This window comes from Synechococcus sp. MIT S9509, assembly GCF_047303035.1.
Lineage (GTDB): Bacteria > Cyanobacteriota > Cyanobacteriia > PCC-6307 > Cyanobiaceae > Synechococcus_C.
The window spans coordinates 2663810-2718434 of the sequence record NZ_CP138940.1 but is presented as its reverse complement, the minus strand read 5'-3'; the positions used below and the strand labels follow the sequence as shown (position 1 = coordinate 2718434).

The window sequence follows — 54625 nt, the reverse complement described above, 5'->3', positions numbered from 1 at the left end:
CGCCCCGGTCCAGCAGTGCACTGAGCTGCTTCACGGAAATGCTTCCCACGCTTGAAACTCCCTCGTGACTGCCGGAAGCGTCGACGCTACAGAACGCCTCATAGTCGATCAGGGTCGTGACGGCAGGTCGGTTGGGCCGGCGTTGCAGACGAAGCTCCCGGAAACGCATGCTGAGGCCATCCACAAGCAGCAGCCTCCCATCCAGAGATGTGCCGATCCCAGTCAGCACCTTGATCGTTTCGGTGGCCTGAAGCAGCCCGATCAATCCCGGCATCACTCCAACCACACCACCATCGGCACAGGAGGGAACAAGGCCGGGTGGCGGTGGCTCTGGCACCAGATCGCGGTAGTCCGGTGACTGGGGGCCTTGGTTGAACACACTGACCTGCCCCTCGAAGCGCTGAACAGATCCGTACACCCACGGCTTGTCAAGCAGGCAGCAGACGTCGTTGATCAGATAGCGGGTGGGGAAATTATCGGATCCATCCACCACGAGGTCGTAGCCCTCGATCAGCCCAAAAGCATTGTCGGTAGTGAGCCGACAGGCATACCGTTCAACCCGGCAATCGGAATTGATGCCCGAAATCCTCTGAGCAGCGGAATCTGTCTTCAGCTGACCAAGACCACTTTCAGAGTGAATCACCTGCCGCTGGAGGTTGGAGAGCTCCACGCGATCATCATCAACGATTCCGACGTGACCGACACCGGCTGCCGCCAGGTACATCAGCAGGGGCGAGCCGAGCCCGCCTGCCCCAACACACAGTACCGATGCCGTTTTCAACCGCTGCTGGCCGATCACACCGAATTCCGGAAGCATCAGATGACGGGCATAACGTCCTCGCTCCTGGGAACTCAGAACGGGATCCGGACAGTGTTCCGTCATTGCAGAGGGATCAATGTGCCATCAGGACACGAGTTCACAGTGTCTCCCACCATTACCTGATGATCGGCTGCCTGGTGATCGATCACCAGCGACAGAGCTTCCGCAGTCCTGTCGGGCATGCCCTGCCCGCCCCCGCGCAACCACCAGGCACGAACCCCGGCGGCACCGGCATCGATGAGCATGACCCCCTCGCCGGCAGCCCATTGCCTGTCAACGGCACTGGGAACCGGCTTTCCCCCGGGATGGGTGTGAGCACTGCCGAGAATTCGCCAGCCTCGCTGACGAGACCATTTCTGAGCAGCGATCTGCTCACGAGGATCAAGTGCAAAGCGTGATCGGCGCGAAGGGGAAGCCGGCGCCTGATCACCATCGCTTTTGATGACATCGCTGAATCCACCGAATCCAGGGTTCCAGACATTGCAACAGGGCCACACAAAGCGCACGGTGGGCTCAGCTGCCGATTCCCCCAGCAGCAATGCGCAGCCCTCCTGCGGTGACACGGCACCGAGCGAAGCTCTGAGAATCATCAGACAATCGAGATCGATACGGAGCCGGCATGGCATTCCAGTGATCTTGCCGATATCGTCGCGGGGTATTAGCAGCCAGCTTAGGCGTCATGAGCGACGAAACCACTACGCAGTCGACTGAAAGCGCCACTGGCGACAACGTTGCCTTCGCCGAGCGGTACAAAGACGTCCTCGGCAAGGTGAATGAAACTCTCGACAAGGTCGACTGGAGTCAGGCAGGACGCATCGGCAAGGTGGTGGGCATTTTCGCTGCTGTGATCGTTGCCCAGATCCTGATCAAGGGAATTCTCGACACGATCAATCTGCTGCCGGTGGTCCCAGGCCTGCTGGAGCTGCTCGGTGTTGTGGTCGTCGGGCAATGGAGCTGGAAGAACCTCACCACCAGCGACAAGCGCAATGCCCTGGTGGCCAGAATCCAGACGCTTCGCAAGGAATATCTGGGCTGAAGCCGATTGGCATCAGCCCCCTTCCCAGATCTCTTCAGAGCAAAGCGAGCCGCAGATCCTTGAGGATCCTGCGGCTTTGCTGTTGGTATCCACCGCCAAACAGATTGGCGTGATTCAAGAGGTGATAAAGATTCAGCACTTCCACCCTTTGTTCTGCGCCAGGCGGCAGGGGCCATTCAGCGCTGTAGCCCTCCATAAAACGACGGGAAAAGCCACCGAACAGTTGGGTCATGGCCAGATCGACCTCACGATCAGCCCACCAACTGGCCGGATCAATCAAGAGGCCGCGGCCATCAGCCAGGACCGCAGCATTACCGGCCCAGAGATCGCCATGCACCAGACAGGGCTCGGGAGCATGACGATTCAGCCATGCGGCGATCGGTTGAAGCAGCGGCTCCCACTGCTGTGCAGCCAGCCCCCACTCACTGGCCAGGCACAGCTGGGGGTGAAGCCTGAGTTGAGTGAACGCATTGCCCCAGCTGTCACACCATCCGGAGGGCTGGGGCCCAAGACCGATGAAGCCATCCTGATCCCAGCCGAAACAACCGGGCCCGGCCGCTGCTGACGCACGATGCAGCTTTGCCAGGCCGCGGCCAAGCCGGAACTGATCGCCGCTGCTGGAATTCCACCAGGCCATCAGCAGTGCTGATTGACCCGAAAGCGGGAGACAACCAAGCACCTTGGGCACTTCGAGCAAGCCCGGATCAGCCCACTGCCGCAGAGCCTGAAGGCCGGACTGTTCAGCAAGCAAATTCTCCGATCGGGCCACCTTGACGAAAAGTTCGTCGCCATCAATCAGGTTCAGCTTCCACGTGGATCCGACACTGCCGCCGCCCACACTGCGCAGACCGACCACCTGTCGCCCCTCAAGCAACCCGGCGTTCGCGGCCAGAGCCCGTTCCAGCTGATCACGCATCCACGCTGATCCACCTCTGCTGCCAGCATGCCGCGATGGAACCTGTCCAGGACGTGATCGTGATCGGTGGCGGGATTGCCGGTCTCACCGCTGCAGCCCTGCTGGCCCACGAGGATTTGAACGTCACCCTGCTGGAGGCGCACCATCAGCTCGGTGGTTGTGCTGGAACGTTCCGACGGGGGGCCTACACCTTTGATGTGGGGGCGACACAGGTTGCAGGGCTGGAAGCTGGGGGCAGTCATGCACGACTGTTTCAGCACCTGAACATCAGACCTCCCGAAGCCGGGCGACTGGACCCCGGCTGTGTGGTGGATCTCAATGACGGGTCACCTCCGGTGCACCTCTGGCACGATCCCCAGCGCTGGCGCAAGGAGCGCAGCCGGCACTTCCCCGGCAGCGAACGCTTCTGGCAGCTGTGCAGCTGGATTCACCGTCAGAACTGGCAGTTCGCTGCGGCTGACCCAGTGCTCCCGATTCGCACTGGCTGGGATCTCGGACGCACCCTCGCCGCCCTGACCCCCGGGAATCTGGCCTGTGCCCCGCTGAGTCTGCTGACGGTTGCCGATCTGCTGACCCTCAGCGGATGCGGCGGAGACCCACGACTCCGGCGCTTTCTCGACCTGCAGCTGCGGCTGTACTCACAGCAACCGAGCGACCGCACCGCTGCCCTCTATGGCGCCACGGTGTTGCAGATGTGCCAGGCGCCACTGGGGCTTTGGCATCTGCACGGATCGATGCAGAGCCTCAGCGATCAGCTGGCGACGGCCCTGGAACGCGATGGCGGGCGTGTGCTTCTGCGCCATCGCGCCCTGCGATTGGAACGAAACGACGGGCAACCTGGATGGTCGGTGATGGTTGAAGGCCCGGCGAAAACCGAGCAGCGCTTGCAGGCCCGCGAGATCATCTGCAGCCTGCCGCCGCAATGCTTGCCGGGACTGATTCCCGACCCACGACAGATGCCCGAGGGGTATCGCAAGCACCTCAACACACTCAAAGCTCCGAGCGGAGCGATTGTGTTTTACGGAGCTGTTGAACGTCATCATCTGCCGGACAACTGCCCTGGACATCTCCAACGGGATGGAGAGACACCGGGCTCACTGTTCCTGTCGATGAGCCATGACGGTGATGGTCGAGCCCCGGAGGGTCAGGCCACCGTGATCGCCAGTGTGTTCACCTCACCGGAGGGTTGGCACGATCTGGATGAAACGGCTTACCAGAAGCGCAAAAAAGAACTTGGCGACTCGATTCGTGCTGGAGTGAACGCCGCCCTGAAACTGCCCGATCACGCCTGGCTGCATCAGGAACTGGCGACACCGAGGGGGTTCGCCCACTGGACCGGTCGGCCGGATGGCGTGGTGGGTGGCCTTGGCCAGAGCCCAGGTCGGTTCGGGCCCTTCGGACTCGCCAGCCGCACCCCCATCTCCAACCTGTGGCTATGTGGCGATTCCATTCACCCCGGAGAAGGCACTGCTGGAGTAAGCCTGTCAGCACTGATGGCCTGCAGGCAATTGATGGCCGAACGAGGTCTGAAGCTCACGCTGAAGGCCTAGCTGGATCCGAGGGGGGCTCCAGGAAACCGGGACGCAGTTCACGGGTCTTGTCGAGCTCCTTCTCCAGCTGAGACCAGTGGCCATTGATGATCGCCTCTTCGAGCTGCTCGAGGCTCCATCGATAGGCGGCAAGGGACTTCAGCAATGCGGAGGTGTTGTGAGAAGCCATCGCCGTACCCAGTGCTGGATTACCTCCTCCAACCCTGGTTGTATCAGCGAAACCGCTTGAGGCCAGCTGACGCGCCAGATCACGAACACGTGGATCTCGCTCCTCTCCAAGCACACGCAGCAGCGCTGCGCTCACCATCACCGGCAGATGCGAGATCAGGGCAACGGCCTGGTCATGAATGAGTGGATCCGCACTGACCCAGTGCGCACCGAGCAAGCCAGCCAAGGCTCTGACCTGTTTCAGGGCTTCCGGATCTGTCTGCACTTCAGGAGTACCCACCCAGGGGCGTCCCTTGAATAAGCCGCTGCAACCTGACTCCACACCAGACTCAGCAGTGCCCGCCATGGGATGAGACGCCACAAAGCGGGGATGACGATCTCTCCAGACCTCCAGAACGGCTCCCTTCACCGACCCCACATCCGTGATCACAGCCTCAGATGGGAGGGCTTGAATCAGTGCCTCTTTGGGCTGAAGCAGGGCCTCAAGCGGCAACGCCAGAACGACAAGATCACAGCCCTCGAGGCAAGCGGGATCGCTGCTGACAGCATCGACAAGCCCACGCTGCACAGCACGCTCCGCTGTGCTGGCCCGATGCACGAGGCCCTGAACACAGACCCCGAGAGCACGCAGATCGAGACCGATGGAACCCCCGATCAGGCCAAGACCCACAACACCGACCCTGTTGAAGCCAGCCGGATCTGCGATCCGCTCCTGATCCATGACTGCTGTTCCCACCCAGACCATGTTGCTTGACCCATGCAGGGATCGGAACAGCTCAGCCTGAACCGATGATCGACCCGGAGGTTCTTAGGCTTCCTGAATGCTGGAAGTCCAGGCCCATCAGCAGCTCAAGCACCTGCTCAGGGGAGAAGCTGGCCACTGGGAGCACCAACTGACCCTGAGCCGTCTGGTGGGACGGAGTCTGCGACGCCAGGATCGAACCAGAATCCAGTTATCCGCAGGCAGCAGCGACCGCTGGTGGCTGGCCCTGCTCGTTCCGCTCAGTCTGCGCAGCCGACACACTGTGCTGGTTCTCGATCCAACGCAACAGCAGCGGCTGCTGCAGCTTGAACGACCGCGTCTGCTCGAAAGCGGATTGAAGCTGGGCTGCTGGACAGGATTTGCTCCCCCCCCCGGAGACCAGATCTGGCTGTTGACACCCCACCAGCTTCTGGATGTCCATCGCCAAGGACAGCTCCGTCCTGAAGACCATCTTGTTGTTCCCGAGGCGGAATGGTTGCCTGACCGCCTCCGACGGGCCATGACCGTGAAGATCGACTCCTGTCACTGGGAGCAGCTGCGAGCAGCGTTTCCCTCCGCTGGCGAGGCGTTGCTTGAGCTGCATGAACGCCTGAGTCGTCAGCTGGTAGCCCTTGGCGCAGGAACGAGCCGCGATCTCACCATGCCCGAGAGCGCGCTGACCCTGGTTCGCGATCTGCTGCAGCTGCTGGGACCAACTCCAGAACCCTGGTCCCAGCTTATGTCCATGGACCGAGCGTCATGGGCCAGCTGGGCTCGCGTGGACTCAAACACCCTGCAGTGGAGCTGGCAGCTGCAACCGCTTGAACCACTGATCACGCTGGAATCACTCTTCTCAGAGCATCCCTGGACGCTGATCCATGGCGATGGAGGCTGTCGCGGTCATGTTGAAGAGCCGTGCAGCGACAGCGATGAGCTGCGTATTGATCTACGCGATGCAGCGCGTGGTGAACCGCTGCCGATCTATCTGCCCAGGCGTCAGCCGCTCCCGAACACGGAAATTTTCGCCGCCCATCTGCTGGAGCAGAGTCGACGCCTGATCCTGGGCCGGTCGGGGTTGACCGGTGTACTGGTGGACGCTCCCTGCATGCGACAGCGGCTCTGCAGCGAGCTTGCGGCGGAGTTCGGCAGCAGGGTCACTCTTGAAAGCACCGCACCGGAATCCAACGGAGTGATCTGCTGCAGCTGGAACTGGTGGTTGAACCATCAGCATCTGCTTCCGGAACCGGAACAGCTGATTGCAGCCATGCTGCCGATCTCCAGTCTGGAAGATCCCCTCACCGCAGCCCGCGTGGAGTCGATGAAGCGGCAGGGCCGTGATTGGTTCCGCACGCTTCTGCTCCCCGAAGCCCTGGCGGTTTTAATCCCTGCCATCGCTCCGCTGAGACGCAGCGGCGGTCGCCTGGCCATCCTTGATGGACGGGTCCGCGGACGCAGCTGGGGAGAGCAGGTGCTGCGCGCGCTTGAACCCTGGGATTCATTGCAGAGACTTCGACCGGACTGAGGGGGCACTTCTAGGCTGATCGAGAGCTTGTGAGGCCAGTGATGGGAGAAGCACGACGCCGTGCCAGTCAGGGACTGCCACCACGTCAGCGCAAGCCCGACCCCAAGGATGCAGAACGATTTATCGCCTGGTTGCCGCTGACCCGAGCCCAGGCCACGCAATTCGTATCCATCACCACACGAGGCGCCTGGATCGGCATCGCCGCCCTGGTGCTGTTCTGGGTGGTGGTGCGTTTCATCGGCCCTGCAGCAGGCTTCTGGACACTTGCCGACAGCCCATAAAACTGCAAACGCTCATCAGCGACCCTGAATTCGAAAGAAAACCTTTAGGCTCATATGAACCTGAATGGTGTTCTGCGTGTTTCTACGACTCTCCGAGCAGTACCGCTCGGTCGTCCAGGATCTGGTCATGAGCCTGCAGGCTTTGGCCGGAAATCTCAGGAAACAGGGCATCACCGCCACCTGCTACGTCTGCGATGACGGCCAGGACGGAAGCGGGGCTTCATTCATGGCCGAACTGGGCGAGCATCACATGGTGCGCTTTCTGGTCTCTGATTTCGGCATCAGTTGGGTTGAATCCCGCAATGGCCGCGAACTGGTGAAATTCGAAGGTGCTGAAGCGATCCAGGAGCTTCAGCGCATCACAGGACATCTGCAGAGGAGCCGCAGTGAATGCAGCTCCTCTGCGCTCCAGCAGGGCTGATCAGGCTGCATCCTTCGACGACACAGCCGCCTCAGAGGCCTTGGCAAGAGGCTTGGCAGCAGCGGAACGCGCGGCGGCAGCAAGAGGACGCATGGAGTTGGAGGTGACTTCCGAACCTTCCGTCAGCTTCTGACGCACCAAGACTTCAATCGAATCCTTGGCTTCCTGGTTCTGCTCCAGCCAACCGATGGTGTTGTCACGCCCCTGACCGATGTTGTCGCCCTCATAGCTGTACCAGGCGCCCTTGCGAGTCACGACACCCGTCTCCTCGGCCAGATCGAGCAAACAACCCAGCGTACTGATGCCACGGCCAAAGAGAATGTCGAATTCCGCGATGCGGAAGGGTGGAGCCACCTTGTTCTTGGCCACCTTCACCTTCGCGCGGATTCCATATTCCTCAGTACCGCGCTTGAGCGTCTGAATACGGCGGATATCAAGACGCACCGAGGCATAAAACTTGAGGGCATTACCACCGGTGGTGGTTTCCGGGTTGCCGTAAGTGACGCCGATCTTGAGACGCAGCTGGTTGAGGAAAATCACCGTGCAACCGGACTTGCCGATGTTGCCGGTGATCTTGCGCATTGCCTGGCTCATCAGACGGGCCTGACTACCCACAGCCAGATCACCCATCTCACCCTCGATCTCGGCACGGGGCGTCAGAGCGGCGACGGAGTCAACCACCACGATGTCGACAGCCGCGGAACGAACCAGCTGATCAACAATTTCCAGCGCCATTTCGCCCGTATCCGGCTGGGAGACCAGCAGGTTTTCCACATCCACCCCCAACGATGCGGCATAAACCGGGTCGAGAGCATGCTCGGCATCCACGAAGGCGGCGACACCTCCGTTGCGCTGAACCTCAGCAATGGCATGCAGGGTCAACGTGGTCTTACCGGAACTTTCGGGTCCGTAGACCTCAACGACACGTCCCTTGGGATACCCACCTCCAAGAGCGAGATCCAGAGTGAGGGCTCCAGTGGAAATGGTTTCCACCCTCATCCTGGAAGCGTCTCCGAGGCGCATGATCGAACCCTTCCCGAAGTTGCGCTCGATCTGACCGAGCACAAGGTTGAGCGCTTTGTCGCGCTCACCGGGGCGGACATCTCCACCGGAGGACTGGGAGGCTTTCACATCGGCTGGCATGGCTGAAACAGTTAAAGAGCAGAAGAACGCCGCAGGCAGCTGATCGGGACGGCGGCTGAACCGACGCCTCGGTGTGATCAGGGACCGGACAGATCATCCAGTGCCCCGACTCAGGCCATCCGTCTCACGTAGTACAGATGTACGTTATCGAATCAGGGCCACTCCGCCAAGGGGGCAGCGAACTGCTCAGGCCTGAGCAGACGAATGCCCTCGGGAAGTTCCACCAGGTCGGTCGGCTTCAGATATCCCCAGCTGACCAGCCAGCAAGGGAGGGTTTCGAGGCCCGGGGTCGCCCGAACGGTTTCAAGAGTGGGGCGACGGTCCTCAACAAAACCGTCCAGGGTCCAGTCACAGGCCAGACGGCGCAACACCTCAGGCTTGGATCCAGACTCATGGCCATCAAGCCGAGCAGGCCTGAGCCCCATCGAGGCGAGCAGCTCGGCAGTGAAATCCCGTGCCTTGGTGGTGAGCACCGCCCAGGCCATGCTCTCTTGCGCCAAGGCATCCAAACGCTCGGGCACACCCGGATAGGGCTGATGCAGAGCGAGCCAGCTGTCCCGATCGACAAGCACGGCCTCAGCCCTCACAGCCTCCAGGGTCTGCTGCAGCAGAGCAGGAGTCCAGCCGAAGCGCGCAAGCGCAGTGGCGCAGTGCGCCGCATAGTCGTGAACAAACACCTGGACCCCGAGCTGTTCAAGTGGTCCGCGTTGCTCTGCGATCAATGCCGCGATCAGCACCATCTCCCAACCGTGATGAATCCAGGGCCTGAGCTGCCGGAACTGTGGAGGTGTGGACTCGGGAAGATCGGCAGCGGAATACAACCGCAGACAGGCACGACGAGCACTCCACCAGTACTCATTCATCCCATCCACAATCACCCCGTCGAAATCAAAGACCAGGAGACTGGGTGACAGCAACAGGGATGAGAAAAAACTGGGCCGCTAGGATTCGAACCTAGGAATGGCGAGACCAAAACCCGCTGCCTTACCACTTGGCGACGGCCCATTGACTCCATTGTTGAAGCTCCATGCGGAGGTCAACTCTGGAAGTTCAAATAGTTACTCACAATGGAGTGACCTTCGTCAATCCATTCACGCCGGCATGGCGTGGGTCATGGGGGAAAAACTCTGAGCCGGCGTTGATCACTGGATCCATAGACGTCGCTTTGAAGGCTGTAACGCGCCACGAGATCCGCCTGCATCTGAAGAACGTTCTCGTTACGCGGTAAAAGCTCAACCGGACGCCCCTCCGACATCACAATCTGCTCCACCGCCAACCTGCACTCCTCAAGAGCAGCCAGCGCATCGCCTGGATCGGGATGACCAGAGGCTCGCTCAGGCTCCTGATCCCTGCCGGACAGGGGCTGACGGTTGAGCAGGCGCTCAAGAGCTCGCTCGACCTGGGCCAGAGAATCCGACTTGATCACGAGGATCGGAACCCCGGCCTCCCGTGCCTGCCGGCGAAGCTCAGGCTGACGCCCCAACCCCTGACGCACGCTCAGAAGCACATCAGCACACGCCAGATCATCAACAGCTTTGACAGGCCAGCCGTGACAGCGGACAGCCTCTTCCAGCCGCTGCCGACTGAGTCCACAACAGAGCACCTGCAGCTTCTGCTCACGCGCAGTCTCAACAGGGGTCGACTTTTCGGGAGCATTGCTCCTTCTGGCAGAACGTCTGGGATCAGGCAAAGGCACGACGGCCAGGGCGGGCCGCCGCTGAGGGGGCTGCGGCGTTGATGGTTCTGGATCCACAAGCCTGACTCCACCGTCCGCCAGCAACTCGCGCTCCTGAGGTCTGGGGCTTTGTCCGCGAAGCAGCAGATCCACCGTGCGCCCGACGTCATCGTGAACAGCCCAGCGATGGCGGCTGTGCATCTCCACAGCGAGCGGGAAGGTCGGTTCGGCAGCACGCTCGAGAACCGTTTTCTGGGTTCGGCGGCGGCGAGCCTCATCGTCGCCAAGGGTGACCGACTCGATCCCCCCAATCAGATCGCACAACGTTGGATTCTTGATCAGGTTGGCGAGGGCATTGCCATGGGCGGTGGCCACAAGCATCACGCCCCTCTCTGCAATCGTGCGTGCCGCCTGAGCTTCCAGCTCAGTACCGATCTCGTCGATCACGATGACTTCAGGCATGTGGTTTTCCACCGCCTCGATCATCACCTGATGCTGAAGCTCAGGCCTGGCCACCTGCATGCGCCTGGCACGACCGATCGCTGGATGTGGAATATCACCATCACCGGCGATTTCATTGCTGGTGTCGATCACGACGACCCGCTTGTGCAGGTCCTCGGCCAGAACACGGGCAATTTCCCGCAGAGCAGTGGTTTTGCCCACACCGGGGCGTCCCATCAGCAGCAATGACTCTCCGCTGTCGAGCAGATCACGAACAATGGCGACAGTCCCGAAAACGGCACGTCCAACGCGACAGGTGAGGCCGACAACAGCACCGCTCCGGTTACGGATTGCGCTGATGCGATGCAGGGTGCGCTCAATGCCCGCTCGGTTATCAGCACCGAATTGGCCGATCCTGTTGACCATCTCCTCGAGGTCCTGGCGTTCCAGGCAGTGGCCGCCGAGTTCGACCGAGCGACCTGGGTAACGCGCTTCCGGAATCCGACCGAGGTCTAGAACGACTTCAAGCAGCTGACTGCGTCGTTCAGCGGGGGCGAGAGCGTTCTGAACGGGCGTTGGCAACAGCGCGAGCAGCCGCTGCAAATCATCGGTGATGCGCTCTGTACCCATGGCCCAGGCTCCCAGTGCTCGTCAGGACCTCAACGCCTTCTAGCAGGACTGAGTCCCTTATCGGGAACAGTCAGGGGCGTGCAAGCCAGGGAATCACCAGATCCCGAGCCAGTGCAAGGGCCTGCTCCCAGCCAAAAGGCCAGTCACGCAATGTGGTCCGGCGGCATTCGGCCTCCTGCAGCAGAGGTTGCACGATCGAACGGGCCATCCCACCGAAAGCCACACCTGCCGGACCACTGGAGCGCAGCAGCCCAAGACCGTTGAGCAGGCCAATGGTCGCGCTGTTGGTTCCTCCAGCCAGCTGCAACGGCCCGGGAGGTGCGCTTGTCCGAACCTGCTGCCAGAGCCGCAGAGCCGAACGCGCCGTGCCAGCTCCGACATCACCGCTCATCGGGCGTCCATCAAGCTGCCAAAGAGGACGAAAGCCACGTCTTCTCAAGCACTCATGGCGCCCCCAGAGTTCCTTGACCAGGTCCTGGGAGCGCAGGCCATGCCCTTCAAGACCGCAACTCACAGCCACCCTTTTCAAAGGAATCGAGGCAGCTGCAACTTCGTCGAGCGTGCGATCAAAGTCCTGCTGACGCCCAGGGGCGGTATGAACCTCAATCGCATCGGGTTGTAGCTCAGCCAGCAGAAGGGCGAGGTTGTCGAGACCCACTCGATGATCGGAGGTTTCAATCAGGCCAAGGGGGCAGGCCGGCAAACAACGCCCACAGCCGTAGCAGCGGTTGGGGTCGACGCCGGGACCGGCATGAATGGCATCAGCAGGGCAGACCTTTTCACAGGGTCTTGCACAATCAGGCGGGCATCGGGAAGGGTCAAAGATGGCTTTACGAAAATGGGCATCGCGTCCGTCGCTGACGCTGACCATCAACCAGGGGGATTGACCGGTGCGTTCCCTGGCCCAGCTGAGACCCGTTCGAGCAGCATTGACAACAGCGGCATCGGCTGCAACGTCAACACACTGAACCCCGGCAACGGCATAGAGAGCACAGAGATCTGCAATCGCAGCCAGATCCTGATTGCTGGCTCCACAGATCAATTTGACCCAACGCCCCTCTGCGAGGGCTTCATCACCGGCGGCATGTGAACCGGTGACCGGCAGAAGACAGGTGGTCAGGCTCCCAGCAGCCGGGTCATCGGCTGCCAGCGCAGGCTGCGCGCACCACCCATTTCCACAACAACCTTCAAACGCGGCTCACGCCGGCAAAGGTCGCAGAGGGACAGCAGTTCCGATCGAGACAGCACCTGCCCCTCGATCAGCCACAGAACGACCGGCTTGTTGCCAAGGAGAATCTCTCCAAGTTGCGGCATCACTTCCTGCACCTCTCCCACAGCCGCACCACGTCCGACACTTTGGTGACCCAGGTGGGGGGGACGCACACCATGCTTCTGCAACAGAAAGACCTCAGGATCTCCGAGACCACGCGCGGAGGTGATCTGAGTGCGGTATCCGGCGGCGCGCAGTCGCCTCAGCAGGCGCGTCTCAGCGCCGCCCTCGAGGGGAGCATGAACAGCCATGACACCGGCGGATTCCAGTTCACGGCGGAAACCCCGACCTGAAAGCAGCAGCGGCATGGAATCGGTCCAGTTGAAACGAGTCTGGCAGCTGATCAGGGATGAATGGAAGCCGGAGGGCGGTGATGTAGGTTCATTGTTTGCTCTGCCGATCTGTGCCCGTCCGCTAGCCGGGCCTCCAGTTCCGAGAGCAGGTCCGGCGTGTGCGCCGGATCTTCAGGCCAGCGCAACTCAGCGAGTTAAGTCGTTGCTGTTGCCGGGAAACTACCGACCTCTCCGGTTGATTAAGTCCCAGCCAGCTGATTCGTTCGCTAGCCCCAATCCGAATTGCCCAAACGAATTCCGTTGAAGCGTTCGGCCATGACTGCGTCATCTCAATCAGCGCCCTCCAGGCCACAGCTCAAGCAGCGTCAGGTTGCAACAGCTGGGGTTGTCCACGCTGGCGTTACTACCTCCCATGTCCATCGGCATCCTTGGGAAGAAACTGGGAATGTCCCAGTTCTTCGACGAGCAAGGCAAAGCCGTCCCGGTCACTCTGATCGAGGCGGGGCCTTGCCGGATCACCCAACTCAAGACCACTGAAACTGACGGCTATCAAGCCGTGCAGATCGGCTTTGGTGAAACACGCGAAAAGCTGATCAACAAGCCCGCCAAGGGTCACCTCGCCAAATCCGGCGAAGGGACACTCCGACACTTGCGCGAATATCGCGTCGACGACCTGAAGGGTCTCGAGCTGGGTGGCGCAATCACCGTGGGTGATTTCGAGACTGGCCAGAAAGTCGACGTCAGCGGCGACACGATGGGCCGTGGGTTTGCTGGTTATCAGAAGCGCCACGGCTTCAGCCGAGGGCCGATGACCCATGGCTCGAAGAACCACCGCGAGCCCGGTTCAACCGGTGCGGGCACCACACCCGGCCGGATCTACCCAGGCAAACGGATGGCTGGTCGCTACGGCGGCAAGAAAATCACCACGCGGGCGCTCACGATCCTCAAGGTGGACAGTGACCGAAACCTGCTCGTGATCAAGGGATCTGTTCCTGGAAAACCTGGATCGCTGCTGAACATCCGGCCCGCCAATCGTGTGGGTGCCAAGCCCGCCCAAGGAGGTAAGTGATGGCCAATTGTGTTGTACGTGACTGGCAAGGCAAGGAAACCGGCAAGGCTTCCATCGACCTGAAGGTGGCGAAAGAAACCACCGCAGTTGATCTGATGCACCGTGCGGTGCTGCGCCAGCAGGCCCACAGCCGTCAGGGAACTGCCAGCACCCTCACCCGTGCTGAGGTGCGTGGTGGCGGACGCAAGCCCTACAAGCAGAAAGGGACCGGTCGTGCCCGACAGGGATCGATCCGCACTCCCCTGCGTCCAGGCGGCGGCATTGTGTTTGGTCCCAAACCCCGCACCTACAACCTTGCGATGAATCGCAAGGAACGTCGTCTGGCCCTGCGCACCGCGCTGATGGCGCGCATCGACGACGTGATTGTGGTGAAGGACTTCGGAGCAGACCTCAAAGCCCCAAAAACCCGCGAGGTCGTCGACGCTCTTGGGCGCCTCGGAGTCGCTGCCGACGCGAAGGTTCTGATCGTTCTCACAGCCCCAAGCGAAGTTGTGCGGCGGTCGGTTCGCAATCTTGAGAAAGTGAAGCTGATCACGGCTGACCAGCTCAACGTCTTCGATTTGCTCCACGCCAATTCACTGGTGCTGGGCGAAGAGGCACTCGCAACCATTCAGGAGGTCTACGGAGATGACTGAGCGCTTCACAGGACGCCTCGCGGACGTGATCCGCAGGCCCCTGATCACTGAAAAAGCCACCCGAGCACTGGAACTGAACCAGTACACCTTCGAGGTGGATCCCAGAGCTGCCAAGCCCGACATCAAAGCCGCTGTTGAGCAGCTGTTCGATGTCAAGGTCACCGGCGTGAGCACCATGAATCCTCCCCGCCGAAGTCGTCGGGTCGGCAAATTTGCCGGCAAACGCTCTCAGGTGAAGAAGGCTGTGGTGCGCCTTGCTGAGGGCAACTCCATCCAACTCTTCCCTGAGTCCTGAGGAGTCTGAAACGTCATGGCAATCCGTACCTTCCGCCCCTACACACCCGGTACACGCACCCGGGTCGTCACCGACTTCAGTGAAGTCACCGGCCGCAAGCCGGAGCGTTCGCTTGTGGTGTCCAAGCACCGCCGCAAAGGACGCAACAACCGCGGTGTAATCACCTGTCGTCATCGTGGCGGTGGCCACAAGAGGCAGTACCGCATCGTCGATTTTCGTCGCAACAAACACGGTGTGCCAGCCAAGGTGGCCGCCATTCACTACGACCCGCATCGCAATGCGCGGCTGGCCCTCCTCTTCTACACCGATGGTGAGAAGCGCTACATCCTGGCCCCTGCCGGTGTCTCCATCGGTCAAACCGTGGTGTCGGGACCTGAATCTCCCATCGAGATCGGCAACGCCATGCCGCTCTCCGATATTCCCCTCGGTTCCAGCGTTCACTGCGTCGAGCTTTACGCAGGTCGCGGAGGACAAATGGTCCGAACTGCCGGAGCCAGCGCTCAGGTGATGGCCAAGGAGGGTGATTACGTCGCCCTGAAGCTGCCATCCACGGAAGTTCGACTGGTGCGCCGTGAGTGCTACGCCACCATCGGCGAAGTCGGCAACTCGGAGATTCGCAACACAAGCCTTGGCAAGGCAGGTCGCCGCCGCTGGCTCGGACGCCGGCCTCAGGTGCGAGGCAGTGTGATGAACCCCTGCGACCACCCTCATGGTGGTGGTGAAGGCAGAGCGCCGATCGGCCGTTCCGGTCCTGTCACCCCATGGGGCAAACCCGCTCTGGGCCTCAAGACCCGCAAGCGCAACAAGCCGAGTAACAAGTTCGTCCTCCGCAAGCGTCGTAAGACGTCCAAGCGGAGCCGTGGCGGACGCGACTCATGATGCTGCTCACCATTCCGTCGTTCGCTTAATCCGCCATGGGACGTTCACTTAAAAAAGGCCCCTTCATTGCCGACAGCCTGCTGCGCAAGGTTGAAAGGCAAAATGCCGCCGATGACAAGTCGGTGATCAAAACGTGGTCAAGGGCCTCCACGATTCTGCCGATGATGATCGGCCACACAATCGCGGTGCACAACGGCCGCACTCACGTGCCGGTCTTCGTGACCGAACAGATGGTGGGTCACAAGCTTGGCGAATTCGCCCCTACCCGCACCTTCAAAGGCCACATCAAAGACAAAAAAGGAGGCCGCTGAGTCCATGACAACGTCATCCCCAACGGCAACCACCGCCCAGGCACACGGTCGCTTCATCCGCGGTTCCGTGTCCAAGGTCCGGCGGGTTCTCGATCAGATCCGCGGTCGCAGCTATCGCGACGCGCTGATCATGCTCGAGTTCATGCCGTATCGCTCCACGGGTCCCATCACCAAGGTTCTGCGTTCAGCAGTGGCCAATGCCGAGCACAACCTCGGGCTTGACCCATCAACCCTGGTGATTTCCCAGGCCAGCGCTGACATGGGCCCCTCCATGAAGCGCTACCGACCCCGCGCCCAAGGTCGCGCCTTCGCGATCAAAAAGCAGACCTGCCACATCAGCATTGCTGTGGCAGCCCAGACCGACTCCTGACCCCCGAGCACCCCGACTGATGGGACACAAAATCCATCCAACCGGCTTACGCCTGGGGATCACCCAGGAGCACCGGTCACGCTGGTACGCCCCCAGCAAGAGTTATCCGAGCCTCCTCCAGGAGGACGACCGGATCCGCAAGTTCATCCACAAGAAATACGGCTCCGCCGGTATCAGCGACGTGCTGATTGCCCGCAAGGCCGATCAGCTTGAGGTCGAGCTCAAAACCGCACGCCCCGGCGTTTTGGTTGGACGCCAGGGCAGCGGCATTGAAGAGCTGCGCTCCGGCATCCAGAAAACCGTCGGCGATCTGAACCGCCAGGTTCGGATCAATGTGGTTGAAGTCGAGCGCGTCGACGCCGATGCTTTTCTGCTCGCCGAGTACATCGCTCAGCAACTTGAAAAGCGTGTGGCGTTCCGTCGCACCATCCGCATGGCGGTTCAGCGCGCTCAGCGAGCCGGCGTTCTGGGCCTGAAAATTCAGGTTTCAGGTCGCCTCAACGGTGCTGAAATCGCCCGCACCGAGTGGACGCGTGAAGGTCGTGTGCCGCTGCACACCCTTCGCGCTGACATCGACTACGCCACCAAGGTCGCCAGCACCACCTACGGGGTGCTCGGCATCAAGGTCTGGGTGTTCAAAGGCGAAGTGCTGGGTGATGAAGCCCAGCAACAGCTGCCTGTGGGGGCAACCCCGCGGCGTCGGGCCGGTCGCAGGCCCCAACAGTTCGAAGACCGCTCCAACGAGGGTTGAACAGGAGGCCTGAACCATGCTGAGTCCAAAACGCGTCAAATTCCGTAAGCAGCAACGCGGCCGCATGCGCGGTGTCGCCACCCGTGGCAACACCATCGCCTTCGGCCAGTTCGCACTGCAGGCACAGGAATGCGGCTGGATCACCTCGCGCCAGATCGAGGCCAGCCGTCGTGCCATGACCCGCTACGTCAAGCGTGGCGGAAAAATCTGGATCAGGATTTTCCCTGACAAGCCGGTCACCATGCGCGCTGCCGAAACCCGAATGGGTTCAGGTAAGGGCAACCCTGAATTCTGGGTTGCAGTGATCAAGCCGGGCAGGATCCTGTTCGAGATGGGTGGCGATGAAATCACCCCCGCAATCGCCAAGGAAGCCATGCGCCTCGCGCAGTACAAGCTGCCTGTGAAGACCAAGTTCATCACTCTCGATGAACAGGAGCAGACATCCGGTGCGCAAGCTCCGGGCACTGCTGCCGCCACCGTGGAGTCCTGACCATGGCCCGTTCCAACGTTTCAGAACTGCGTCAACTCTCTGACTCAGACATCAAAGAGCAAATCGTCGGTCTCCGTCGCGAACTGTTCGATCTGCGCTTCCAGCAAGCCACCAGGCAACTGGCCAACACCCACCGCTTCAAGCAGAGCCGCACAAAACTGGCTCAGCTGCTGACGGTGCAAAAGGAGCGACAAAGCTCCACCGCCTCCTGATCCTCCACTTCATACCCATGGCACTCAAGGAAAGGGTCGGTACCGTCGTCAGCGACAAGATGGACAAAACGGTGGTGGTTGCGGTGGAAAACCGCTTTCCCCATCCCATCTACAAGAAGACGGTCAGCCGCACCACCCGTTACAAAGCTCACGACGAGAACAACAGCGTTCGCGTCGGTGACCGTGTCCGCATCACCGAAACCAGGCCGCTCAGTCGTCACAAGCGCTGGGCCGTCTCAGAGGTGATCAGCCACAGCCCCAAGGCTGAGGAGGCCAACAAATGATTCAGCAGGAATCCTTCCTCACTGTTGCTGACAACAGCGGAGCCAAACGCATCCAGTGCATCCGTGTCCTGGGAAGCAATCGTCGTTACGCCCACGTGGGCGACGTGATCGTTGCGGCCGTTAAGGACGCCATGCCCAACATGGGCGTGAAAAAGTCTGATGTGGTGAAAGCCGTTGTGGTCCGCACAAAAGCGACTCTGCGTCGTGACACCGGCAACTCCATCCGATTTGACGACAACGCCGCAGTCATCATCAACGATGACAAAAATCCCAAGGGCACTCGTGTCTTTGGACCAGTGGCTCGCGAACTGCGCGACCGGAATTTCACCAAAATCGTCTCCCTCGCTCCGGAGGTGATCTGAGATGGCAACTGCAACTCCGAAATCAGGCGCATCACAACGCATCAAGATGCGTCTCCGCAAAGGCGACACCGTTCAGGTGATCACCGGTAAGGACAAGGGCAAGACCGGAGAGGTCCTGCGCACTTTGCCCAATGAAAATCGCGTGATTGTGGAGGGCGTGAACATGCGCACCCGCCACGTCAAACCCACTCAGGAGGGTGAAAGCGGTCGGATCGTCACTGAAGAGGCTTCACTGCATGCCTCCAACGTGATGATCTTTTCCAAAGACAAGAAGGTAACCAGCCGAGTCGAGCTGATCACCGAGAAGGACGGCAGCAAAAAGCGCCGCCTCAAGAAAACCGGCGAGGTGATCGACTGATCACCCCGATCCGCCTTCTGACCAAGCCCAGAAGTCCCATTCCCCAGCCATGTCACTGAAACAGCGCTACAGGGAGACTATTCAGCCCAAATTGCTGAAAGATCTCAGTCTCTCCAACGTCCATGAAGTCCCGAAGGTGGTCAAGGTCACCGTGAACCGCGGACTTGGCGAAGCTGCAGCGAATGCCAAGGCCCTCGAGGCCTCGGTCAACGAACTTGCACAGATCACCGGCCAGAAAGTGGTGGTGACCCGAGCCAAGAAAGCCATCGCGAGCTTCAAGATCCGCGAAGGCATGCCGATCGGCTGTGCCGTGACATTGCGCGGTGATCGCATGTACGCCTTTCTAGAGCGACTGATCAACCTGGCACTGCCCCGCATCCGTGACTTCCGTGGCGTCAGCCCGAAAAGCTTTGACGGACGTGGCAATTACACCCTGGGGGTCAGGGAGCAGATCATTTTTCCTGAAATCTCCTTCGACAAGATCGACGCCATCAGGGGCATGGACATCACCATCGTGACCACTGCCCGTTCGGATGAAGAGGGCCGGTCCCTCCTCCGCGAGATGGGAATGCCATTCCGCAGCAACTGAGCCCTCCTCGGAAACCACTATGGCCAATCACGACCCTATTTCCGACATGCTCACCCGCATTCGCAATGCGAGTGAGAAACGTCACCAGAGCACAAAAGTACCTGCTTCCCGCATGTCTCGCAGTATCGCCAAGGTGCTGCAGCAGGAAGGCTTTATCGCCGAGATCAGCGAGGAAGGCGAGGGAGTTCACACCAACCTGGTGCTCGAACTCAAGTACAGCGGCAAAAACCGCCAACCCACGATCCGCTCCATGCAGCGTGTGAGTAAACCCGGTCTGCGCATCTACAAGAACACTCGCAGCCTCCCCAAGGTCCTCGGCGGACTGGGAGTGGCCATCATCTCCACCTCAAAAGGTGTGATGAGCGACCGCGATGCCCGAAAGCAGGGCGTCGGCGGTGAAGTGCTCTGCTACGTCCTTTGATCTGGAGCATAACCATGTCACGTATCGGTAAATCCCCTATTCCCATCCCTGAGAAGGTGACCGTCAGCCTCAACGGTCTTGCTGTCACCGTGAAGGGACCGAAGGGAGAACTCAAACGCACATTGCCTGAAGGCGTGAGCATCGATCAGGTGGAGAACACCATCGTGGTGTCTCCCACCAACAGCAAGCGCACCTCCCGTGAGCGCCACGGACTCTGCCGTGCTCTGGTCAACAACATGATCGTGGGTGTCGAGAGCGGTTTCAGTAAAAGCCTGGAAATCATCGGTGTTGGCTCCAGGGCTCAGGTGAAAGGCACCACGCTCGTGGTCAGTGCCGGCTACAGCCATCCGGTCGAGGTCGCAGCCCCGGCAGGCATCACCTTCAAAGTCGAGAACAACACCAAGGTGATTGTTTCCGGAATCGACAAGGAATTGGTCGGCAATGAAGCCGCCAAAATCCGCGCCATCCGTCCGCCCGAGCCTTACAAGGGCAAAGGGATCCGGTACGAGGGCGAATGGATCCTCCGCAAGGCAGGCAAGTCGGGCAAAAAGTAATCCACTGCTAGACGCTTTTCCTCTCTACCCACCATGTCGACCCTTTCCCGTAAACAACAGACCCAGAAGCGTCATCGACGCCTGCGTCGTCACCTCAGCGGCACAGCCGGCAAACCCCGCCTGGCCGTGTTCCGCTCCAACAGCCACATCTACGCCCAGGTCATTGACGATGACGCCCAGAGCACGCTCTGCTCTGCGTCGACCATTGACAAGGACCTGCGCACTAGCCTCAAAGCCAACGGCAACAACTGCAATGCTTCGGTAGCCGTCGGCGAACTGGTGGCCAAGCGCGCCCTTGCCAAAGGCATCCAACAGGTGGTCTTCGATCGCGGCGGCAACCTGTATCACGGCCGGGTTAAAGCCCTTGCCGACGCCGCCCGGGAAGCGGGCCTTCAGTTCTGATCCTGCTCTCAACATGACCGATTCCAACCCTCAGACCACTCCCAACGACGTGCCCTCGGCGGCCGATGTTCCCGCGGCAGCTGAAGGCCAGCAGCAGGAACAGCGCCGCGGAGGAGGTCGCGATCGCGGTGACCGCAGAGGCGGACGCCGTGGTGATCGACGCAATCAAGAGCGTGACTCCGAATGGCAGGAGCGGGTTGTCCAGATCCGCCGCGTGTCCAAGACCGTCAAAGGCGGCAAGAAAATGAGCTTCAGGGCCATTGTTGTCGTCGGAAACGAGCGCGGTCAGGTCGGCGTCGGTGTCGGCAAGGCCGGCGACGTGATCGGTGCCGTGCGCAAGGGTGTTGCCGACGGCAAGAAGCATCTCGTCAAAGTGCCTCTGACACGTCACAACTCCATTCCAACCTTGTCCAACGGTCGGGATGGAGCGGCCAGCGTGTTGATTCGCCCCGCAGCTCCGGGTACCGGAGTCATCGCAGGCGGTTCGATTCGTACAGTTCTCGAGCTAGCCGGCATTAAAAACGTGCTGGCCAAACGACTGGGCAGCAAGACTCCTCTCAACAACGCCCGCGCCGCCATGGTGGCGCTCGAAAGTCTCCGCACACACAAGGAGACCGCCAAGGAACGGGGGATCTCCCTCGAGCAGATCTATTCCTGATTCCCCATGACTCTCCGACTTGATTCCCTTAAGCCCAACAAGGGCGCCCGCCGCCGCAAACTGCGCAAGGGCCGCGGTATCGCCGCTGGTCAGGGTGCGAGCTGTGGCTTCGGCATGCGTGGCCAGAAATCCCGTTCCGGCCGGCCGACCCGCCCTGGTTTTGAAGGTGGTCAGATGCCCCTTTACAGGCGAGTGCCCAAACTGAAGCACTTCACATTGGTGAATCCCAAACATTTCACCGTCGTGAATGTTTCAGCGCTCAATGATCTCAAGGCCGGCAGCACAGTCAACCTCGACTCTCTGGTCAAGGATGGTGTTGTCACCAGCCCCAAGCACCCTCTGAAAATCCTCGGTAACGGGGAACTCAAGGCCAAGCTCACGGTTCAGGCTTCTGCTTTCACGGCCTCAGCGCGAACCAAAATCGAAGCAGCCGGTGGCACCTGCGAACTGCTGGACTGAGATCCATCGGATCGACCTCCACGGATCTAACGTCTGAGCCGTCCGCCGGATCGTCATCCGCGGACGGCTTTGCTGCATCAAGCTCAATCATCCAATCTCTGTTCCATGCTCGTCAGTCGGGGACGTAATCCCAGCGCCAGTGAAGTCATCACCCAGCTGGTTCAGAACCCTGAGCTGAGAGGCCGGGTCCTGACAACTCTGGGGCTGTTGATGTTGGTGCGCCTCGGCATCTACATCCCGATGCCCGGCATTGACCGTGTCGCCTTCGAACAGTTCATCCAACAGGGTGGACAGTTGATTGGTTTCCTCGACATCTTCACCGGTGGGGGCATCTCCACCCTTGGCATCTTCGCCCTGGGGATCCTGCCGTTCATCAATGCCTCGATCATCCTTCAACTGCTCACAGCATCTCTTCCACAACTGGAGGATCTGCAGAAAAATGAGGGAGAAGCGGGCCGTCGCAAACTTGCACAGATCACGCGTTACGTCGCCCTGGGCTGGGGGCTGATTCAAAGCGTGGTCTTCGCCATGATTCTGCGCCCCTATGCAGTGGAGGGGCTACCCGTAGGTGTCTTCGTGGTGCAGACGGCACTGGCACTGGTCACCGGATCGATGATCGTGATGTGGCTCAGCGAAGTGATCACGGAACGAGGCATCGGCCAGGGAGCTTCACTTGTGATCTTCCTGAACATTGTGGCCACCCTTCCTCAGGCTCTCGGCTCCACCATCGAGAAAGCCCAGACGGGCGATCGCAATGATGTGTTTGGAATCGTGATCCTGGTTCTGGTGTTCCTGGTCACGATCGTGGGAATCATCTTTGTTCAGGAGGGACAGCGACGGCTTCCGATCGTGAGCGCGAAGCGTCAGGTGGGAGGAGGAGCCGTCCTGCCCAATCGCCAGAGCTACCTGCCCCTGAAACTCAACGCCGGTGGCGTGATGCCGATCATTTTCGCCTCGGCCCTGATTTTTCTGCCGATCACAATTGCCAACTTCAGCCAGAACCCTTTTCTGATCCGAGCAGCCACCGCCCTGAATCCAGGCAGCTCAAATCCATGGCCTTATGCCCTGGTGTTCTTCTCCTTGATTCTCGGTTTCTCTTATTTCTACGCGTCTCTGACCTTCAACCCGGTGGATGTCGCCAGCAATCTCAAACGTGGAGGCGTGGCAATCCCAGGAGTCAGGCCTGGAACAGCAACGGCCAACTACCTGGAAGGTGTGAAAAACAGACTCACACTGCTTGGCGGACTCTTCCTCGGAGCAGTCGCCATCATTCCCTCCGCCGTGGAACGCGCAACCAACGTGCAGACATTCCAGGGACTTGGCGCCACCTCGCTGCTGATCCTGGTGGGTGTTGCCATTGACACTGCCAAGCAGGTCCAGACCTACGTGATCTCACAGCGCTACGAGGGAATGGTGCGCCAGTAACAAGGCAAGGTTCGGGGATTTGCCCCGAAACAACACAACCGCTGTGGATCCTCCACAACTGTTGATTCCGTCCATTCGAATCACCCAGAATCGCCATGAAACAACGTCTTCTGTTCGTGGGCCCGCCCGGTGCCGGGAAGGGCACACAAGCAGCTCGCCTTTGTCAAAAGCACGGACTTCGGCACCTGTCCACCGGGGATCTGCTCAGAGCTGAAGTGGCCGCAGGCAGCGACCTCGGCAAGGAAGCGGAGGCCGTGATGAACCGGGGCGAACTGGTGACGGACAACCTGGTGCTGGCCATCGTCAAGGCACAGCTGTCTGCTCTCAACGGGCAGGGCTGGCTGATGGATGGCTTTCCGCGCAACGTGGCTCAGGCTGAGGCTCTGGCACCGCTCCTCCAGGAACTGGATCAGGCGATCGAAAGCGTCGTGTTGCTTGAGCTGGATGATTCGGTTCTGATCGAGAGACTGCTCGGCCGCGGTCGTGCAGACGACAACGAGGAGGTGATTCGCAACCGTCTTGAGGTTTATAAGCAGCAGACAGCTCCTCTGATTGAGCACTACAGCAATCAGAAGCTGCTGGTCAGAGTGCAGGCCAACGGCAGTGTAGAAGCCATTGCTGAACGAATCGAAAGCGTTGTTGCTTGACCCGCTGTGATACGGTAGCTGTTTGCAACAATGGAGAGCTTCGCCCCATGAAGGTGCGTTCCTCAGTTAAAAAAATCAGCCCTGACGATCAAATCGTCAAGCGCAGAGGTCGCATCTACGTGATCAACAAGAAGCGTCCTCGCAACAAGCAACGCCAGGGCTGAGGCCTCGGTCTGCAGCCTCAAGGCAGAGTTGGGCTCCTGCCACCCTGAATTGAAGACTTCCCAGGCAAAGGAAGTCGTTGTCCACCTCGATTAATTGCTCAGTGGCACGGATTGCTGGTGTCGACATTCCCCGCGACAAGCGGATCGAAGTCGCCCTCACCTACATCTATGGAATTGGCCCTACTCGGGCTCGAACCATCCTCTCAAAGACAGGTGTCAACCCTGACACCAGAGTCAAGGATCTTGAGGACGGCGATGTGCAGAAACTGCGCGGTGCCACAGAGACGTACACGATCGAGGGCGACTTGCGCAGGCAGGAGGGGATGGCCCTCAAGCGCCTCCAGGACATCGGCTGCGTTCGTGGTCGTCGCCATCGCATGAGCCTGCCGGTGCGCGGGCAACGAACCCGCACCAATGCGCGAACCCGTCGCGGAGCTCGCAAGACCGTTGCCGGCAAGAAGAAGTAAGCCTCTTCGGCCAACCGGATCCTTCAGTTCCTTAAGCCCTCTCCATCTCCAGGCCCATGGCCAAAACAGTCAAGAAAACCGGCCCCAAGAAGGCCAAGCGCAACGTCCCCAACGGAGTTGCCCATATCCAGAGCACCTTCAACAACACGATCGTCTCGATCACAGACACCACTGGAGAAGTCATCTCCTGGTGCTCAGCAGGTGCCAGTGGCTTCAAGGGTGCTCGCAAAGGCACTCCTTTTGCAGCGCAGACAGCTGCCGAAGCGGCCGCCCGCAGAGCTCTTGAGCAGGGCATGCGCCAGATAGAGGTGCTTGTGCGAGGTCCCGGCTCAGGCCGTGAAACCGCGATTCGGGCGTTACAGGTCGCCGGCCTGGAAATCACCTTGATCCGCGACGTCACTCCCCTGCCGCACAACGGCTGTCGCCGTGCAAAGCGTCGGCGCGTCTGAGCCAACGCGTCCCCGTTCAGGTCCCTCTCTCCCCCGCCTCAGACCGTGTTGCAATACCAGATCGACCGTATCGAGCATCAGATCGCCGACGATCGCTCCCAAACCGGTGTGTTTCTCATCGGCCCCCTTGAGCGGGGCCAGGCCACAACCCTGGGCAATTCCCTGCGTCGTGTCCTCATGGGCAACCTCGAAGGCACCGCTGTTACAGCTGTCCGCATTGCCGGTGTCAATCACGAATACGCGACCATCCCCGGAGTGCGGGAGGACGTACTCGACATTCTGCTGAACTGCAAACAGATCACTGTCAATAGCCGCACCAACGAGCTGGAGATCGGCCGTCTGGTGATAGCCGGGCCAGCAACGGTGAAAGCACGCGATCTGCAGTTTTCATCCCAGGTCCAGGTGGTGGATGGTGAACGCGTGATCGCCACGGTGAGCGACGGCTACAGCCTCGAGCTCGAGGTTCATGTGGAACGCGGCGTGGGCTACCGCCCCGTGGACCGTCACAACGAGGACACCAGTGCAATCGATCTCCTCCAGATCGATTCCGTGTTCATGCCTGTGCACCGGGTGAATTTCACCATTGATGAGACTGCAGTGGCTGAGGGGGGTTCCGCTCGAGAGCGGCTGCGCATGGAGGTGGTCACCGACGGGTCGATCACACCTGACGATGCCATTGCTCAGTCGGCCAATCAGCTGATCGAACTCTTCCAACCGCTCGCCACTGTCACCATGGTGGAAGAGGTTCAGGTGGAGCCTGAGCCCACAGCCGAAGCGCAGATTCCTCTTGAGGAATTGAATCTGTCTGTTCGTGCCTATAACTGCCTGAAACGCGCTCAGGTCAATTCCGTTTCCGATCTCATGGGCTTCAGTTACGAAGACCTGCTGGAGATCAAGAACTTCGGTTCCAAATCGGCTGATGAGGTGATTGAAGCGCTTGAAAAGATCGGCATCCAGATCCCCCAGAGCCGCACCAGCGTCTGACCCTTAACCGCCCATTACCGCAGCCCCCTCAGAACCATGCGTCACCAATGCCGAGTCCCAAAGCTGGGACGTCCCGCCGACCAACGCAAAGCCATGCTTCGCGGTCTCACAACACAGCTGATCCGCGAAGGTCGTGTGACCACCACCAAAGCCCGTGCCAAAGCCCTGCGTGACGAAACCGAACGGATGATCACTTTGGCCAAGGAGGGCAGCCTTGCCTCCCGGCGCAGGGTGCTGGGATACGTCTACGACAAGCAGCTCGTGCATGCCCTGTTCGAAAAAGCTTCCGATCGTTACAGCGATCGAAAAGGGGGCTACACCCGCATCACCCGCACCGTTCGCCGCCGCGGGGACAATGCAGAGATGGCCATCATCGAACTGGTCTGAAGTCCGGCGTCAGCATCACGGAAATCACAAATCCAAAACCTTCGGCTGACACTGCCGGCATCCGTCTCAGACGGATCGCTCTCAGTCTCCAGTACGAGGGTTCTCCATTTTGTGGATGGCAACGTCAGCCGCATGGCATCAGTGTGCAATCGGTTCTGGACGAAGCCATTTCAGCGCTCGATCCACATCGGCCGATACAGACGGTGGCTGCAGGGCGAACTGATGCAGGCGTGCATGCCTCTGGCCAGGTGGTTCATTTCGATTGCCGCGGCCCCATTCCAGCCAGACGCTGGGCACCTGCTCTCAATGGGCGTTTGCCCTCCTCGATACGGGTGCGAGAAGCCGTGGAGCGTCCGCTTGGATGGCATGCCTGCTACTCCGCCAGCTACCGGCGCTATCGCTACACCCTGTACAACGGACGAAGGCCGAACCTGTTTCTCGCGCCCTGGAGCTGGCACCGCTACCAGAGTCGACTGGATGAACAGGCCATGGAACAGGCGCTTCATGGCCTGCTGGGAAGTCACGACTTTGCAGCATTCCAACGCGCGGGAAGCCGACGGTCCCATTCGCGCACAACGATCCAGGATGTGTCACTGCAGCGGCGAGGAGACCTGATTCACTTCGAGATTCAGGCCAGCGGATTTCTCTATGGAATGGTGCGTCTGCTCACTGGCCAGCTCGTGGCGGTTGGAGAGCATCGACTGACCCCGGAGCACTTTGAACGCCGCTGGAAAGAACGTCGCCGCAGTGAAGTGAAGGATGGGGCACCGGCACAGGGCCTGTGCCTGCTGCGCGCCGGTTATTCCGAAACGATCTTCAGCAAGGGCGGCTGGTACGATTGTCAACCGACGTTTTTTCTGGCTACGGAAGATCCGCCCCCGGATCCTCCGGAATGGCCATTTAGTGCCTGAACGGTCGTCTTCACTCAACTGACTCGATCAGAGAAGTAGACCTCCGACAGGTAGAGTCGTTTTTTGAGCGTTGTAAAGCACGTCACGGCGTCGCTCACGCTCCCTGCCCAGCTTCGTCGCTCGCGACGGGGCATAACCGAACCGGCATGCCGGCGCGATGAACAAGACCTCCGTCCCCTCCATCGATTCAATCGACCGCCAGTGGTACCTGGTGGACGCTGAGAATCAAACCCTTGGCCGCCTGGCGACCGAGGTGGCTTCCGTGCTCCGCGGCAAAAACAAAGCCACTTACACCCCGCATCTCGACACAGGCGATTTCGTCGTTGTCGTCAATGCCGACAAGGTGAAAGTGAGTGGCAGCAAGCCACAACAGAAGCTGTATCGAAGACATTCAGGACGTCCTGGTGGGATGAAGGTGGAGACCTTTGCTCATCTCCAGGAGCGTCTCCCTGAGCGAATCGTGGAAAAAGCCATCAAGGGCATGCTTCCCCATAACGCTTTGGGTCGCCAGATGTACCGCAAACTGAAGGTCTACAAGGGTGCTGAGCATCCGCATTCAGCCCAGCAGCCCCAGCCTCTGCAGCTCGATCCCGCCGCTTCTGCCAAATGAGCACCTCCAACTCTGTCGTCTATTGGGGCACCGGTCGTCGTAAGACCTCAGTGGCCCGCGTTCGCCTGATCCCCGGCAACGGCACAATCACAATCAATGGCCGTCCTGGAGATAACTATCTCAACTACAACCCCGCTTACATCGCCGCTGTCAAGGCCCCTTTGCAGACCCTTGGCCTGACTGCTGAATACGACGTACTCGTCAACGTCAGAGGTGGTGGCTTGACGGGACAGGCCGATGCCATCAAGCAGGGCGCCGCCAGGGCTCTTTGCGAACTCTCCTCCGACAATCGCAAGCCTCTGAAAACCGAAGGCCACCTCAGCCGGGATCCCAGAGCGAAGGAACGTCGCAAGTACGGCCTCAAGAAAGCCCGCAAAGCTCCCCAGTTCTCCAAGCGCTGATCTCCGTTATGCCCAAGCCCGACATTCATCCCACCTGGTACCCGGACGCCAAGGTGATCTGCAACGGAGAAGTGGTCATGACCACTGGCTCCACCCAGCCCGAAATCCATGTGGACGTCTGGAGCGGGAACCATCCGTTCTTCACCGGCACCCAGAAGATTCTTGACACCGAAGGACGTGTGGATCGCTTCATGCGCAAATACGGTATGGGCAGCACCGCCAGTGTCAACGACGACAAGGAAGCCCCTGCCAAGGACGAGGCCTAGGCTGAAGTCTGATGCGCACAGCAATCGACGCCAAAGCGATCGATCGCCATAATTGACATCCCCGAATGCAGACAGCGCTCTGCCTTCGGGGTTTTTTTCTGAAAGGACAACACCGTCAGGTCCTTCCCCGACCTTGCTTCTGACGCAATGGACTCCTCAACTCTGATCAGCCGTCTTGAGGCCGCGACCAGCAGTTTCCACAATCTGGAGCGCCAGCTCGCTGACCCTGATGTGGCTTCTGATCCGGACCGATTGCAGTCCGTGGCCAAGGAGCGATCGCGCCTTGAACCACTGGTCGTCGACTACACCAGCCTGCAGAACGTTCTCCATGAACGGGAGCAGGCGCGGACACTGCTGCGTGAAAGCCGCGGCGATGCAGAGATGGAGGAGCTGACTCAGCTGGAACTGCAATCTCTTGAACAACGTCATGACGAGCTGATTCAACGGCTGAAGCTTGCATTGCTACCCCAGGATCCACGCGATCAACGCAGCGTGATGCTGGAAATCAGAGCCGGTGCCGGCGGAGATGAGGCCTCGCTCTGGGCCGGAGATCTGGCCCGCATGTACGAGCGGTTCAGCAGCCGGCGCGGCTGGACAGTGCAGCCCGTGAGCGCCAGTGAAGCCGACCTTGGCGGTTACAAGGAACTGATTCTTTCGGTGAAAGGTGATGCTGTTTTCAGCGAACTGAAATTTGAAGCCGGCGTGCATCGGGTGCAGCGTGTCCCTGCCACAGAATCCCAGGGTCGTGTTCACACATCGACGGCGACGGTGGCTGTGATGCCTGAGGCTGATCCCGTGGAGGTTCAGATCGAACCTGGAGATCTTGAGATCAGTACCGCTCGCTCAGGGGGTGCCGGAGGGCAGAACGTGAACAAAGTGGAGACAGCCGTTGACCTGCTTCACAAACCGAGCGGCATCCGCGTGTTCTGCACGCAGCAACGCTCCCAGCTGCAGAACCGTGAACGGGCAATGGAGATTCTGCGGGCCAAGCTCTACGAGCGTCAGCTTGCCGAGGCGAATGAAAAAGAGACTTCAGCCCGGCGCCTTCAGGTGGGCACAGGCGATCGCAGCGAGAAGATCCGCACCTACAACGCCAAGGACAACAGAGTCACCGACCACCGACTGGGGCGGAATTTCAGTCTCGAATCCGTGCTTCAGGGTCAGATGGAGGATGTGATCGGGGCCTGTGTGGCAGAGGAGCAACGCAGCAAGCTGGAACAGCTCAGCCAACTGGCCGACGATTGACCTGAAAGGGGTCAGATGCCGATCACATACTTGGCCCACTCACTGTGGCGACCGGAGTCAATCTGACGAACCGCCTCAAAACTCAGACTGCTGAGAGGACGACGCGGAACCCTTTTCAGAGGCATGCCTGCCTCGGAGGGAGTACGACTTGCCTTGCGGACATTGCAACTGGTGCAGGCCGTGGTCACGTTGTCCCAGGCATCTGTTCCACCACGGCTTCGGGGGATCACATGGTCGATGGAGAGAAGTTCACGACTGCCGCAGTACTGACACGTGTGATTGTCTCTCTGAAACACATTGCGACGCGTCAGTGGCATCTGGCGAAAGGGCACTCGCACGAACTGACGCAACCGGATCACCGTCGGCAGATGCATGTCACTACGGACAAGGCGATTGGAATCATGTTCCAGGCTCTCGGCTTTTCCCTTGATCATCATCACGACGGCTCGACGCCAGGTGGTGATGTTCAACGGCTCGTAGGACGCATTGAGAACGAGAACCTGGCCCATGCCAGCTCACTGAATACACGGCATGCTATCGGGGTCACAAGGGCATCTTTGTGACCTTCACTACGCAGTCCCCATGCCTGATCTGTCGGCCGATCGCACCAGCCCCTCCAGCCCTGAAACGGCTGCGGGAGCTGACCCGCGTCAGCGGGCATGGATGGAGGTGTCCGCCTCAGCCGTAGAACACAACACAAGAGCGCTGAAAGGTCTGCTTGGCTCGGACTGCGCACTGATGGCAGTCGTCAAGGCTGACGGTTACGGGCATGGGGCCGAGACAGTGGCGCGGGCTGCCATCTGCGGAGGAGCGACCAGCCTGGGTGTCGCCACCCTGCAGGAGGGAATTGAACTGCGTCGTGCCGGACTGGAGCTGCCGTTGCTCGTGCTGGGCAATCTCACCCAGCCTGAAGAACTCAGGGCCTGCCTGCACTGGCAGCTGATGCCGACACTAAGCAGCATGCGTGAAGCACTGCTCTGCCAGAACCTTGCCAGTGGCAGCGGCCGTCAGTTCACGGTGCAGCTCAAGCTCGACACCGGCATGACCAGACTCGGGTGTGATTGGCAGGATGGGGAACGCCTGACTGAGGCGATTCTCCAGCTTGACCAGCTGAACCTGAAGGGGGTTTACAGCCATCTTGCGCTCGCCGATGGCGAGCTTGAGGGACATGCGGAACAGATCACGCGCCTGCAGCAGGAACGCTTTGAGGCCGTGACACGATCACACCGTGGTCGGGGGCTTCAGCGACATCTGGCCAATTCAGCTGGGACCCTGCGTGATCGGTCCCTGCATCACGATCTTGTGAGGGTGGGACTGGCTCTCTACGGGCACGCACCAAGCGCTCAATTTGAAAAGAGACTTGATCTGCAGCCTGCCATGACGGTGAAGGCTCGGGTCAGCCTGATCCGGGAGGTCGCCGCAGGTGTGGGGGTGAGCTACGGGCACCGCTTTGTGACCAGCCGTGCCAGCCGGATGGCCGTGATCGGCATTGGCTACGCCGATGGAGTCAGCCGCTGCCTGTCCGGACGCATCCATGCCCTGCACAAAGGCAAGACATTGCCCCAGGTGGGTGCCATCACCATGGATCAACTGATGCTCGATGTCACAGACCATCCTGAACTTGAGATCGGTGATGTCGTCACGCTGCTGGGTCAGGATGAGCAACAGGTGATTCGGCCGCAGGACTGGGCGGAACTGTCGGATTCCATTCCCTGGGAAGTCTTGTGCAGTTTCAAGCACCGCCTGCCACGGCTGGTGGTCTGAACGAGCGCCCTCTTGTAAGCTGTGCATGCCGCTGGAGAGGTGGCTGAGTGGTTGAAAGCGGCTCCCTGCTAAGGAGTTACAGGAGGCAACTTCTGTCGAGGGTTCGAATCCCTCCCTCTCCGTTGTCAGAGTGATTCACGAGGCTTCAGGGCCAGATCAATCCTCTTGGAAACCAAACAAAGACTGGATTGGTGCTCAATCCAGCATCTCGAGTGGATCACCCATGAAATTGATGACGTAATTATTTAAACAATCAAGACTTGAACACCAACCAAACACAACACATTTCAAAACCAGGCTTTCAGTTCAAGAATTATTTACCGGCATACCTCTCCATATTTTCACCTGCTTCATTCGCCACTGGAGCAGTCATCAGTTCGTAATTACCTGGACCAGGTGGAACTGGAACTGTTATCACAATCTTGCATCGACCTTTTGGAATTCAGAGATGGCGCCTAGTGACTCCCCATACCTTTCAGAACCTTTTCCTGGCAAATACTGCTTGAGAACCTGATCTCAGACATCAATCTCTTAGTGGTTTTGGCAACAATCTCCACACTTTTGCCTGGAATCCATCCGTGGCCACAGACCTGACTGAAAGCAAAAGCACAAACCTTTGAAGATATCAGCAATGCTTTTCAAGCTAAACAACAATTCTGCAAGACGGCACCCTGAAGCATTAAATCAAGCCATCGGAACTCCCGATGACTCAGTGAATACCTGCAATCACCTGACTCAGAGACTGAATCAATAAAACAGAAAGATAGACCCTTCACTTTCATATCATCAAGACACACGAGACAGCCGCAGCACAGGCCGAACCCAGAAATTCTCTAACACAAACAAAACCCTCGACCGACTGAGGCCAGGGCAACCTGCAACAACAATGGCGAAGGCCGAGAAACCACCAAATGACTGAATATCCCGATCGAAACTCGGGGAGTATTACAACACAAAAGTCTCAAGCGCTTGAGACAAGATCTGATAGCCTGCCAAGGAAACAAACCACAAATATAAAGGATGAATGCCTTTACAAATGCACTAAAAAGATGGGTCAAAAAACTTGCAAGCAGCCTCAATAAGGCAAACACTCCTTCGACGAATAGCTTTGCTCGTCAATCCATGAACCCCAGGGAAAAATCCCAGCCAGAAACAAATAAATTCAATAAACAAGACCTGAAGAGATTCAATGATTTCCAAACTTTTTGCCTCATCATCGGCAATGCACGAAGCGGCTCAACAATCCTTGGCTCAGCCATCGACGCACATCCAAACGCAATAGTCGCCAATGAAACGTTGGCTTCAAATAATTTTTGGAGAGGACTGAACAAAGAGTCCATCCTCCAGGAGGTCATCGAAAACGCCTGCGTAAACCACCAAAACAGCCGACCATCAGAAAACTACCACTATCAAATAGGCGACGCACCCGCGACAAAAAAAAGAGTCCATGTTTATGGCGACAAGATCTGGAATCCAGCCACATTACTACTCCACGGCGATTACGAATTAATTCCCAGACTAAGCGAGACTCTCAACGCCAAAATATTTTTAATCGCCTCAATCCGCAATCCATTCGACACAATCGCAACCATGCACCGAAGAAGTCAGGCGCCCATCGCAGATCGCATTCGCTGGTATTTCATGCATTGCGAGTCTATTTCCGCACTGGAAGCCAGATCGCCTGATACAGGCTTTATGCACTGCCACCATGAGCTGCTGATTGCCAACCCAGACGAGGAATTACTGAGAATCTGTGAAGCACTAAACCTCTCAACTGACAAAAAACACCTGGAAAGCATTTCAAAATTTCTTTTCAAAACGCCGAGCAGAACCTCAAGCACAATTGATTGGACAGTCGAAGATATTGAAAATATTTTGACCCGAATGCAGAATTTTCCGTACTTAGCCCATTATCAAAATCAAACCCCCTAAGGCTTCGTAAGCACACATCAAATAACAATTCGAGGCTTTGAATCAGGAAAACGAATTAATTTTGATTGACCAACAATGGTTAACGGCATCTCCAGATCAGTGGGGCAATGAATGTCTTCCTCTGCGTTGAACTGAACCGCAGATCGTCAATCGGCTGCATACTCAGAAAGTTGCCTTGCGATCAACGGAAGAAGTTGTTGATCGCCGGCCCGCTCCGGCCCTTCGCTGAACACCACCAGCAGAGAAGCTGCCTGCCCGTCGAGGCACCACCAGGCTGCGTCGTGACGGGCCTGACTCATCCAGCCGGCCTTGCTCCAGAGCTGACTGCCGTCCAGCAAACCCTCGCCGAGAAAGCCATCTACCTGATTCTCGGGATCAGCAACCCTGTCTGACGAGCTGAGCGAGCGAGCCAATCGGGCTCGAAGTCTCTGACAGGCCGGAGGTGAGAGCACTCCATCGGTCATGACCGCTTCGAGAATCCTGGCGACCGCTGCGGTACAGAGTGCGTTGCGATTGCAGTTGTTCTCCCCATAAAACATGCGCTCCCTGCCGTAGGGGCCATCACCCCACGTTTTCTGGCAGCAGTTGATGCGCTCCAACTCAGGCCAGCCGAAACTCTGGAACCAGTCATTGACTAGGCGCCGCTGTTGCTGCCACTGGTCCCATGCAGGTGAGCGCAGCGGCGGACCACTGGTGGTGCCGGTGAGCAGATCCACGATCAGGCCAGTGGCGTCGTTACTGGAGTCCGCCAGCATGTCGAGGAGCGCACGACGAAGCTCCTCGCTGTCTGGAATCAGATCGCGCTGCAACCAGTGCTCTGCCGCCACTGCGTACAGGAGTTTGACCACACTGGCCGGATAAATCAGCTTCTGGTCAGCCCAGGCAGCACCGCTGCCGCTGCCGGTGGCGGGAGACGCGCCGTCGTAACGCACCCAGGTCACCGCCAGCTGATCGTGCAGACCGGGACGGCCATCGGCCGCCAGCCTGTCGATCAGAGCAACGAGGTGCTGCTGCATCGCCGGCTCGGGACGGTAGAACGCCATGGCACTGGCTATTGGCAATGCCGACCCTAGGCACCCCGATCACTCCGGACCTGATCAGCCCAGGAAGTTGCTGGAAACTGCTCCATGGCCAGAACGGCTACGCCACACCAACAGAGAGCGGACTCGCCACCCAGGCCGCAGCGGGCCGAGGATTCAAAGTCACGTCGGAATTACGCCAGGAGGACCATGGGCGATTGCGTGTTGTGCTTCTCGAAGACGGTTACCCCTGCTGGCTGTCCGTGCATGAGCTGGACGGTCAGGCAGTTGCCTGTGAGGATTGGTTGCCACGTCTGCTCTCACACCCGGAGATCACCAACAGGCTGAATGCAGTGCTGAACTGGCTGGAAGCCGCCTACCAGGTCGACAACACCTACCTCTGGGGAGGCACCATCGGGCCCGATCTCGACTGCTCGGGTCTTGTGCAAACTGCATTTGCCAGCGCTGGCATCTGGCTACCCAGAGATGCCTATCAGCAGGAACAATTCTGTGAACCGCTGGCTGTGGCGCCGGATGAGATCAGCGAGTTGCAGGCTGGAGATCTGATCTTCTTCGGCACCCCTGAGCGCTGCACCCACGTCGGCATTCACCTCGAGGACGGTCGCTACATGCACAGTTCAGGGAGAGAGCACGGCCGCAACGGCATCGGCATCGACAGCCTGAGCCCTGAGGATCTCCATCCTGTGGCCTGCCACTACAGAGGTGAACTGCGGGGTGCCGGCCGTGTGACGCGATGCCACGACGGCAGCACATTGCCCTGACGCTGATTCAATTTCCCTCAACGCTTCAGGGGGGAACAGAAATCAGTCACAGACAAAATTCTGAGCTTTGTATCTTTTGTTACATTTTCAGCTAATTCTCATCTGTTAATATTTAAAGTCTAATGTTGAGTTACGTGTATCAGATGGACACCATCAAACAGGATGACAGCTTATTGACTTCAATACAGTTGATAGAAAAAGAATTTTTGCCTTAAGGAATGAAAATGCCGAGCGCCTAAAGAGAACGGAAAGAGTAAATAATAAAATTGAAAAACTGTTGGCAATTAAAAGTTCCTTGCATACTTTGGTGGACAATGTAGACAGCGATACGTTCAATTATCACAATGTCGTAGAGAGGCTTGTCAAAAGCAAGTATTCCTGATTTATGCAATATTGTCGTCAATTGTTCTTATTTCTACTTAGATAGCGCTGCATTTGGCATCCTGTATGTTCTCAAATAAAATTTTGATTTTTTAGACTGCGTCAGCATATTTTTTGATTGATATATTTCGTATTTAGTCTGAATTGCCTGGAAATCTCCTGCAATTTTCTAAATATATATTTAATTAGCATGTGTTCTATTCGTACTATTTTAGCTGCTCGATAGGTGTCGCAGTCTGGTCACTGCTGATAGAGCTGGAGATGAACCGCGCAGTCCTGGAGCAAACCGAGTAACGCAAGCAGAATCGACCTATTCGTTCTGAAGTAGCCCGCCCGTAGGGCAGTGCCAGGGGATGCCTGGAGGCCATTCGGTTCACCGGTGCTCGGGCGTCCCGATGGATCGGGCTGCCGCTCAACGAATATTGGCCGGAGTTGCTACAGCTCTGATTCATTACTCAGTGTATTAGTGAATCAGTGGCTACTCCTTCTCTACACAGTGCTGTTTTGCTTTGTTTCCGGGGCGGCCTATAGCGCTGCACTCACCGGGAAGATTGCTTGCGTGAACCGCATTCAGCGACGACCGCATCAGTATTTGCGATGGTTCTATGGCTCCTCAACGAACTCTTTGGCTGAGCTTATCTTCCTGGTCGTGTGTAGTACTGGTGTCCTGGGTTTGCAAGTATGTCGGTTGACCACGGGGTTTACAGCTCACCCGAGTCAGAAAGGCCGGTTTTCTGGATGTTGCGACAGGAATGACAGTGATCGTGAAACACGGTTATCTGACTGGAGAGCAACACGAAAAAGATTGGTAGACGGGGCAGGTGATCAACTGCGGTGGCGCTGACGGTGATCCGAAGATCCACAACTTGTTCCAGATCGCTGATGTGGATTCATGCGCGGTTCGCTGGGTCAACGCTGATCTGGTGACCCAAACCCTTCCGGAGAAACCAGAACTATGAAACCCAGCACTTGGCGAGGGTTGATGATTTCGTGTTTTTAGTGAATTGAATTGTGATACATAGGATCAGTTGAATCAGAAGACGAATTGCACATCGTCATCATCGATAGTTTCACCTCGGGAGACGAATTCAGTGGTTCCACTTTGAGCACCGGAGAGGGTGATAATGATTTTATTGGTGCCGTAACCTTCGATTTCGATAAGGTCCTCAAGATCAGCATCAATCTGAATCTTGTCGTCCCCATTCGAATCAAAGTCTATACATATATCAGTTTCCTTTGTATTGCCTTGGAGCTGATCTACCGTGTAATAAATAATATCATCACCTTGTCCAAGAATCACCACATCATCGCCCGCACCTGAGCGAACTAGGTCATTGCCTTCACCGGCGTTGACGATATCATCGCCCGCACCTGCGCGAATGAAGTCTATGCAGCTGCTCCCTTGAATTTGATCTTCTCCAGCACCTGCGTTGACGTAGAAATCAAAATAAAATTGAAAATCTCGCTCTAATTCAGACAATGACTGGGGAAGGGCACTCGCAATTATTCCGGTTGTTGTAATGGTGTTTATATCGACTGCATCACAAATGGCGCCATCGAGGTTGACAATGACGGTGCCCTCATAATCGTTATCGACCTGGTAGGTTGAACCAGATGCTAGTAAAACATTTCCGTCTGCGTCTATTGCATTACCAATTCTGATTATTGCATTTCCGATGCCTTCAATAATGAAGTCTGCACCTGGAGTACCAGATGCAATATTAATTTCCCCTGTTTCAGGAACAACAATCGTAACAGGATCGTTGTTTGCATTCGGATCGGTAATAACAACAAAATCACCACCAATTACGCCAGTGGTAGATCCAGCCAATGGCTTAATATTGGCAAGTGATGCTTCAATACTAGATATTATCGGTTTATTTAAAGTGTCAATGGAAATCGGTAAAACTGGAGAAACGAAAGCGGACACTGATAAAAAATAAAGCTTAATTTAACAGCTGCCTATTATTGTTCAAATTTATATTACTTATATGACTGGTAAGCTATGATTATGTTGCATATTTGACATGGATAAACTAATTACTTATCAATTATTTCGCCTTGATATATCCACTATCACTTAACTAAATAGGGCTACGTACTTGTTCAAATGTTCAAGGAAGCCGTTGGGTCCCAAGAAGCCCAAGGGAGTAATCGCCCCAGGTCCGATGCAGCGCGAGCTCAACAATTCCTAAAAACATCACTCCAGCCAGCAACCAACTCAACTGGGCGAGCGTTGAAATCTGGCTTCAGGTTCTGATGATTGCCAATCACACCTCTCAGCGGTGTGGTGACTCAGAACTTGTTTTCAAGAATTTCAATCAGTGGTGCCAAGGGATGGGGCTCAGCATTTGATGACGCACAGGGTCGCAGCGAATGGGATCGGGTGTCCGCGAAAGGAATTCAGCCAGGGTACCAGGGATACGCAACTCTGGTTCATACGATCAAGCAAGTTTGCGGTGATCCTCTGCTTGTCGGATCAATCAATCCTGATCACTTCAAAGAAGGCTTTCAAGCCAAGGGGGCATGAATTCAATAAAAAAGTCTGGGCCGAGATCAAAGCCACTTAATAGGAATTGGCAGCTAAGGAAACACTCGAAAAACGTCTCTTCAGAGTCATTCGCGATGAGCTTTATGACGCTATTCGCGAGAGGGATTTGGATAAAGAAATGGAGTTTCGGGCTGAGATGGGGAATGACTTCCGAGAAAATTGATTTAGCACTCTTCAATCTTATGAAAGAGAAGGCAATCGGCTTCGGTGCCAAAAAGAAAAAGCCAGTTCCCAGAAGTAAGCAAACCGTCAACTTCACCCGAGTGAAGGGACTGGATTGGCTTCTGCCTGGATTCTTTCCCGCAAATGACATCACTTTAATTTGGGGAATGCGCGGGGCTGGAAAAACTCGGCTTGCCCTTGAGGGTGCAATTTCATTGATGCGCGGAGTTGGGCTCCTGGAACGTCAAAGAAAGGACAAAGCCAAGCCGGTAAAAGTCCTTTTCTGTGCCAGTGACTCAGGAGCCGAACCTCTCAAGGATGAGCTTCTGGAGATGGGCATCGATCCCGACACCGATGAACTGTTCCAGGGGGATCTTTGGCAGCTCTGGGCTCATTGCCCCGGAACGATGGATGCCTGGGGTGCTGATGTTCGCGGAAGGATCGAGCTGTTCGAGTGGGCCAAGGACAACCCTGGCGCTTGTGTGTTTATCGACAGCGTGAAAACGATCAGCACCAAAGGTGGTTTCTCCTACGCGGACAACGAACACGACGCTGCATTTCTCACCTTCCTGAAGGAAGCGATCTGCCCGTTTGTCACGGTTGTGCTCCTGGCGCATGACGGCACCAAGGCACACCGAGCCGGTGGAGCCGCGGCCTGGGAGGAGCATCCATCCATGGTCATTGGCCTGGAAAAGCTGAAAGCTCCAGATGGCAGAGACCTGACCACTAAGCGCCAGTTCACAGCCACCAAGTCACGGAAATGTGATGAGCGCACCTTCTTTTATGAGAAGGATGAGCACGGTCGCCTTAAGACCTGCACGGGCACTGAAGTCATCAGTGACATGAGCGGTCAAATCACAAAGGTGATGGTGGATGCTCTGGACGAAGGGATCGAAACGTGCATGTCGATGAGATCCAAAAAAGGGTGGAAGCACTGATGGGGTGGGGCATCAGCAAAAAGACCATCTCCAACAACCTGACGAACCTCGTTCGTGGAAAGACTCCCCGTCTCAAGCGGTTAGGCACACCCTCTGGCACCTATCGGGTGAATGACTAGTGGCTGCGGATCACTCGAAGTACGCAGGCTTAGGAGCTTCGGATGAAATTCGTGGGGCGCATCAGCGTCTGTGCATATTCGCAAGCGTATAAGTTTTTGACAAAGTCAATAAAAGTTAGTTTTGGCAGTCGATTCAAGCCGGTGTTACTTGTGCCATGACGGCAGCACATTGCCCTGATGAATCCCCTCAACAAGCTGCATGAATGTCCACCTGAATTCTAGAGCGGTGAGATGAGAGGTGCCGATTAAGTTGCATTGGCATCGATCGAATCCCGATGAAGGCTGCGCTGGACCTTTCGGTTGTGGTGCCGCTCTACAACGAGGAGGAAAGCCTGCCTGAGCTGGTGGAGCAGCTGCTCAACGCACTGCGGCCCACCGGGGAGCGCTTCGAACTGGTGCTCGTCAATGACGGGTCAACGGATGACACCGCCTCAGTGCTGGAAAGTATCAGCAGCCAGGTACCGGAGCTGGCGGGTGTTTTGCTGCGCAAGAACTACGGTCAGACCGCTGCCATGGCAGCGGGTTTCGATGTCGCCGAAGGGCAGGTGATCGTCAGCCTCGATGGTGACTTGCAGAACGATCCTGCCGATATCCCCCTGCTGTTGAACAAGCTGCGTGAAGGCTATGACCTGGTGAGCGGATGGCGTTTTGATCGCCAGGATGCCGAACTCCAGAGAAAACTCCCCTCCAGGCTTGCCAATCGCCTGATCGGAAGTGTGACGGGAGTCCGCCTGCATGACTACGGCTGCTCGCTGAAAGCCTATGACCGCGATGTGCTGTCCGACATGCGCTTGTACGGCGAACTGCATCGCTTTCTGCCGGCACTGGCCTTCATCGAAGGAGCACGCATCACCGAAGTGAAGGTGAATCACCGTGCCCGGCAGTACGGAACCAGCAAATACGGAATCGATCGGACCTTTCGAGTCCTGATGGACCTGCTGACCGTGTGGTTCATGAAACGCTTTCTCACCCGACCGATGTACGTCTTCGGGTTTGGAGGCCTTGTGGCCATCGCGACAAGCCTTGTGGCCAGCGCCTATCTGCTGATGATCAAGTTAATGGGCGAAGACATCGGGAACAGGCCACTGCTCACCATGGCGGTTGTTCTTGGACTGGCCGGAATACAGCTGTTCTGTTTCGGGCTGCTGGGAGAACTGCTGATAAGGACTTACCACGAAAGCCAGGGTCGGCCGATCTATCGCATTCGGGCGACGTTCCGAGGGGGCCGGGCCACCTGAGCAGGAGTCGGTCGGGTCGCGCCACGGTGCCGCTCGATTGCAGTAGCAGCAGCCTCAACAACCAGACTGTTGGCATCACGCAGACCACGTCTCAGCAGTGGAAGAACGGAGGCATGGCCCCACTGACCGGCCAGCGTGACGGCCTCAAGCCTCTGTTCTGGGTTGCCTTGATCCATCGACACGCGCAGCCGGCGCTCAAGAGAGAGTCGCTCGGCGGTACTGACCGGAGGCTGGAACAGGTCCGTTTGGAAGGTCCCATCAGCAACTTCTGCCTGAGCCCCAGGATCAGTTTGAGGCAGCGAAGCCTTCACCAGACCCAGTTGAGCTCTGTTGATGGCTGCGACGGAGGTCACATCTGTGCTGCGCAACAAAGTTTTCCCAGGTTTCCTTCCGAGGCCCCACAGCACTGCCACCAGAACAAGGGCGGCACCACCTGCAAGCAGCTGATTCATGGGTTCAAAGCGGCGTAGGCCGGATGGATTAAACTTTTATGTCACCGACCCGATCGGTCGAAGACCACCAGAAAGGCAGTCTTTACAGTATCTGCAGACATTTGGGTCGCTGCCATGACTGGAGATTTTGTCGCTGCCTGGATGCCTTCGCTTTTCATTCCACTGGCCGGGGTGTTGGGCCCAGCCGTCGTGATGGTTTTGATGTTCAACCTGATCGAAGCCACTCCTGACTGATCGCTGCAAAGCCCCCAGCGATCAAGCGAACTGCCCACCCACCGCTTTCTTATCCATGTCTGTTTCCCCCGTCGCCGATCCAACGGTTGGCAATCTGGCCACTCCGGTTAACAGCAGCTACTTCGTCAAAGCCTTTCTCAACGCGCTGCCGATCTATCGACCATCCCTCTCCCCGAACAGACGTGGACTCGAGATCGGCATGACCCACGGATACTTGCTCTATGGGCCTTTCGCCGTCTGTGGTCCTCTCCGAAACAGCGATTACGCATCCACAGCAGGATTGCTCGCTTCCATCGGCCTGGTTTCAATCCTGACCGTCTGTCTGTCGATTTACGGCACTGCAGGAAATGGACCCAAGGTGCAGCCCCCTGACGCCACAATCGATAATCCACCGTCAGACCTTTTCACTAAGGAGGGCTGGTCTGAATTCGCCAGTGGTTTCTGGCTGGGTGGTTGCGGTGGAGCGGCATTTGCTTGGTTCCTGGTCAGCGCAACCCCATTGCTTTATCTGGCCAAGATCGCTGGTGGTGTCGCGCCCGCCGGCTGAATCCACTGTGCTGAGTCTTCCATCAGCACGATGCAGATCACTGTTTGGCATGCCCCGAATCGAGTCATCGAAGGCTCATTCGGGGCTTTCCACTGCCAGGATCTGAGCCCTTGCTGAGCGGACTCCGACTTGCGGTCCATCTCCCAGCCATTTCTGAGACGGCCCGTCTTCACCATTGTTTGCAGCTTGCTAGTGCTGCTTGCAGGTGTGGTCTCACTGGTGGGCCTCGGGCTTGAGGACCTGCCCCAGCTGGCACCCACACGCGTGAGTGTGAGAGCCAGTTTTCCTGCCGCAGGACCGGAAGTGGTGGAGCAAAGCGTCACGGCAGTGCTGGAAAACCAGCTCAGTGGCCTGGACGGCCTCGAGAGCATGACCTCCAGCAGCAGTCAGGGCGGTGCAAGTCTCAGCCTGCGCTTTGAGTCAGGCGATCCAGAACTGAACGCGATCAAGGTTCAGAACGAGGTCAACCTGGCCAGCCGACGACTGCCTCAGACCGTGACCAGGCAGGGGCTGAATGTGAACCGCTCAACCAATGATCTGCTGCTGATCCTCGGCTTCAGCGCCCCCCCCGGGCTGTATGAACCGATCTTCATCGGTGGCTGGCTCGAGCAGCGTCTCAGCGAAGGCCTGCGAACCACTCCTGGCGTTGGTGACATTCGTGTGTTCGGCAGCAGTGAGCTCGCTTACCGGCTCTGGCTGGATCCCAGTCGCCTGGAGCAGTTCAGTCTCTCTACGAACGACATCACAAACGCTCTGGCAGAGCAGAACGTTCTTGCCGCGGTGGGAAATCTTGGGGAGGCTCCTGCTCCGGCAGGACAGCTTTTCAGCCTGCCGGTTGATGCCGAAGGACGTCTGCGCAGCCAGGCCGACTTTGAGGCCATGGTGGTCAAACGCACTGACAACGGAGGCCTGATTCGGCTGAAGGATGTGGGTCGCGTTGAACTTGGCCAACGCAGCTACGGCAGCAGTGCTCTCAATCTTCAGGGCGAAAGCTCAGTGGCTGTAGGCATCTTCCAGCGGGATGGATCGAATGCTCTGGATGTCAGCCGTGCGGTGCAGGACAGGCTGAAAAGCCTGGAAAGCAGCTTTCCCCCCGGGTTGGACGTGCAGATGATCTTCGATGTGGCCGAAACCGTCCGGGCCAATCTCGATCGCACCAGAGACACCCTCCGGGATGCGGTGCTGCTGGTGCTGCTGGTGCTGCTGCTGTTTCTGGGACGCTGGCGCCTTGCCTTGATCCCAGGCCTGGCAGTGCCTGTGGCACTGATCGGCAGTCTGGTGGTGATCCGCCTCAGCGGGTCGAATCTCAACAGTCTGATCCTGTTCGGCCTCGTGCTGGCCACTGGCATCGTGGTCGACGACGCCATTGTGGTCAGCGAAGACATCGCAGGCCGGATCGAGCAGGGCCAGGAGCCACAGGGGGCTGCGGAAGATGCCATGGCAGAACTTGCGGGCGCAGTCTTGGCCACATCTCTGGTTCTGGCTGCTGTCTTTCTGCCTGTTCTGCTGATCCCTGGCTCCATTGGCCGCCTATATCAACCGATTGCCCTGGCCATCAGCGGCGCCATCTTGTTCTCCACCTTCAATGCCCTCACATTCACACCGATGGCCTGCGCCCGCGTGCTTGGGAAGGGTGACGGACGATTGCCAGCACCGCTCAGATCGATCAGTCGCAGACTGCGTGAGGGCATGGCCCGGTTGCAACGTCTTTACGCAAGGCTGCTGGCGGTCTGGCTGGCACGGGGCAGAACCGTCATTGCGCTGGTGCTGGCAGGCCTGATGCTCACAGGCATTGGTCTGGCAACGATCCCCACCTCCTTCATCCCCGACGAAGATCAGGGCCAGGTGCGTGGTTATTTCACGCTGCCGGAGGGAGCAAGCCTGGAACGCACCGAAGCCGTGATGGAACGCATCCGCGAGGTGGTTGCCGAGGAACCCCTGGTCCGGAGCGGCAATTTCTATGCCGGAAACTCATTCGGACAGAGCGGCGAGGACACCGGGTCTTTCTATCTACGCCTCTCACCCCTGAAAGAACGCCCTGGGCGGCAGAACAGCAGCCAAGCCGTGAAACAACGTCTGAACAGCGAGCTGAGACGACGCATCACCGATGCTCAGGTGATTGTGACCACGCCCCCCACAGTGCGGGGGTTCAGCAGTGAATCGGGCCTGCAGATGGAACTGCTGGATCGCAGTGGTGGCCAGCTCAGCCTGCAGGATTTCGAGAATCAGGCTCAGCAGTTCATCCTGGCTGCCCAGAACTCCGGACAGTTCCAGCGGGTGAGCACCCGCTTCGATGCAAGCTCACCGCGGTGGAGGCTTGAACTTGACCGCAGCCAGATGGCAGCGCTGGACCTCCCGGTTGGTCCCACTCTGAGGGACATCGGAACCGCCATCGGAGGCCGTTTCATCGATGACACCTTCTCAGGAGGGGAAATCCGCAGCATCTACATCCAGCTGGAGGGAACGAGCCGCAGCAAGCCTGGGGATCTCAAGAGCCTGATGGTGCGCAACCGCAGCGGCGACCTTGTCTCGTTGGCGAACGTTGCACAACTCAAACGTGATTCAGGGGCGAATCGAATCACCCACTACAACCAGAACCGATCGATCAGCATCACTGCCATCACTGCAGACGGGATCAGCAGTGGCCAGGCCATCGATCTCCTCAAAACCATCAGTGACAAGACCGGCGGAGACAACCTGGCGCTGGCTTTCACCGGGCTTGCCAGAGAAGAAACGAGAGCTGAGTCCGTGTCCTGGGTACTGTTCGCCCTCGGAGTCACGGTGGTGTATCTGTTGCTGGCGGGCCTCTATGAAAGCTTCGTGGATCCGCTGATCATTCTGCTCACAGTGCCGATGGCACTGCTGGGAGCTTTGATCGGCCTGAAGCTGCGCAGCCTCACACTCGACGTATATGCCCAGATGGGTTTGCTGGTGCTGGTGAGCCTGGCCGCCAAGAACGGGATCCTGATCGTTGAATTCGCCAATCAGCGGCTGCAGCAGGGGATCGAATTGATGGAGGCGATCGAGGAAGCGGCGATCAACAGGATGAGACCAATTCTGTTGACAGCGGTGACATCGCTGGCGGGATTTCTGCCACTGCTGCTTGCCCGCGGAACAGGCTCCGCCGGTCGCATCAGTATCGGCACCGTTGTGTTCAGCGGGCTGCTGGTGTCCACGCTGCTCTCACTGTTCATCGTGCCTGCCACCTATCTGCTGTTCAAGCGCTGGCGAAAAGTCACCCCTGCAAAACCGGAGCTGGACGGCTGACGTTCAACAGGGCTCAAAGCGTTCGTTCAGCGCCGGGCCACCCCCGGGAGGAACCAGGCACGTGGCTGACGACGACGATCCAGCGACCGATTCTGAGCTCGCGATGGGCATGAAAGTTTGCGGAACCAATGGCTTCTGAGCCAAGGTCTTCGAAGCCAAGGTCTTCGGAGCGAACGTCGACCCAGGTGTTGTTCGCTCAGCAATCCGCTCATCCGCCTCGAGCTGAGCCAGGTCAATTCGCTCTCTTGGAAGAATCTGCAAGGTGAGGTTGTAACCGGTCGCAACGCCAACCAGCAGCACAACGAGCTCCAGTCTTGGGGGCAGGGAGGGAAACGACATTCAGAACTCAATCAAGACGTTGAAGCTCCAGTAGACGCGGAGAGCGGGATCAAAACGTGACTGAAATCGATTGAAGCAATGACGCTTTGCATATGAAGACGCGAGGCACGGATTTGTAGGGTGTGTGCTCCATGAAGGGCTGAGACGTCACGGCATGCTGAAAAGCGCAACGAATCGCCGGGCGTCATCGGCTCAAGCTCGTTATTTCTCCTACGGCGAAGCGGCCAATCCGATTCGCAGCGGACTGACGAGTGCTGTTCCCTATCGCTCCTTTTCCCCGGCTTTCTTTTCCCAGAAAGGCAGTGCTGTGATGCCTCTGGATCTGAGCGAAGAACTGCAGTGCAGTGGACCTGCCACCGGTCCATCGTTGTGCGCCAACTTCATCCGACTGGATGGCGAAGGGCTGCGCACCGCAGCTGTGGCAACAAGCCAGTTGTTCTTCGTGGCCGATGGCCAGGGAGACACTGAAGCCTGTGGCGAACACTTCCGGTGGAGCAAGGGCGACATGCTCGTTCTTCCCGCCGGGGGAGACGCCATCCACAGCTGCTCAGGCAAAGCGGCTCTCTACTGGGTGCACGACGCACCACTGCTGCGTTTTCTGGGTGTGTCTCCGAATGAAGCCCGTTTCAAGCCAACGTTTTACAGCCATCACGACAGCCAGGAGCGACTGGCTGAGATCGCGGCCAGCCCCAGCGGCGCCCGTGCCAACCGGGTCAGCGTGCTGCTGGGCAATTCAGCGTTTCCACAAACAAGAACAGCCAGCCACACCCTTTGGGCCATGCTCGGCATTCTTCCAGCAGAGCAGGAACAGAAGCCTCACCGACACCAGTCGATCGCCCTGGACTTCGCCGTGGACTGCAAGCCCGGTTGTTACACCCTGATTGGCACTGAGCTTGATGATCAGGGAAAAATCCGTGACCCGCACAGGGAGGATTGGGCAGCTGGTGCCGCTTTTGTGACTCCACCGGGCTACTGGCATTCCCACCACAACGAGTCAGATGCAGATGCCTATGTGCTGCCGATTCAGGACGCAGGACTGCATACCTATCTGAGAACGCTCGACATTCTGTTCAGCGGCTGATGAACAGCTGAGCTCATGAACAGGTGAATAGTTCTGCACCGTTCAGATTCAGCCAACAAAAAACCCCTGCCAGGTCAGCTGGACAGGGGTGAATTGAGGATTTCCCTAGCGATATGGGCAATCAGAATCGATCAGCCGAACTTGCCGGATGTCGATGCGATCAGGAAGGCCGCATACGTGAGGATGTAGCCGATGGTGAAGTGGGCGAGGCCCACAACACGAGCCTGAACGATGGACAGAGCCACTGGCTTGTCGCGCCAGCCAACAAGGTTGGCGAGCGGTGTGCGCTGATGAGCCCAGACGATGGTCTCGATCAACTCCTGCCAGTAGCCGCGCCAGGAGATCAGGAACATGAATCCAGTCGCCCAGACGAGGTGGCCGAACAGGAACATCCAGGCCCAGACGGCAAGGTTATTGCTGCCGAAGGGGTTGTAACCGTTGATCAGCTGGGAGGAGTTCAGCCACAGGTAATCGCGGAACCAGCCCATCAGATAGGTGCTGGACTCATTGAACTGAGCCACATTGCCCTGCCAGATGGCCAGATGCTTCCAATGCCAGTAGAAGGTGACCCAACCGATTGTGTTCAGAGCCCAGAAGACGGCCAGATAGAAGGCGTCCCAGGCGGAGATGTCACAGGTGCCACCACGGCCGGGACCGTCGCAGGGGAAGGAATAACCGAAGTCCTTCTTGTCAGGCATCAGCTTGGAACCACGGGCATCCAGAGCGCCTTTGACCAGGATCAGAGTGGTCGTGTGCAGACCCAGAGCGATGGCATGGTGAACCATGAAGTCACCAGGTCCGATCGGCAGGAACACGTCGGTGCTGCCGTTGATGGCATCCATCCAGCCGCCCATGTAGGCGGCGTTGGCATTGGCGGCAGCACCAGCGGAATTGGAAAGCAGCACGTCGAAACCGTAGATCGCCTTACCAGAAGCAGCTTGAACGAACTGGGCAAAAACGGGCTCAACCAGAATCTGCTTCTCGGGGGTTCCGAACGCCACAACGACATCGTTGTGAACGTAAAGACCAAGCGTATGGAAGCCAAGGAAGAGGGTGATCCAGCTGAGGTGGCTGATGATCGCCTCCTTGTGCTCCAGCATCCGAGCCAGAACATTGTCCTTGTTGGCTTCGGGGTCGTAATCACGGATGAAGAAGATCGCTCCGTGAGCAAAGGCACCGCACATCAGGAAGATGGCGATGTACTGGTGGTGTGTGTACAGAGCAGCCTGTGTCGTGTAGGCCTTGGCAATGAAGGCATACGACGGCATCGCGTACATGTGCTGAGCCACCAGAGAGGTGACCACACCGAGAGAGGCAAGGGCCAGGCCGAGCTGCATGTGCAGGCTGTTGTTCAAGGTGTCGTAAAGACCCTTGTGACCGGCGCCGAGATCGCCTGGGGTGCCCTTTGGAGGATTGTGAGCTTCGAGAATTTCCTTGATGGAATGACCGATACCAAAGTTGGTCCTGTACATGTGACCAGCGATCACAAACAAGCAACCGATCGCCAGGTGGTGGTGAGCGATGTCGGTGAGCCAGAGGGCTTCGGTCTGGGGATGGAAACCGCCAAGGAAGGTGAGAATCGCAGTACCGGAGCCTTCGGCAGTACCGAAGATTTGACCCGCAGTATCGGGATTCTGTGCATACACACCCCAGTTGCCGGTGAAGAAGGGTCCAAGACCGGCGGGGTGAGGCATCACACTCAGGAAGTTGTCCCAACCAACGTGCTGACCCCTTGATTCAGGAATCGCCACGTGCACCAGGTGTCCGGTCCAGGCGATGGAGCTGAAACCGAAGAGGACAGCCAGATGATGATTCAGACGTGACTCAGCATTCTTGAACCACGCGAGTGACGGGCGGAACTTGGGCTGAAGGTGCAGCCAACCGGCGAAGAGTGCCCAGGCCGACAGGATCATCATGAAGATGGAACCCTGATACAGCTCGGCATTCGTCGTCATGCCGATTGTGTAGAACCAGTGATACAGGCCTGAGTAGGCGATGTTCACAGGCGATGTGGCTCCCGCTTGGGTGAAGGCGGTGATGGCGCCCTGACCGAAATGGGGATCCCAGATTGCGTGAGCGATGGGCTTCACGTGCAGAGGGTCGGCGACCCACTGTTCGAAGTTGCCCTGCCAGGCGATATGGAACAGGTTTCCCGAAACCCAGAGGCCAATGATGGCGAGATGCCCGAAATGAGTGGAGAAGAGCTTTTGGTAAAGCCTCTCCTCCGTCATTCCGTCATGGCTCTCGAAGTCGTGAGCCGTGGCGATCCCGTACCAGATGCGGCGGGTTGTCGGGTCCTGTGCCAGACCCTGGCTGAACGAAGGAAATTTCGTTGCCATTAGAGGGAAAGTTCAGGAAAGGTCAGCCGCCCACCACAAGGATGTGGGCGTGGAAGAAGGACCACGTGACAGTGATGCCGCCCAAAAGATAGTGAGCAACACCGACAGCACGGCCCTGGATGATGGACAGCGCACGAGGCTGAATGCCTGGGGCCACCTTCAGCTTGTTGTGAGCCCAGACAATGGACTCAATCAGCTCCTGCCAGTAACCGCGGCCACTGAAGAGGAACATCAGGCTGAATGCCCAGATGAAGTGACCACCAAGGAACATGATTCCGTAGCCGGCTGTGTTGGAGCCGTAGCTGTTGATGACCTGGACGGCCTGAGCCCACAGGAAATCACGCAACCAACCGTTGATGGTGATGGCGCTGTTGGCGAAGTTGCCGTTGGTGAGGTATTGGACTGAGCCATCGGGCCTCACCGCACCCCACACGTCGCTCTGCATTTTCCAGGAGAAGTGGAAAATGACGATCGACAGGGAGTTGTACATCCAGAACAGACCCAGGAAGACATGGTCCCAGGCAGACACCTGGCAGGTGCCTCCTCGACCGGGGCCATCGCAGGAGAAGCGGAAACCGAGGTTCGCTTTGTCTGGAATCAGACGGGAATTACGGGCGTAAAGAACACCCTTGAGCAGGATCAGCACCGTCACGTGAATCGTGAAGGCATGAATGTGATGAACCATGAAGTCCGCTGTGCCCAGAGGGATCGGAGCAGCGGCGACCTTGCCACCTACAGCCACAACCGAACCGTTGAACACTTCACTGACGCCGGCAAGGGCGTTGGGTGCGGTGCTGCCGGCAGCTGCAGCGTGAAGACCCTGAATCCACTGAGCGAATACGGGCTTGAGCTGAATCGCGGAGTCGCTGAACATGTCCTGGGGACGCCCCAGAGCACGCATCGTGTCGTTGTGGATGTACAGACCGAAGCTGTGGAAGCCCAGCCAGATGCACACCCAGTTGAGGTGGCTGATCAGAGCGTCACGGGCCTTGAGCACCCGGTCCAGCACATTGTCCACGTGCTTGGCGGGGTCGTAATCGCGAATCATCGCGATGGCTGCGTGCGCTGAAGCACCGACGATCAGGAAGCCACCGATCCACATGTGATGGGTGAACAGACCGATCTGGGTCGGATAATCGATCGACATGTACGGATAGGGAGGCATCGCATACATGTGCTGGGCAACGATGATGCTCAAGGAGCCGAGCATTGCAAGGTTCAGAGCAAGCTGAGCGTGCCAGCTGTTGATCATGAACTCGAACAGGCCGTCATGGCCCTTCGTTGCCGGGAAAAGCAGGGGATCGCCTTTCTGACCCTCGAGGATCTCCTTGATGGAATGGCCGATTCCCCAGTTGGTCCGGTACATGTGTCCGGCCACGATGAACAGCACCGCGATGGCCAGATGATGATGAGCGATATCGGTCATCCACATGCTTCCGGTCACAGGATTAATCCCACCCTTGAAGGTGAGGAAATCGCTGTATGCAGCCCAATTGCCATTGAAAAAAGCACCGATGCCGGCACTGAATCCTGGATAGAGCTGAGCCAGCAGATCCTGATTGAAGAATTCGTGGGGAAGAGGAATGTCTGCCACAGAAGCAATGGTCTTGCCGTTCAACACCAGCGGCTGGCCGGCGTCGATGGCATCCATCAACTTCGTGGTGGGCAGGGACACATGCAGCAGGTGACCGGTCCAGGACAGTGAGCCCAGGCCCAGCAGACCAGCCAGGTGGTGGTTGAGCATCGACTCAACGTTCTGGAACCACTCAAGCTTTGGAGCTGCCTTGTGATAGTGGAAAACGCCTGCATTCAGCATCAGGCCGGCCATCACCAGAGCGCCGATGGCGAGAGACATCAACTGTGTCTCATTGGTGATGCCCCAGGCTCTCCAGACATGGAAAAGACCGGAGGTGATCTGGATGCCCTGGAAACCGGCACCCATGTCGCCGTTGAGGATTTCCTGGCCGAAAACCGACCAGACCACCTGAGCGCTTGGCTTCACATGGGTGGGGTCGGCAAGCCAGCCGGAGAAATTGGAGAAGTGGGCGCCATGGAAAAAGGCACCACTCAGCCAGATGAAGATCACGGCCAAATGGCCGAAGTGAGCACTGAAGATCTTCCGAGAGACCTCCTCAAGGTCACTCGTGTGGCTGTCGAAATCGTGAGCGTTGGCGTGGAGGTTCCAAACCCAGGTGGTGGTTTTGGGACCTTTCGCGAGGGCTCGGTCGAAATGTCCGGGCTTTCCGAACAATTCGAAGGTCGCTGGATTGTCGACCTTCTCGACTTGAGTCTTCGCGGTGCTCCCACGCTCTGGTGGGCTGATGGTCATCGAGTCGTTCCTCGAGGGACGGGATCGAGGTGGTGGGACACCCCTCCGGCAATCCGTGGGATCACCGGGGCCCCGGATGCGGATCAGCAAGCTTCACCACAACCGGGCGCCAGTGGTATTCAGAGTAATGAACCCTGACTCTCACTGGAGCTAGGGCCCCAGAGAGGGGACCGCTGGCGGCAGCATAGGAGGGGAAGCAGGCATCACACGACAGGGAGTTACAAAGGTTCAATCCGGCAGCGGGCCTGTCCAGACCTGGAATCTGCTCGAGCTCGAGCATCAGCGAGGAGGCCCCGATTAGGCACGTTGAGCAACACAAACAGACGACACATATCGATCTATTTAATGCAAATCATTCCCAATAGTGCGCCTCTTCCATCGGTGCCCAGAATGGGTCGACTCAAGCTTTGCCCAATGGCGGCATCAGGCCGGACGTACCACCTTCATCACTGGCTTCAGGCTCTGCTTGCACTGTGGGTCATGGTGGTCCCCTCTGCAGCCGCGCAGGCCTGGCCCTGGGGAGCAGACGGTTCAGGCGATGGAGATCGCTCTGCGGAGATCATCAGTGTCTCTTCACCTTCTGGGCGACTTCAGGAAGTCAGTCCTCCTGGCTCTGTTCAGCAACTGCAAGCAGCTCTCAGCAGCCATACCCCCCGACTTGAACTGATCAGCCCCTCGGATGGAACTCTGCTGAAAACCGGTGAGGTGCAACTCACGTTGCGGATCCAGGATTGGCCGCTGGCCGAGGATCCACAACTGGGCCTTGGAGCCCATGTGGCCCTGCAGATCGACGACGATCCACCACTGCGTTTCGCGCACGCCGACGACGATCGACTGCAGATCACGCTTCCCGGTCTCCGCCCGGGGAGTCATCGATTTACGGCCTACGCCGCCATGCCCTGGGGTGAAGCCGTGAAATCTCAGGGGGCCAGCCTCCAGTGGCGACTGGATGTTCTGCAGCGGCTCCGAGGAACGCAGCCGGATCAGGATGCTCCCTGGATTGTCGTGGTCAGTCCCTCAGATCTCAGCAGCAGTGAGCCTTTGCTGATCGACTGGCTGATCTGGAATGCCCCGCTGCAGAACCTGCGGGAGGGGGATGGCAGCTGGAGGCTGAGAATCAGCGTGAATGGCGACAGCTTTCTTGTCGACCGCCAGGAGGCCTTGTGGCTGAAAGCTTCAGGCACAGGAAACGGCAGTGTGCAGATGGAACTGCTGGATGGTCTTGGCGATCCCATCACTCCTGTCTTCAACAATCAGTTACGAGCCACTACAACACGTTCAGGCGTCCGCCCGATCTGGATGCAGTCAAAGCTGAGCGATGAGCAGATGGCACGTCTGCTCGGCGTCGCCGTTCCTGAAAGAGAAGAGCCACCAGAGAGAGGCGCACCACCGCCGCAGAGTGAGCTCAATCCTGACTCTGAAACCGAAACTGACTCCGCAACTGGGAGGTCCCTCCAAGACGATCCCTCAGCACCGATCCATTCACCGGAAGCACCGACCACTGAAGAATCAACCATGGAGAAACAATCCATGGATCCACGCCCAGAGCAGAACGACTCCTCGCCTCCGGCCATCACAGCCGACGATGAGCTGCAGGTGCTGTCTGATCAGTCAGCTGCCGACAAGGATGAATCGATGGAGGCCGGCAAAGCCGACAAGGCTGTTCCCGAACGAAGTATCAGGACGGCGGAACCGACAGGTGAGGCAGAGAAACTGCGGATCACCAGCAGCCTGGGAGGATCAGCCAGGGAGCTGGTGAACGAGGATGGCACCCAGCGCTGATTCACTGAGGCCGCTAGCCCTGGATGCTGTCAACACCATCTCCATCCAACCGGTGGGAGCCTCACTCGCACTGGGCCTGTCGGTGAGTGCCTGGCCCCTGCTTCAGCAGCTGCGCCAGGCAGGCCAAGCTGATCGAATAGGGATGACACCCAGGGCGGCCGCAGCACTGCAAACCCTTCCCAGCAACTTGTTGGTCGCACCGGCTTCGCAGCTTCTGACTGAACAGTGGCTGAGTGGTGGACCCACGATCGTGATCGGAGCCATGGGTGCCGTCACACGACTGATCGCACCATTGTTAAGCGACAAGCAAAGCGATCCTGCCGTGGTGGTGATGGATGCACACGGTCGGAACATCGTGCCCCTGATTGGTGGTCATGCGGCAGGAGCGGAAGAGCTGGCCCATGCACTGGCTGCAGCACTGGGCGGGCAGGTGGTGCTGACCGGGGATGCAGCAAGCCAGGAGCGACTGGCTCTCGACGGCTTCGGAGAAGCCTGGGGATGGGTGCGTGGCGGCACGCCGGAAGCATGGCAAGAGCTCATGTTCTCCCAGGCCTCTGGACAACGCCTCAATGTTGTTCAGCAGACAGGAACGGACCTCTGGCGGAGCAGTGCCGCTGGTCAGAATCTCGGCGTTACCGCTGACTCCGAGCACGGGCTTGCCCTTGACATCGGTCCACGCTGCGACGGGGCTCCCTGTCGCTGGCACCCAGCCACGCTCTGGATCGGCATCGGTTGCGAACGCTTGAGCAGCCTTGCGCTGATTCAACGAGCAGTGGATCGTTCTCTTCAGTCCGCAGGACTGGCCAGGGAGGCCGTGGCAGGCATCAGCAGCATTGAGGCCAAGAGTGACGAGCCGGCCCTGCGGCAGTTCTGTGAGCATCGAAGCTGGCCACTGCGACTGTTCAGCGTCCCTGCCCTCGCCGATGTTGCCGTGCCCACGCCCTCTGAGGTGGTGAAGGCGGAGATGGGCACAGCATCCGTTGCGGAAGCCTCCGCTCTTCTGGCATCAGGAGACGGAGCACAGCTGTTGCGAACCAAACGGATCTTCCATGCCGAAGGCAGCGAACAGGGTGCAGTGACGGTGGCGATCGCAGAGGCTGCCCTTCCCTCGGCACCCAGCAGAGGAGAGCTGCATCTGGTGGGAAGCGGGCCAGGCTCACTGCAACTGCTCACTGCCGACGCCCGCACGGCGCTCAGCCATTGCGTTCTCTGGGTGGGATACGGCCTTTACCTGGATCTGCTTGAACCGCTGCGTCGCTGCGATCAGGCCCGATTGGACGGACAACTCACCCGTGAACGGGATCGCTGCATGCAGGCACTGGATCTGGCCCGTCAGGGCGCCCGTGTGGCGCTGATCTCCTCAGGAGACTGCGGTATCTACGGCATGGCTGGGCTGGCGCTGGAGC

At 58.3% G+C, this 54625-nt stretch carries 64 protein-coding genes and 2 tRNA genes (2 of these 66 cut by a window edge); 49 read left to right on the top strand and 17 right to left on the bottom strand.

The window, feature by feature from the left end; all coding sequences use genetic code 11:
- Window positions 1-883, bottom strand: the 5' portion of a protein-coding gene (gene moeB, locus SIB73_RS15095; RefSeq protein ID WP_413403864.1) for a molybdopterin-synthase adenylyltransferase MoeB. The gene continues 281 nt to the left of window position 1, outside the view; the window shows 883 of its 1164 coding nt (coding positions 1-883); it begins with the start codon at window positions 881-883; its stop codon lies beyond the left edge, outside the window.
- The gene (locus SIB73_RS15090; protein WP_413403865.1) at window positions 880-1446 is read right to left on the bottom strand and encodes a M67 family metallopeptidase; all 567 of its coding nucleotides are present in this window, start codon (window positions 1444-1446) and stop codon (window positions 880-882) included. The genes moeB and SIB73_RS15090 overlap by 4 nt, the downstream gene beginning before the upstream one ends.
- A 53-nt stretch (window positions 1447-1499) precedes the next feature.
- On the opposite strand from SIB73_RS15090, the gene SIB73_RS15085 reads away from it, so the two are divergent.
- Window positions 1500-1856 carry a CAAD domain-containing protein gene (locus tag SIB73_RS15085; protein ID WP_114993300.1) on the top strand — a complete coding sequence of 119 codons (357 nt, stop codon included), beginning with the start codon at window positions 1500-1502 and terminating at the stop codon, window positions 1854-1856.
- Window positions 1857-1890: 34 nt separating this feature from the next.
- On the opposite strand, the gene SIB73_RS15080 is transcribed toward SIB73_RS15085, so the two are convergent.
- A complete protein-coding gene (locus SIB73_RS15080; RefSeq protein WP_413403866.1) occupies window positions 1891-2772 on the bottom strand; it encodes a fructosamine kinase family protein in 882 nt (293 codons plus the stop codon).
- 35 nt (window positions 2773-2807) lie between these two features.
- Between SIB73_RS15080 and crtD the strand changes: the two genes are divergently transcribed.
- Entirely contained in the window at window positions 2808-4322 is a 1515-nt protein-coding gene (gene crtD, locus SIB73_RS15075) for a C-3',4' desaturase CrtD (RefSeq protein ID WP_413403867.1), read from the top strand.
- On the opposite strand, the gene SIB73_RS15070 is transcribed toward crtD, so the two are convergent.
- On the bottom strand, window positions 4306-5211 hold the full coding sequence (locus SIB73_RS15070; RefSeq protein ID WP_413403868.1) for a prephenate/arogenate dehydrogenase: 906 nt from the start codon (window positions 5209-5211) through the stop codon (window positions 4306-4308). The genes crtD and SIB73_RS15070 overlap by 17 nt on opposite strands.
- A 100-nt stretch (window positions 5212-5311) precedes the next feature.
- On the opposite strand from SIB73_RS15070, the gene SIB73_RS15065 reads away from it, so the two are divergent.
- The 3 genes from SIB73_RS15065 to SIB73_RS15055 all read left to right on the top strand — a co-directional run bounded on the left by SIB73_RS15065 (window position 5312) and on the right by SIB73_RS15055 (window position 7456).
- Window positions 5312-6754, top strand: coding sequence for a helicase (locus tag SIB73_RS15065; RefSeq protein ID WP_413403869.1), 1443 nt, complete (start codon window positions 5312-5314; stop codon window positions 6752-6754).
- A gap of 41 nt (window positions 6755-6795) precedes the next feature.
- Complete coding sequence (locus tag SIB73_RS15060; protein ID WP_066904418.1) at window positions 6796-7035, top strand: DUF2839 domain-containing protein; 240 nt, start codon at window positions 6796-6798, stop codon at window positions 7033-7035.
- 76 nt (window positions 7036-7111) lie between these two features.
- On the top strand, window positions 7112-7456 hold the full coding sequence (locus tag SIB73_RS15055; protein WP_413406099.1) for a DUF1815 family protein: 345 nt from the start codon (window positions 7112-7114) through the stop codon (window positions 7454-7456).
- Here SIB73_RS15055 and recA read toward each other — a convergent pair whose 3' ends face one another.
- The 6 genes from recA to SIB73_RS15025 form a co-directional block, all read right to left on the bottom strand.
- A complete protein-coding gene (gene recA / locus SIB73_RS15050; protein ID WP_413403870.1) occupies window positions 7457-8599 on the bottom strand; it encodes a recombinase RecA in 1143 nt (380 codons plus the stop codon).
- Window positions 8600-8751: 152 nt separating this feature from the next.
- Window positions 8752-9516: an HAD family hydrolase gene (locus tag SIB73_RS15045; RefSeq protein WP_413403871.1), complete on the bottom strand. Its 765-nt coding sequence runs from the start codon at window positions 9514-9516 to the stop codon at window positions 8752-8754.
- A gap of 16 nt (window positions 9517-9532) precedes the next feature.
- A tRNA-Gln gene (locus SIB73_RS15040) sits at window positions 9533-9604 on the bottom strand.
- A gap of 106 nt (window positions 9605-9710) precedes the next feature.
- Window positions 9711-11345, bottom strand: coding sequence for an AAA family ATPase (locus SIB73_RS15035; protein ID WP_413403872.1), 1635 nt, complete (start codon window positions 11343-11345; stop codon window positions 9711-9713).
- A 70-nt stretch (window positions 11346-11415) separates the two neighbouring features.
- Window positions 11416-12387, bottom strand: coding sequence for an LdpA C-terminal domain-containing domain (locus tag SIB73_RS15030; RefSeq protein ID WP_413403873.1), 972 nt, complete (start codon window positions 12385-12387; stop codon window positions 11416-11418).
- A gap of 74 nt (window positions 12388-12461) precedes the next feature.
- Entirely contained in the window at window positions 12462-12923 is a 462-nt protein-coding gene (locus SIB73_RS15025) for an NAD(P)H-quinone oxidoreductase subunit N (protein WP_413403875.1), read from the bottom strand.
- Between the two features lie 397 nt (window positions 12924-13320).
- On the opposite strand from SIB73_RS15025, the gene rplC reads away from it, so the two are divergent.
- The 30 genes from rplC (at window position 13321) to prfA (ending at window position 29963) form a co-directional block, all read left to right on the top strand.
- Window positions 13321-13977: a 50S ribosomal protein L3 gene (rplC, locus tag SIB73_RS15020; RefSeq protein ID WP_413403877.1), complete on the top strand. Its 657-nt coding sequence runs from the start codon at window positions 13321-13323 to the stop codon at window positions 13975-13977.
- Window positions 13977-14612, top strand: a complete 636-nt coding sequence (gene rplD / locus SIB73_RS15015) for a 50S ribosomal protein L4 (RefSeq protein ID WP_413403879.1) — start codon at window positions 13977-13979, stop codon at window positions 14610-14612. The genes rplC and rplD overlap by 1 nt, the downstream gene beginning before the upstream one ends.
- Window positions 14605-14907 (top strand): 50S ribosomal protein L23, encoded by a 303-nt coding sequence (locus SIB73_RS15010; protein ID WP_413403880.1) that lies wholly within the window; start codon window positions 14605-14607, stop codon window positions 14905-14907. The genes rplD and SIB73_RS15010 overlap by 8 nt, the downstream gene beginning before the upstream one ends.
- Before the next feature lie 15 nt (window positions 14908-14922).
- The gene (gene rplB / locus SIB73_RS15005) at window positions 14923-15786 is read left to right on the top strand and encodes a 50S ribosomal protein L2 (protein WP_066904446.1); all 864 of its coding nucleotides are present in this window, start codon (window positions 14923-14925) and stop codon (window positions 15784-15786) included.
- Between the two features lie 35 nt (window positions 15787-15821).
- A complete protein-coding gene (rpsS, locus tag SIB73_RS15000) occupies window positions 15822-16097 on the top strand; it encodes a 30S ribosomal protein S19 (RefSeq protein WP_413403882.1) in 276 nt (91 codons plus the stop codon).
- 4 nt (window positions 16098-16101) lie between these two features.
- Window positions 16102-16467 (top strand): 50S ribosomal protein L22, encoded by a 366-nt coding sequence (rplV, locus tag SIB73_RS14995; protein ID WP_066904449.1) that lies wholly within the window; start codon window positions 16102-16104, stop codon window positions 16465-16467.
- Between the two features lie 19 nt (window positions 16468-16486).
- Window positions 16487-17218, top strand: a complete 732-nt coding sequence (rpsC, locus tag SIB73_RS14990) for a 30S ribosomal protein S3 (protein ID WP_066904453.1) — start codon at window positions 16487-16489, stop codon at window positions 17216-17218.
- A 16-nt stretch (window positions 17219-17234) separates the two neighbouring features.
- Entirely contained in the window at window positions 17235-17708 is a 474-nt protein-coding gene (rplP, locus tag SIB73_RS14985) for a 50S ribosomal protein L16 (protein WP_413403884.1), read from the top strand.
- A gap of 2 nt (window positions 17709-17710) precedes the next feature.
- Window positions 17711-17920 (top strand): 50S ribosomal protein L29, encoded by a 210-nt coding sequence (rpmC, locus tag SIB73_RS14980; RefSeq protein WP_413403886.1) that lies wholly within the window; start codon window positions 17711-17713, stop codon window positions 17918-17920.
- A gap of 17 nt (window positions 17921-17937) precedes the next feature.
- Complete coding sequence (gene rpsQ, locus SIB73_RS14975) at window positions 17938-18204, top strand: 30S ribosomal protein S17 (protein WP_413403888.1); 267 nt, start codon at window positions 17938-17940, stop codon at window positions 18202-18204.
- Window positions 18201-18566: a 50S ribosomal protein L14 gene (gene rplN / locus SIB73_RS14970; protein ID WP_186491755.1), complete on the top strand. Its 366-nt coding sequence runs from the start codon at window positions 18201-18203 to the stop codon at window positions 18564-18566. The genes rpsQ and rplN overlap by 4 nt, the downstream gene beginning before the upstream one ends.
- 1 nt (window position 18567) lies before the next feature.
- Window positions 18568-18924 (top strand): 50S ribosomal protein L24, encoded by a 357-nt coding sequence (rplX, locus tag SIB73_RS14965; RefSeq protein WP_413403890.1) that lies wholly within the window; start codon window positions 18568-18570, stop codon window positions 18922-18924.
- A gap of 49 nt (window positions 18925-18973) precedes the next feature.
- The gene (gene rplE / locus SIB73_RS14960; RefSeq protein WP_066904473.1) at window positions 18974-19513 is read left to right on the top strand and encodes a 50S ribosomal protein L5; all 540 of its coding nucleotides are present in this window, start codon (window positions 18974-18976) and stop codon (window positions 19511-19513) included.
- 19 nt (window positions 19514-19532) lie between these two features.
- Window positions 19533-19934: a 30S ribosomal protein S8 gene (rpsH, locus tag SIB73_RS14955; RefSeq protein ID WP_413403892.1), complete on the top strand. Its 402-nt coding sequence runs from the start codon at window positions 19533-19535 to the stop codon at window positions 19932-19934.
- A 14-nt stretch (window positions 19935-19948) separates the two neighbouring features.
- Window positions 19949-20488 (top strand): 50S ribosomal protein L6, encoded by a 540-nt coding sequence (rplF, locus tag SIB73_RS14950; RefSeq protein WP_413403894.1) that lies wholly within the window; start codon window positions 19949-19951, stop codon window positions 20486-20488.
- Window positions 20489-20521: 33 nt separating this feature from the next.
- On the top strand, window positions 20522-20890 hold the full coding sequence (gene rplR / locus SIB73_RS14945; RefSeq protein WP_413403896.1) for a 50S ribosomal protein L18: 369 nt from the start codon (window positions 20522-20524) through the stop codon (window positions 20888-20890).
- 13 nt (window positions 20891-20903) lie between these two features.
- Window positions 20904-21548, top strand: coding sequence for a 30S ribosomal protein S5 (gene rpsE / locus SIB73_RS14940; protein ID WP_413403898.1), 645 nt, complete (start codon window positions 20904-20906; stop codon window positions 21546-21548).
- A 6-nt stretch (window positions 21549-21554) separates the two neighbouring features.
- On the top strand, window positions 21555-22007 hold the full coding sequence (rplO, locus tag SIB73_RS14935; protein ID WP_413403900.1) for a 50S ribosomal protein L15: 453 nt from the start codon (window positions 21555-21557) through the stop codon (window positions 22005-22007).
- 105 nt (window positions 22008-22112) lie between these two features.
- Complete coding sequence (secY, locus tag SIB73_RS14930; RefSeq protein WP_413403902.1) at window positions 22113-23432, top strand: preprotein translocase subunit SecY; 1320 nt, start codon at window positions 22113-22115, stop codon at window positions 23430-23432.
- 95 nt (window positions 23433-23527) lie between these two features.
- A complete protein-coding gene (locus SIB73_RS14925) occupies window positions 23528-24079 on the top strand; it encodes an adenylate kinase (protein ID WP_413403904.1) in 552 nt (183 codons plus the stop codon).
- A 47-nt stretch (window positions 24080-24126) separates the two neighbouring features.
- On the top strand, window positions 24127-24243 hold the full coding sequence (gene rpmJ, locus SIB73_RS14920) for a 50S ribosomal protein L36 (RefSeq protein WP_066904998.1): 117 nt from the start codon (window positions 24127-24129) through the stop codon (window positions 24241-24243).
- Window positions 24244-24344: 101 nt separating this feature from the next.
- Window positions 24345-24710, top strand: coding sequence for a 30S ribosomal protein S13 (gene rpsM / locus SIB73_RS14915; RefSeq protein WP_413406101.1), 366 nt, complete (start codon window positions 24345-24347; stop codon window positions 24708-24710).
- Between the two features lie 56 nt (window positions 24711-24766).
- Window positions 24767-25159, top strand: a complete 393-nt coding sequence (gene rpsK, locus SIB73_RS14910) for a 30S ribosomal protein S11 (RefSeq protein WP_413403906.1) — start codon at window positions 24767-24769, stop codon at window positions 25157-25159.
- A gap of 45 nt (window positions 25160-25204) precedes the next feature.
- The gene (locus SIB73_RS14905; RefSeq protein ID WP_413403907.1) at window positions 25205-26143 is read left to right on the top strand and encodes a DNA-directed RNA polymerase subunit alpha; all 939 of its coding nucleotides are present in this window, start codon (window positions 25205-25207) and stop codon (window positions 26141-26143) included.
- A gap of 36 nt (window positions 26144-26179) precedes the next feature.
- Window positions 26180-26530 carry a 50S ribosomal protein L17 gene (rplQ, locus tag SIB73_RS14900; protein WP_413403909.1) on the top strand — a complete coding sequence of 117 codons (351 nt, stop codon included), beginning with the start codon at window positions 26180-26182 and terminating at the stop codon, window positions 26528-26530.
- A 23-nt stretch (window positions 26531-26553) separates the two neighbouring features.
- Window positions 26554-27441 carry a tRNA pseudouridine(38-40) synthase TruA gene (gene truA / locus SIB73_RS14895; protein ID WP_413406103.1) on the top strand — a complete coding sequence of 296 codons (888 nt, stop codon included), beginning with the start codon at window positions 26554-26556 and terminating at the stop codon, window positions 27439-27441.
- Window positions 27442-27598: 157 nt separating this feature from the next.
- Window positions 27599-28051: a 50S ribosomal protein L13 gene (gene rplM / locus SIB73_RS14890; protein WP_413403911.1), complete on the top strand. Its 453-nt coding sequence runs from the start codon at window positions 27599-27601 to the stop codon at window positions 28049-28051.
- The gene (gene rpsI / locus SIB73_RS14885) at window positions 28048-28452 is read left to right on the top strand and encodes a 30S ribosomal protein S9 (protein ID WP_413403913.1); all 405 of its coding nucleotides are present in this window, start codon (window positions 28048-28050) and stop codon (window positions 28450-28452) included. The genes rplM and rpsI overlap by 4 nt, the downstream gene beginning before the upstream one ends.
- An 8-nt stretch (window positions 28453-28460) precedes the next feature.
- Window positions 28461-28718: a 50S ribosomal protein L31 gene (rpmE, locus tag SIB73_RS14880; RefSeq protein WP_413403915.1), complete on the top strand. Its 258-nt coding sequence runs from the start codon at window positions 28461-28463 to the stop codon at window positions 28716-28718.
- Window positions 28719-28865: 147 nt separating this feature from the next.
- Complete coding sequence (prfA, locus tag SIB73_RS14875; protein WP_413403917.1) at window positions 28866-29963, top strand: peptide chain release factor 1; 1098 nt, start codon at window positions 28866-28868, stop codon at window positions 29961-29963.
- A gap of 11 nt (window positions 29964-29974) precedes the next feature.
- On the opposite strand, the gene SIB73_RS14870 is transcribed toward prfA, so the two are convergent.
- Window positions 29975-30472, bottom strand: a complete 498-nt coding sequence (locus SIB73_RS14870) for an HNH endonuclease (protein ID WP_413403919.1) — start codon at window positions 30470-30472, stop codon at window positions 29975-29977.
- A 73-nt stretch (window positions 30473-30545) separates the two neighbouring features.
- Between SIB73_RS14870 and alr the strand changes: the two genes are divergently transcribed.
- From alr to SIB73_RS14855, 3 genes are all read left to right on the top strand, one after another.
- On the top strand, window positions 30546-31727 hold the full coding sequence (gene alr / locus SIB73_RS14865; RefSeq protein WP_413403921.1) for an alanine racemase: 1182 nt from the start codon (window positions 30546-30548) through the stop codon (window positions 31725-31727).
- 33 nt (window positions 31728-31760) lie between these two features.
- Window positions 31761-31849 (top strand) — tRNA-Ser (locus SIB73_RS14860).
- 898 nt (window positions 31850-32747) lie between these two features.
- Complete coding sequence (locus SIB73_RS14855) at window positions 32748-33659, top strand: sulfotransferase (protein ID WP_413403923.1); 912 nt, start codon at window positions 32748-32750, stop codon at window positions 33657-33659.
- A 146-nt stretch (window positions 33660-33805) separates the two neighbouring features.
- Here SIB73_RS14855 and SIB73_RS14850 read toward each other — a convergent pair whose 3' ends face one another.
- Window positions 33806-34702 carry a serine hydrolase gene (locus SIB73_RS14850; RefSeq protein WP_413403925.1) on the bottom strand — a complete coding sequence of 299 codons (897 nt, stop codon included), beginning with the start codon at window positions 34700-34702 and terminating at the stop codon, window positions 33806-33808.
- 17 nt (window positions 34703-34719) lie between these two features.
- On the opposite strand from SIB73_RS14850, the gene SIB73_RS14845 reads away from it, so the two are divergent.
- Both SIB73_RS14845 and SIB73_RS14840 read left to right on the top strand, forming a co-directional pair.
- On the top strand, window positions 34720-35460 hold the full coding sequence (locus tag SIB73_RS14845; RefSeq protein ID WP_413403927.1) for an NlpC/P60 family protein: 741 nt from the start codon (window positions 34720-34722) through the stop codon (window positions 35458-35460).
- A gap of 1202 nt (window positions 35461-36662) precedes the next feature.
- Entirely contained in the window at window positions 36663-36800 is a 138-nt protein-coding gene (locus SIB73_RS14840; protein WP_413403928.1) for a DUF3104 domain-containing protein, read from the top strand.
- A 74-nt stretch (window positions 36801-36874) separates the two neighbouring features.
- Here SIB73_RS14840 and SIB73_RS14835 read toward each other — a convergent pair whose 3' ends face one another.
- A complete protein-coding gene (locus tag SIB73_RS14835; RefSeq protein WP_413403930.1) occupies window positions 36875-37771 on the bottom strand; it encodes a hypothetical protein in 897 nt (298 codons plus the stop codon).
- A 333-nt stretch (window positions 37772-38104) separates the two neighbouring features.
- On the opposite strand from SIB73_RS14835, the gene SIB73_RS14830 reads away from it, so the two are divergent.
- The 3 genes from SIB73_RS14830 to SIB73_RS14820 all read left to right on the top strand — a co-directional run bounded on the left by SIB73_RS14830 (window position 38105) and on the right by SIB73_RS14820 (window position 40849).
- Window positions 38105-38371: a hypothetical protein gene (locus SIB73_RS14830; RefSeq protein ID WP_413439652.1), complete on the top strand. Its 267-nt coding sequence runs from the start codon at window positions 38105-38107 to the stop codon at window positions 38369-38371.
- Window positions 38368-39492, top strand: coding sequence for an AAA family ATPase (locus tag SIB73_RS14825; protein ID WP_413439651.1), 1125 nt, complete (start codon window positions 38368-38370; stop codon window positions 39490-39492). The genes SIB73_RS14830 and SIB73_RS14825 overlap by 4 nt, the downstream gene beginning before the upstream one ends.
- Window positions 39493-39886: 394 nt before the next feature.
- Entirely contained in the window at window positions 39887-40849 is a 963-nt protein-coding gene (locus tag SIB73_RS14820; protein WP_413403932.1) for a glycosyltransferase family 2 protein, read from the top strand.
- Here SIB73_RS14820 and SIB73_RS14815 read toward each other — a convergent pair.
- Window positions 40807-41301: a HEAT repeat domain-containing protein gene (locus SIB73_RS14815; RefSeq protein ID WP_413403934.1), complete on the bottom strand. Its 495-nt coding sequence runs from the start codon at window positions 41299-41301 to the stop codon at window positions 40807-40809. The genes SIB73_RS14820 and SIB73_RS14815 overlap by 43 nt on opposite strands.
- Window positions 41302-41415: 114 nt before the next feature.
- On the opposite strand from SIB73_RS14815, the gene SIB73_RS14810 reads away from it, so the two are divergent.
- The 3 genes from SIB73_RS14810 to SIB73_RS14800 all read left to right on the top strand — a co-directional run bounded on the left by SIB73_RS14810 (window position 41416) and on the right by SIB73_RS14800 (window position 45349).
- A complete protein-coding gene (locus SIB73_RS14810) occupies window positions 41416-41535 on the top strand; it encodes a photosystem I reaction center subunit VIII (protein ID WP_413403936.1) in 120 nt (39 codons plus the stop codon).
- A gap of 55 nt (window positions 41536-41590) precedes the next feature.
- Window positions 41591-42082 carry a photosystem I reaction center subunit XI gene (locus tag SIB73_RS14805; protein ID WP_413403938.1) on the top strand — a complete coding sequence of 164 codons (492 nt, stop codon included), beginning with the start codon at window positions 41591-41593 and terminating at the stop codon, window positions 42080-42082.
- A gap of 129 nt (window positions 42083-42211) precedes the next feature.
- Window positions 42212-45349 (top strand): efflux RND transporter permease subunit, encoded by a 3138-nt coding sequence (locus SIB73_RS14800; protein WP_413403940.1) that lies wholly within the window; start codon window positions 42212-42214, stop codon window positions 45347-45349.
- Between the two features lie 3 nt (window positions 45350-45352).
- Here the strand turns inward: SIB73_RS14800 and SIB73_RS14795 are convergent, their stop codons facing one another.
- On the bottom strand, window positions 45353-45688 hold the full coding sequence (locus SIB73_RS14795; protein ID WP_413403942.1) for a hypothetical protein: 336 nt from the start codon (window positions 45686-45688) through the stop codon (window positions 45353-45355).
- 154 nt (window positions 45689-45842) lie between these two features.
- On the opposite strand from SIB73_RS14795, the gene SIB73_RS14790 reads away from it, so the two are divergent.
- Window positions 45843-46769, top strand: a complete 927-nt coding sequence (locus tag SIB73_RS14790; RefSeq protein ID WP_413403944.1) for a cupin — start codon at window positions 45843-45845, stop codon at window positions 46767-46769.
- A gap of 131 nt (window positions 46770-46900) precedes the next feature.
- Here SIB73_RS14790 and psaB read toward each other — a convergent pair whose 3' ends face one another.
- Together psaB and psaA are read right to left on the bottom strand one after the other, a co-directional pair.
- Complete coding sequence (psaB, locus tag SIB73_RS14785; protein ID WP_413403946.1) at window positions 46901-49108, bottom strand: photosystem I core protein PsaB; 2208 nt, start codon at window positions 49106-49108, stop codon at window positions 46901-46903.
- A gap of 22 nt (window positions 49109-49130) precedes the next feature.
- Complete coding sequence (gene psaA, locus SIB73_RS14780) at window positions 49131-51437, bottom strand: photosystem I core protein PsaA (protein ID WP_413403948.1); 2307 nt, start codon at window positions 51435-51437, stop codon at window positions 49131-49133.
- Between the two features lie 480 nt (window positions 51438-51917).
- Here psaA and SIB73_RS14775 point away from each other — a divergent pair, with 480 nt between their 5' ends.
- Window positions 51918-53219 (top strand): hypothetical protein, encoded by a 1302-nt coding sequence (locus SIB73_RS14775; RefSeq protein WP_413439650.1) that lies wholly within the window; start codon window positions 51918-51920, stop codon window positions 53217-53219.
- Window positions 53203-54625, top strand: the 5' portion of a protein-coding gene (cobJ, locus tag SIB73_RS14770) for a precorrin-3B C(17)-methyltransferase (RefSeq protein WP_413403953.1). 467 nt of this gene lie beyond the right edge of the window; the window shows 1423 of its 1890 coding nt (coding positions 1-1423); it begins with the start codon at window positions 53203-53205; its stop codon lies off the right edge, out of view. The genes SIB73_RS14775 and cobJ overlap by 17 nt, the downstream gene beginning before the upstream one ends.

What these genes read in the sequence shown, in the direction of transcription:
- SIB73_RS15090 (WP_413403865.1), bottom strand. Translation starts at nt 1,446, where the DNA reads ATGCCATGCCGGCTCCGTATCGATCTCGATTGTCTGATGATTCTCAGA.
- SIB73_RS15085 (WP_114993300.1), top strand. Translation starts at nt 1,500, where the DNA reads ATGAGCGACGAAACCACTACGCAGTCGACTGAAAGCGCCACTGGCGAC.
- SIB73_RS15080 (WP_413403866.1), bottom strand. Translation starts at nt 2,772, where the DNA reads ATGCGTGATCAGCTGGAACGGGCTCTGGCCGCGAACGCCGGGTTGCTT.
- crtD (WP_413403867.1), top strand. Translation starts at nt 2,808, where the DNA reads ATGGAACCTGTCCAGGACGTGATCGTGATCGGTGGCGGGATTGCCGGT.
- SIB73_RS15070 (WP_413403868.1), bottom strand. Translation starts at nt 5,211, where the DNA reads ATGGATCAGGAGCGGATCGCAGATCCGGCTGGCTTCAACAGGGTCGGT.
- SIB73_RS15065 (WP_413403869.1), top strand. Translation starts at nt 5,312, where the DNA reads ATGCTGGAAGTCCAGGCCCATCAGCAGCTCAAGCACCTGCTCAGGGGA.
- SIB73_RS15060 (WP_066904418.1), top strand. Translation starts at nt 6,796, where the DNA reads ATGGGAGAAGCACGACGCCGTGCCAGTCAGGGACTGCCACCACGTCAG.
- recA (WP_413403870.1), bottom strand. Translation starts at nt 8,599, where the DNA reads ATGCCAGCCGATGTGAAAGCCTCCCAGTCCTCCGGTGGAGATGTCCGC.
- SIB73_RS15035 (WP_413403872.1), bottom strand. Translation starts at nt 11,345, where the DNA reads ATGGGTACAGAGCGCATCACCGATGATTTGCAGCGGCTGCTCGCGCTG.
- SIB73_RS15025 (WP_413403875.1), bottom strand. Translation starts at nt 12,923, where the DNA reads ATGCCGCTGCTGCTTTCAGGTCGGGGTTTCCGCCGTGAACTGGAATCC.
- rplC (WP_413403877.1), top strand. Translation starts at nt 13,321, where the DNA reads ATGTCCATCGGCATCCTTGGGAAGAAACTGGGAATGTCCCAGTTCTTC.
- rplD (WP_413403879.1), top strand. Translation starts at nt 13,977, where the DNA reads ATGGCCAATTGTGTTGTACGTGACTGGCAAGGCAAGGAAACCGGCAAG.
- SIB73_RS15010 (WP_413403880.1), top strand. Translation starts at nt 14,605, where the DNA reads ATGACTGAGCGCTTCACAGGACGCCTCGCGGACGTGATCCGCAGGCCC.
- rplB (WP_066904446.1), top strand. Translation starts at nt 14,923, where the DNA reads ATGGCAATCCGTACCTTCCGCCCCTACACACCCGGTACACGCACCCGG.
- rpsS (WP_413403882.1), top strand. Translation starts at nt 15,822, where the DNA reads ATGGGACGTTCACTTAAAAAAGGCCCCTTCATTGCCGACAGCCTGCTG.
- rplV (WP_066904449.1), top strand. Translation starts at nt 16,102, where the DNA reads ATGACAACGTCATCCCCAACGGCAACCACCGCCCAGGCACACGGTCGC.
- rpsC (WP_066904453.1), top strand. Translation starts at nt 16,487, where the DNA reads ATGGGACACAAAATCCATCCAACCGGCTTACGCCTGGGGATCACCCAG.
- rplP (WP_413403884.1), top strand. Translation starts at nt 17,235, where the DNA reads ATGCTGAGTCCAAAACGCGTCAAATTCCGTAAGCAGCAACGCGGCCGC.
- rpmC (WP_413403886.1), top strand. Translation starts at nt 17,711, where the DNA reads ATGGCCCGTTCCAACGTTTCAGAACTGCGTCAACTCTCTGACTCAGAC.
- rpsQ (WP_413403888.1), top strand. Translation starts at nt 17,938, where the DNA reads ATGGCACTCAAGGAAAGGGTCGGTACCGTCGTCAGCGACAAGATGGAC.
- rplN (WP_186491755.1), top strand. Translation starts at nt 18,201, where the DNA reads ATGATTCAGCAGGAATCCTTCCTCACTGTTGCTGACAACAGCGGAGCC.
- rplX (WP_413403890.1), top strand. Translation starts at nt 18,568, where the DNA reads ATGGCAACTGCAACTCCGAAATCAGGCGCATCACAACGCATCAAGATG.
- rplE (WP_066904473.1), top strand. Translation starts at nt 18,974, where the DNA reads ATGTCACTGAAACAGCGCTACAGGGAGACTATTCAGCCCAAATTGCTG.
- rpsH (WP_413403892.1), top strand. Translation starts at nt 19,533, where the DNA reads ATGGCCAATCACGACCCTATTTCCGACATGCTCACCCGCATTCGCAAT.
- rplF (WP_413403894.1), top strand. Translation starts at nt 19,949, where the DNA reads ATGTCACGTATCGGTAAATCCCCTATTCCCATCCCTGAGAAGGTGACC.
- rplR (WP_413403896.1), top strand. Translation starts at nt 20,522, where the DNA reads ATGTCGACCCTTTCCCGTAAACAACAGACCCAGAAGCGTCATCGACGC.
- rpsE (WP_413403898.1), top strand. Translation starts at nt 20,904, where the DNA reads ATGACCGATTCCAACCCTCAGACCACTCCCAACGACGTGCCCTCGGCG.
- rplO (WP_413403900.1), top strand. Translation starts at nt 21,555, where the DNA reads ATGACTCTCCGACTTGATTCCCTTAAGCCCAACAAGGGCGCCCGCCGC.
- secY (WP_413403902.1), top strand. Translation starts at nt 22,113, where the DNA reads ATGCTCGTCAGTCGGGGACGTAATCCCAGCGCCAGTGAAGTCATCACC.
- SIB73_RS14925 (WP_413403904.1), top strand. Translation starts at nt 23,528, where the DNA reads ATGAAACAACGTCTTCTGTTCGTGGGCCCGCCCGGTGCCGGGAAGGGC.
- rpmJ (WP_066904998.1), top strand. Translation starts at nt 24,127, where the DNA reads ATGAAGGTGCGTTCCTCAGTTAAAAAAATCAGCCCTGACGATCAAATC.
- rpsK (WP_413403906.1), top strand. Translation starts at nt 24,767, where the DNA reads ATGGCCAAAACAGTCAAGAAAACCGGCCCCAAGAAGGCCAAGCGCAAC.
- rplQ (WP_413403909.1), top strand. Translation starts at nt 26,180, where the DNA reads ATGCGTCACCAATGCCGAGTCCCAAAGCTGGGACGTCCCGCCGACCAA.
- rplM (WP_413403911.1), top strand. Translation starts at nt 27,599, where the DNA reads ATGAACAAGACCTCCGTCCCCTCCATCGATTCAATCGACCGCCAGTGG.
- rpsI (WP_413403913.1), top strand. Translation starts at nt 28,048, where the DNA reads ATGAGCACCTCCAACTCTGTCGTCTATTGGGGCACCGGTCGTCGTAAG.
- rpmE (WP_413403915.1), top strand. Translation starts at nt 28,461, where the DNA reads ATGCCCAAGCCCGACATTCATCCCACCTGGTACCCGGACGCCAAGGTG.
- prfA (WP_413403917.1), top strand. Translation starts at nt 28,866, where the DNA reads ATGGACTCCTCAACTCTGATCAGCCGTCTTGAGGCCGCGACCAGCAGT.
- SIB73_RS14870 (WP_413403919.1), bottom strand. Translation starts at nt 30,472, where the DNA reads ATGGGCCAGGTTCTCGTTCTCAATGCGTCCTACGAGCCGTTGAACATC.
- alr (WP_413403921.1), top strand. Translation starts at nt 30,546, where the DNA reads ATGCCTGATCTGTCGGCCGATCGCACCAGCCCCTCCAGCCCTGAAACG.
- SIB73_RS14855 (WP_413403923.1), top strand. Translation starts at nt 32,748, where the DNA reads ATGAATGCCTTTACAAATGCACTAAAAAGATGGGTCAAAAAACTTGCA.
- SIB73_RS14850 (WP_413403925.1), bottom strand. Translation starts at nt 34,702, where the DNA reads ATGGCGTTCTACCGTCCCGAGCCGGCGATGCAGCAGCACCTCGTTGCT.
- SIB73_RS14845 (WP_413403927.1), top strand. Translation starts at nt 34,720, where the DNA reads ATGCCGACCCTAGGCACCCCGATCACTCCGGACCTGATCAGCCCAGGA.
- SIB73_RS14825 (WP_413439651.1), top strand. Translation starts at nt 38,368, where the DNA reads ATGAATTCAATAAAAAAGTCTGGGCCGAGATCAAAGCCACTTAATAGG.
- SIB73_RS14820 (WP_413403932.1), top strand. Translation starts at nt 39,887, where the DNA reads ATGAAGGCTGCGCTGGACCTTTCGGTTGTGGTGCCGCTCTACAACGAG.
- SIB73_RS14815 (WP_413403934.1), bottom strand. Translation starts at nt 41,301, where the DNA reads ATGAATCAGCTGCTTGCAGGTGGTGCCGCCCTTGTTCTGGTGGCAGTG.
- SIB73_RS14810 (WP_413403936.1), top strand. Translation starts at nt 41,416, where the DNA reads ATGACTGGAGATTTTGTCGCTGCCTGGATGCCTTCGCTTTTCATTCCA.
- SIB73_RS14805 (WP_413403938.1), top strand. Translation starts at nt 41,591, where the DNA reads ATGTCTGTTTCCCCCGTCGCCGATCCAACGGTTGGCAATCTGGCCACT.
- SIB73_RS14795 (WP_413403942.1), bottom strand. Translation starts at nt 45,688, where the DNA reads ATGTCGTTTCCCTCCCTGCCCCCAAGACTGGAGCTCGTTGTGCTGCTG.
- SIB73_RS14790 (WP_413403944.1), top strand. Translation starts at nt 45,843, where the DNA reads ATGCTGAAAAGCGCAACGAATCGCCGGGCGTCATCGGCTCAAGCTCGT.
- psaB (WP_413403946.1), bottom strand. Translation starts at nt 49,108, where the DNA reads ATGGCAACGAAATTTCCTTCGTTCAGCCAGGGTCTGGCACAGGACCCG.
- psaA (WP_413403948.1), bottom strand. Translation starts at nt 51,437, where the DNA reads ATGACCATCAGCCCACCAGAGCGTGGGAGCACCGCGAAGACTCAAGTC.
- SIB73_RS14775 (WP_413439650.1), top strand. Translation starts at nt 51,918, where the DNA reads ATGGTGGTCCCCTCTGCAGCCGCGCAGGCCTGGCCCTGGGGAGCAGAC.